Consider the following 56,284-nt stretch of genomic DNA (forward strand, 5'->3'; position numbering starts at 1 on the left):
CTGACCACCCCGCCCCTGGAGGGCGGGCTGCGCGCGCTGTGGCCGAGCGTGTTGGGCCGTGGCGACCTCGTGCACCGCGCCTACGCCCTGGACGCGGTGGCGCAGGAGGTGATGTTCGCCGGCGGCCCGATGGTGGTGATGCTCCTCGTCGCCTTCTGGTCCGAGGCCGCCGCCCTGCTGGTGATCAACGCGGTCGGCGTGCTGGGCGCGCTGTCCGTCGTGGTGTCCGCGCCCTCGAGGCGCTGGCGCGGCGCGCCGCGCGAGGCGCACTGGCTGGGGGCCCTGCGCTCCCGGGGGTTGCTGGCGCTGCTCGGGTGCTTCTTCTTCGTCGGCGTCGCCCTGGGGGCCATCTCGGTCGCCGCCGTGGCCTACGCCGACGAGCGGGGGGACGAACTGGTGGCCAGCTACCTGCTGTCGGGACTCGGCGCGGGCGCCCTGCTCGGCGGTCTGTGGTACGGCGCGCGCTCGTGGGCGGGCGAGCCGGAGCGGCGGCTGCGGGCGCTGACCGCGGCGCTGGCCGTCTGCTATGTGCCGCTGGCCCTGGTACCGGAGCAGGTGGCCGCGATGACCGGGCTCGCCGCACTTGCCGGCGTCTTCCTGGCGCCTGGTCTGGCCTGCGCGTTCGTCGTCATCGACCGGCACGCCCCGGTCGGCACCGTGACGGAGGCCTTCTCCTGGCTGGTCACCACGTTCGGTGTCGGCGCGGCGGTGGGCACGGCCGTGGTGGGGCCGGTCATCGAGTCGGGCGGGGACGCGGCGGGGTTCGCCCTGGCCGGCGCGGGCGGCGTTCTTTCGTTCCTCGTGCTCCTCGCCACTCGGAGTGTTCTCGCAGTTCCGGGGGGTGTGTCCGGGGCGCCGCCGGAATCGGAAAATGATCGAAACGCCGCACGCGAACCCGGTTTCAGAAGCGAGCATCGGGCGTAATGTTCACTCATGGATCGCCGAATCTTCGGGCTGGAGAACGAGTACGGCGTCACCTGTACGTTCCGCGGGCAGCGGCGTCTGTCCCCGGACGAAGTGGCGCGGTATCTCTTCCGCCGAGTCGTGTCCTGGGGACGCAGCAGCAACGTGTTCCTGCGGAACGGCGCACGGCTGTACCTGGACGTCGGTTCGCACCCCGAGTACGCCACACCGGAGTGCGACAACGTCACCGAGCTGATCACGCACGACAAGGCGGGCGAGCGCATTCTGGAGGGGCTGCTGGTCGACGCCGAGCGGCGGCTCCACGAGGAGGGCATCGCCGGCGACGTCTACCTGTTCAAGAACAACACCGACTCCGCGGGCAATTCCTACGGCTGCCACGAGAACTACCTGGTGGCCAGGCACGGTGAGTTCTCGCGGCTCGCGGACGTGCTCATCCCGTTCCTCGTCACCCGCCAGCTGATCTGCGGGGCCGGAAAGGTGCTCCAGACGCCGCGCGGTGCGGTGTTCTGCGTCAGCCAGCGCGCCGAGCACATCTGGGAGGGGGTCAGCTCGGCGACGACGCGTTCGAGGCCCATCATCAACACCAGGGACGAGCCGCACGCCGACGCCGAGCGCTACCGCAGGCTGCACGTCATCGTCGGCGACTCCAATATGTCGGAGACGACCATGCTGCTGAAGGTCGGGGCCACCGACCTCGTGCTGCGCATGATCGAGGCCGGCACCGTCATGCGCGACCTCACCCTGGAGAACCCGATCCGGGCCATCCGCGAGGTCAGCCACGACATCACCGGCCAGCGCAAGGTGCGGCTCGCCACCGGGCGCGAGGCGTCGGCGCTGGAGATCCAGCAGGAGTACTACGAAAAGGCGCTGGACTTCTGCGAGCGCCGCGGGATGCGCACCGGGCTGACCGAGCAGGTGCTGGAGCTGTGGGGCCGCGCCCTCGACTCGATCCGCGGTCAGGACCTGGACAAGATCAACACTGAGATCGACTGGGTCATGAAGTACCAGCTCATCGAGCGGTACCGGGCCAAGCACAACCTCACGATGTCCCACCCGCGCGTGGCGCAGATAGACCTTGCCTACCACGACATCCACCGCAGGCGCGGCCTGTACTACCTGCTGGAGCGCAAGGGGCAGGCGCAGCGCATCTGCAATGACCTGAAGATCTTCCAGGGCAAGTCCGTGCCGCCGCAGACCACCAGGGCCCGGCTGCGTGGCGACTTCATCCGCAGGGCCCAGGAGCAGCGCAGGGACTTCACGGTGGACTGGGTGCACCTGAAGCTCAACGACCAGGCGCAGCGCACGGTGCTGTGCAAGGACCCCTTCCGTTCCGTGGACGAGCGGGTCGAGAAGCTGATCGCGGGCATGTGACCGCCCCGCTGCGGCGGGCAGGCGGGAAGCACAGGAAGAGGTCGTAGGGTGGGCGGGACCAGCGGGGTCCCGCCCCGGCCGTGCCTAGCCCAAGTTGGACAGATGATCCCCACCAAACGTGCGCGCCGCGTCGTCGCGGTGCTGGCCGTTCCCGCGCTGTTCCTCACCGCCTGCGGCTCCGAGGATTCCGACTCCTCCGACGACTCGTCCCCCGCCGCCGAGCCCGTGGCCACCGTCTCGGGCGAGCTCGACTCCCCGCCGGAGATCTCCGTCGACGGGGACGCCCAGGTCAGCGACGAGACGGTAGTCGAAGTCGTCAATGAGGGTGACGGTGCGGAGGTGAAGGAGGGGGACTTCGTCCGGGTGGACGTCGTGGGCCAGGTCATGGGCGCCGATATGGAGCTGCTGAACACCTGGGCCAGCGGCGAGCAGGCCGGGGGCGGCGAGGAGGCCGGGGGCGGCGAGGAGGCCGGGGGCGGCGAGGAGGCCGGGGGCGGCGAGGAGGCCGGGGGCGGCGAGACTCCGCGGCAGCAGTTCGTCGTCCAGGTCGGTGCCGAGTCCAACCTGCCGGCCCCCGCGACCACACCGCTGGCCGGGACGAAGACGGGCAGCCGGGTCCAGGTCGAGGGCCCGGTCACCGAGATGCTGGGCCCGGGTGCCACCGAGGCGGGCTTCGCCGAGGACGACGGCGTGCTGTGGGTCTTCGACATCGCCGAGACCGTGACGGTCGACGCCACCGCCCACGCCGAGGGCGAGCAGGCGGCGGTGGAGGAGGGCCTGCCCGAGGTCGCCACCGAGGGCGACGAGGCGCCGGTGATCACCATCCCCGAGGGCCAGGACCCGCCCGGGGAGCTGCAGGAGCAGGTGCTGATCGAGGGCGACGGCCAGGAGGTCGCCGAGGGGCAGGGCGTCATCGCCCAGTACATCGGCGTCACCTGGGCCGACGGCGCGACGTTCGACTCCTCCTGGGAGCGCGGCGCCGCCTCCGGCTTCCAGATCGGTACCCAGTCGGTCGTCGCCGGCTGGGACCAGGGACTCGCGGACAACCGTGTGGGCGACCGGGTGCTCCTGGTGATTCCGCCCGACCTCGGCTACGGCGACCAGGAGACCGGCAACGGCGCGATCCCGCCCGATTCGACGCTGGTGTTCGTCGTCGACATCATCGGTGTGGTCTGAGGGACCGCATCCGCAAGCCCTGACGCAATCACTGTTCGTAGGAGTGGATTTTTGTGAGCACCGACAAGCCCGAGGTCGACTTCCCCGGCGGCGAGCCGCCCGCCGACCTGGAGATCAAGGACCTCTGGGAGGGCGAAGGACCCGTCGCCCAGGCCGGTACCGAGGTCGCCGTGCACTACGTGGGTGTCTCGTTCAGCACCGGTGAGGAGTTCGACGCCAGCTGGAACCGGGGCACGCCGCTGCGCTTCCAGCTCGGCGGCGGCCAGGTCATCCCGGGCTGGGACCGCGGCGTGCAGGGCATGCGCGTCGGCGGTCGGCGGCAGCTGATCATCCCGCCGCACCTCGCGTACGGCGACGCCGGGGCGGGCGGCGGCCGGATCGCGCCGGGGGAGACGCTGATCTTCGTCTGCGATCTGGTCTCGGCCTGATCCGTTCAGGCGGTACGGTGGGCCCATCCCTTCGCGGGGATGGGCCTGCTGCGTTGAGGAGGAGGGCGGCGCGTCGATGGCGATTGCCAAGGCCGAGCGGCTGATGAACCTTGCCCTGTGCCTGCTCGGGACGGGCCGTGCCCTGAGCAAACGCGAGCTGCGTACCTCCATCGAGGCGTACATCGAGGTCGGTTCCGACGACGCCTTCAACCGGATGTTCGAGCGCGACAAGGACGACCTGCGCGAGCTGGGCATGGTCATCGAGACGGTCGAGAGCCTCGACGGCGATGTCGGCTACGTCGCCCGTCGCGACCGCAATCAGCTGCCGCCCGTCACCCTGGACGCCGAGGAGGCCGCCGCGCTCGGTCTCGCCGCCAAGGTGTGGCAGCAGGCCCGGCTGGCCGGTGCCGCCAGCGGCGCGCTCCAGAAGCTGCGCGCCGCCGGGATGCCGCTGGCCGAGGAGGAGCGCGAGGCCTACAGCGCGCTCGAGCCGCGGGTGCCCGCCGGGGAGTCGGCGTTCGAGCCGCTGATGATCGCGTGCCGCGACCGGCGCCCCGTCACGTTCGACTACCGCAAGTCCAACGCCGCACGCCCCGGGACGCGGCAGGTCGAGCCGTGGGCGCTGGAGTGCTGGCGCGGTCACTGGTACCTGGCCGGGTTCGACCGCGAGCGCGGCGCCGTGCGGGTCTTCCGGCTCTCGCGCATCGTGGGCCGCGTCAAGTCGCGTGCCGGCACGTTCACCGCCGAGGTGCCCGGGCACGTCGCGGTCCGCGAGAGCGTGGCCAGGTGGGCAGGGGAGCACGCCACCGGGCAGGCCAGGATTCTGCTGCGCACCGGCGCCGGCTATCCGCTGCGCGCCCGGGCCACGGTGACCAGCGGCCGGGACGGCGAGTGGGACGAGCTGGAGATCCCCTACGGGCACGGACTGGGGGCGTGGCTCGCGGAGTTCGGCCCGGACGTGATCGTGCTGGAGCCCGCCGAGCTGCGGGCGGACGTGGTCGACCGGCTGCGCGCGGTCGCCAAGGGCTGAGGAGAGAGGCTGACATGGCGACCACCGCCATCGACAGGACGCGGCGGATGCTGTCGCTGGTCACCTACCTGAGGGAGCGGCCGGGGGCCCGGGTGGACGAGGTGGCGCGGGCGTTCGGGATCTCGGAGGACGAGCTGATCTCCGACCTCAACGTGCTGCCGATGTGCGGCACCAGCTTCCGCGGCGGTGACCTGCTCGACATCGACACGGACGGCGAGCACATCTGGTGGTACAACGCCGATGCCGTCGGCTCGGGCACGGGACAGCCGCTGCGGCTGGCCGCGGACGAGGCCACCGCACTGCTGGTCGCCGCGCGCGCCGTGGCCACGCTGCCGGGGCTGCGCGACGGGGACAAGGACGCGCTGCTGCGCGCGACGGCGAAGCTGGAGACGGCGGCGGGGGAGAGTGCCGGGGCCAGTTCGCGCGTCTCGGTGACCTTCGAGTCCGAGGGCGGGGTCTTCGCGGACGTGGACCGTGCCATCACCGAGCGCCGCAGGCTGCGCATCCGCTACTACTCCCCGGGCCGTGACGAGTTGACCGACCGGGAGATCGACCCGATCCGGCTGTTCGCGGTCGGGCACACCTACGTCGAGGCGTGGTGCCGCAGGTCCGAGGCGCGGCGCACGTTCCGTCTCGACCGGGTGGCCGGCATCGAGCTGCTCGACACCCCGGCGGACCCGCCCGCGGTGGAGCCGCGGGACCTCAGTGAGGGCTTGGTGCAGCCCGCCCCCACCGATCCCGAGGTGGTGATCGAGACGGGCCCCGGCGGGCGCTGGGTCGCGGAGTACTATCCGCACGACGCGGCCGAGGAGCTGCCAGACGGCGGGCTGCGGGTGACGCTGCGCACCCCCGACCCGGCGACGCTGCGCCGGCTGGCGCTGCGCCTGGGCGGGGACGGGCGCATCGTTTCGCCGCCCGAGCTGGCGGAGAGTGCACGCGAGGCGGCCCGTGCGGCGCTCGATCAGTACGAGGAGTTGGCTTGAGCATGTTCTGGCCGATGTTCCAGCTCGTTCTCGCCTTCTGCGGGGCGGCCGTGCTCGGCGTGCTCGCGGTGCGCGTCGGTATCGAGGTGCGCCGTTTTTCCCGGGCGGTCGGCGACAGTGCCGAGCGGATCAGCAGGGCGAAGGAGGAGCTGGAACGCTCCGCGGCGCCGCTGGCCGCGCGGAGCGGTCTGGTGCAGCGGTCAAACGCAGGAAATAATGCGGAAGAATAGGCGGCCGTTCAGGCATTGCCCTGTGTTCACCCTTGCGCGTTAGGATTACTGTTCGTACGGGGCGGTCAGGACGGTCCGTGCCGGACGGACCGAAGGTCATTCCCCGACGAGAGAGAAGACAGAGATATGGGTCAGATCGGACCATGGCAGATCCTTCTCGTTGGACTGCTCGTCCTCCTCATCTTCGGCGCCAAGCGGCTGCCGGACACCGCCCGTTCCCTGGGCAAGTCGATGCGCATCCTCAAGAGCGAGACGGCGGCCATGAAGAAGGAGGGGGACAGCTCGGGGAAGGACGGCCAGACCCCGCCTGACACGACCACCTCCCAGCGCACCATCCAGGCCGCCCCCGGGGACACCGAGACGTCCCGGCCGGTCGACGAGCCGAAGCGGACGTCGCAGGGCTGAGCCCTCCGCCGGTACATGGAGTGAGGCCGGGCGGCCGGGACTGATCCGGTCGCCCCTCGAGACGAGGACGTGGGGTGCCCAGGGCCACGCGCAAGCAGGAGAAAGACCCCGAGGGGCGTATGCCTCTCACCGAGCATTTGCGCGAGCTGCGTAACAGGCTCGGGGTGTCGGTGGCCGCGGTCCTCGTGATCACCATCGTCGCGCTGTTCTTCGCCAAGGACCTCATGGAGCTGCTCACCGAGCCGCTTCCCGAGTGCGACGAGGTCAACGAAACGGAGAGCGCGGCCGAGCGGTGTGCCACCCTCACACAGCAGGGTCTCACCTCCCCGTTCGCCACCTACTTCCGCGTCTCGCTCCTGTGCGGCCTGATCGCCGCCTCGCCGGTGTGGCTCTACCAGGCGTGGGCGTTCATCGCCCCGGGCCTCCACCGGACGGAGAAGAAGTACGCGCGCAGCGTCGTCGCCGTCGGTGTACCGCTGTTCCTGACCGGCGTCTACTTCGCCTACTGGCTGCTGCCCCGCGCCATCCCGGTGCTGCTGGGCTTCAGCGCCGACGGCGTTGACAACCTGGTGACCGTCGAGGAGCTGCTGGACATCACCGTCCGCATGGCCCTCGCCTTCGGGCTCTCCTTCGAGCTGCCGCTGCTGCTGGTCCTGCTCAATCTGGGCGGCGTCGTCTCCGGCAAGCGGATGATCAGCTGGTGGCGGTGGATGGTCGTCGGTATCGCGGTCTTCGCCGCGGCGATCACCCCGACCGACATGATGTCCATGATCGCCCTTCAGGTGCCGGTGACCGGGCTCTACCTGATCGCCTGCGGCATCGCGCTGCTCAACGACCGGCGGCGGAACAAGCGCAACCCGGACGCCGAGCTGAGCGACGACGAGGCGTCCGACCTCGACCTCACGCCGTCCACGGTCGAGCCGGCCGAGCGGGTCGCCGCCTCGGGCGGCGACGGCGCCGGGCCCGGCTCCGACGGTTCGACCAGGCTCAACGGCTTCGACGACGCGACGTGACCCGGCGCGGCGCGTGAGCGGTGACATCACCCTGCTGATCAACCCGGCCGCGGGACAGGGCAGCGGCGCGCGCACCGCCCTGCGCGCGGGGCGCGTGCTGCGGGACGCCGGTTTCCTGGTCCGCGGCATCGTCGGCGCGGACGCGGACGACGCCGTCGACCGGGCCCGTGCCGCCGTCGCCCAGGGCACCGGCGCCCTGGTGGCCGTCGGCGGGGACGGCATGGTCTCGCTGGCGCTGCGCGCCGTCGCCGGGACCACCACGCCGCTGGGGATCGTCCCGGCCGGTACCGGCAACGACATGGCCCGCGCCTGCGGGCTGCCGCTCGGCGACCCGGGCGCGGCCGCGCGCGTGATCGCCGCCGCCTGCAAGGCGGGCACGCACCGGCTGCTCGACCTCGGACGTGTGGGCGACGCCTGGTTCGGCGGCGTGCTGGCCTCCGGGTTCGACTCGCGGGTCAACGACCGCGGGAACCGGATGCGCCGGCCGCGCGGCAGGTTCCGTTACGACATCGCCATGGTCGCCGAGCTGGGGCGGCTGCGCGGTATCCCGTACCGCATGCGGCTCGACGGCGGGCCGTGGCGGGAGTTCGACGCCACGCTGGTCGCCGTCGGCAACGGGCCGAGCTACGGCGGCGGCATGCGAATGTGCGCCGGGGCAAGGCTCGACGACGGGCTCTTCGACATCACCGTGGTGGGCGAGGTCGACCGGCGGACGCTGCTGCGGGTCTTCCCGCGCGTCTACCGCGGCACCCACCTCGGCCATCCGGCGGTTTCCGTCCACCGGGCCGCCGAGGTGGTCCTCGACGCGCCGGGCGTGACCGGGTACGCGGACGGCGAGCCGCTGGGCCCCCTGCCGCTGACCGCGCGCTGCGTGCCGCGGGCCCTGCGGCTGCTGGCGCCCGAGACGCGGCAGCCCTCCGGCGCGCGCCCGGCCGGGTAGGGGCGGGTACGGGCGTCAGCGGGTGCGGGCGTCAGCGGGGGCGAGGCGAAAAAAAGTCCCCGGGTCGGTCGCGGCCTGGGCCGGTAGGCTCGTAGGCACAATGACCGACCACATGTCCCCTGCTGAGCGCTACTCCGCCGCTCGCCGGCGCGCCGCCGAGGAGGCCACCGCGCTCGCCCCGTTCCGTGAGCTGTACGACTTCGGTCTCGACGCGTTCCAGATCGAGGCGTGCCAGGCACTCGAAGCCGGCAAGGGCGTGCTCGTCGCGGCCCCCACCGGCTCGGGCAAGACGATCGTCGGGGAGTTCGCCGTCCACCTGGCCCTGGCGCAGGGCCGCAAGTGTTTCTACACGACGCCGATCAAGGCCCTGTCGAACCAGAAGTTCACCGACCTGGTCAAGCGCTACGGCGCCGAGCGGGTGGGGCTGCTCACCGGTGACAACAGTGTCAATTCCGGGGCGCCGGTGGTCGTGATGACCACCGAGGTCCTGCGGAACATGCTGTACGCCGGTTCCCAGTCGCTGCGCGGCCTCGGCTATGTCGTGATGGACGAGGTGCACTACCTCTCCGACCGCTTCCGCGGTGCCGTCTGGGAGGAGGTGATCATCCACCTCCCCGAGTCCGTCACGCTGGTGTCCCTCTCCGCGACCGTGTCGAACGCGGAGGAGTTCGGCGACTGGCTGGACACGGTGCGCGGCGATACCCAGGTGATCGTCTCCGAGCACCGTCCGGTACCGCTGTGGCAGCACGTGCTGGCCGGTCGGCGGCTGTACGACCTGTTCGAGGAGTCGGACGAGAAGCGCGAGGTCAACCCCGACCTGCTGCGCATGGCCCGCATGGAGAACAGCCGCCCGTGGACCGCCCGCGACCGCTACCGCAACGGTCGCGACCGCAAGCGGGCCGCGGACCGGGAGCGGGAGCGGCGCCAGCGGGCCAGGACGTACACGCCGAGCCGGGTGGAGGTCATCGACCGGCTCGACGCCGAGGGGCTGCTGCCGGCCATCACGTTCATCTTCAGCAGGGCGGGGTGTCAGGCGGCCGTCCAGCAGTGCCTGCACGCGGGCCTGCGGCTGAACGACACGGCTGCCCGCGCCCGGGTGCGGGAGATCGTGGAGCGGCGCACCGCGTCGATCCCGGACGAGGACCTGCACGTCCTGGGGTACTTCGAGTGGCTCGAGGGCCTGGAGCGCGGTATCGCGGCGCATCACGCGGGGATGCTGCCGACTTTCAAGGAGGTCGTCGAGGAGCTGTTCGTCCTCGGTCTGGTCAAGGCGGTGTTCGCGACCGAGACGCTGGCGCTCGGCATCAACATGCCTGCCCGCTCGGTGGTGCTCGAGAAGCTGGTCAAGTGGAACGGCGAGCAGCACGCCGATATCACTCCGGGGGAGTACACACAGCTGACGGGCCGGGCCGGGCGGCGCGGTATCGACATCGAGGGACACGCCGTGGTGCTGTGGCAGCGCGGCATGGACCCGGCGGCCGTCGCCGGGCTCGCCGGGACGCGGACGTACCCGCTGCGGTCCTCGTTCCGGCCCTCCTACAACATGGCGGTCAATCTGGTGGCGCAGTTCGGGCGGCAGCGATCGCGCGATCTGCTGGAGACGTCGTTCGCGCAGTTCCAGGCGGACCGCTCGGTCGTGGGCATCTCCCGGCAGGTGCAGCGCAACGAGAACGGGCTGCGCGGCTACCGGGAGGCGATGACCTGCCACCTCGGGGACTTCACCGAGTACTCGCGGCTGCGCCGCCGGCTGAAGGACCGCGAGACGGAGCTGGCCAAGCAGGGTGTGGCGCAGCGCCGCGCCGCGGCGCACACCTCGCTGGAGCAGCTGCGTCCCGGTGACATCATCCACGTGCCGACCGGCAAGTTCGCCGGTCTTGCGCTGGTGCTCGACCCGGGTCTGGCCGGCGGGCGCAGCGCGGGGCACCGGGGCATGGACCACCACGAGGGGCCGCGCCCGCTGGTGCTGACCGAGCAGCGGCAGGTGAAGCGGCTGGCCTCGATGGACTTCCCGGTGCCGGTCGAGCCGCTGGACCGGATGCGCATTCCCAGGACGTTCAATCCGCGCAGCCCGCAGTCGCGGCGCGACCTGGCCTCGGCGCTGCGGACCAAGGCCGGGCACGTCGTGCCGCGGCGCCACCGCAAGGAGCGGTCCGCGGCGGCCGACGACCACGAGATCGCGCGACTGCGGGCGGAGATCAGGGCCCACCCGTGCCACGGCTGCGACGAGCGCGAGGACCACGCACGGTGGGCCGAGCGGTACGAGCGGCTGCGGCGGGACACGCGGCAGCTGGAGCGGCGCATCGAGGGCAGGACCAACACCATCGCGCGCACTTTCGACGAGGTCGCGGCGCTGCTGACGGAGCTGGGCTATTTGCACGGCGACGAGGTCACGCCGGACGGCCGCCGGCTCGCCCGGCTCTACGGCGAGCTCGACCTGCTGGCGAGCGAGTGCCTGCGCGACGGGGTGTGGGAGGGGCTCGGGCCCGCCGAGCTCGCGGCCTGCGCCTCGGCGCTGGTGTACGAGGCGCGTTCGGCCGACGACGCCCCCGCGCCCGAGGTGCCGGGTGGCCGGACGCGGCAGGCGCTGAGCGACATGGTCAGGATCTGGGGCCGGCTGGACGCGCTGGAGGAGCAGCACCGCATCAGCGACGCGACGGGCGTGGGGCAGCGGGAGCCGGACCTCGGCTTCGCCTGGCCGGCGTTCCGCTGGGCGCAGGGCCACGGGCTCGACGAGGTGCTGCGCGACGCGGACATGCCCGCCGGTGACTTCGTGCGCTGGTGCAAGCAGGTCATCGACGTGCTGGGCCAGGTCGCCGCCGCGGCGCCCGAGGGCAGCACGGTGACGGGGAACGCGCGGAAGGCCGTCGACAAGATGCTGCGCGGCGTGGTGGCGTACACCTCGGTCGGCTGAGCGGGGGGCCGCGCCGCCCGGCCGTTCACCGGTCGAGCGCGGCCAGCAGCCGCGTGAGGGAGCCGCCGAGGCCCCAGCGGGCGGCCAGGTCGTCCAGCGCCCGTGCGTCGCGCGGGGCGGTAGGCAGGGCCGCGTCGTGCGCGGCGAGCGGCACGTCGGTGGCCACGCGGACGACGCGCGGGGCCACGTCCAGGTAGGGCCCGGCCGCGGTGAGCCGGGTGCGCTGGGCCGGGGTGAACCCGGGGTCCTGCGCCCGCAGGGCGGCGAGGATGCCGGCCAGGTCGCCGTGGCGGTCCAGGAGGCGGGCCGCGGTCTTCTCGCCGATGCCGGGGACGCCGGGCAGGCCGTCGCTGGGGTCGCCGCGCAGTACGGCCAGGTCGGCGTAGCCCGGGCCGTCGACGCCGTACTTGTCGCGGAGCGCGGCCTCGTCGAATGCGGCGAGGGTGCCCATGCCCTTGACGGGGTAGAGAACGCGCACGCCGCGCGCGTCGTCGATGAGCTGGAAGAGGTCGCGGTCGCCGGTGACGATGTCGACCGGCCCGGTGGCGCCGTGGGCGAGGGTGCCGATGACGTCGTCGGCCTCGTAGCCCTGGGCGCCGAGCGCGGCGACGCCGACCGCGTCGAGCACGTCGAGGATGACGGGCACCTGCGGGGTGAGGGTGTCGGGCACGGCCTCGGTGTCCGGGCCCTCGGGGGTCTCCTCGGCCACACGGTGGGCCTTGTAGGAGGGGATGAGCTCCACCCGCCAGGCCGGGCGCCAGTCCTCGTCCAGGCAGGCGACGAGGTCGTCGGGCTGGTGGTCGGTCACCAGCCGGGCGATGAAATCAAGCAGGCCCCGCACGGCGTTGACGGGAGTGCCGTCGGGAGCCCGGACGGACTCCGGAACGCCGAAGTAGGCCCGGAAGTAGAGAGACGCGGTGTCGAGCAGCATGAGTCGTCTGGTCACACACCGGATCATGCCGCACGGGGGCAGGGAGGTACGGCGGCCTGGGGGCCAAAAAAATCGTTTGGTAAGCTAAGTATTAACGCTTTCTTGACGCTCACCTGACCGAGCCGTCCGGACGCCAAGGAGGAGCCATCCGCTTTCCGACGCCCGCCCGACCCGGCCCCCGCCCGATTCCTGCTACCGCCTGTGAGGGGTGAGAGTCATGGGACACGCTGACACGCTCGTCGCCATGGGCGGCGCCTTCGTCGCCGCCGCCATCCTCGCCCGCCTCGGCGGGCGCATAGGACTGCCCACCATCCCGCTGTTCATCCTCGCCGGGATACTCCTCGGCCCCAACACCCCGGGCTTCGTGCTTCTGGAGGACCAGCACGACCTGGAGATGCTCTCGGCCCTCGGCCTGGTGCTGCTGCTGTTCTACCTCGGTCTCGAATTCCACATGGACGACCTCAAGACCGGCGGCCGCAAGATGGTGGTGGCCGGCTCCGCCTACCTCGCGCTGAACGTGGGAGCGGGCCTGGCGTTCGGTTTCGCCCTGGGCTGGGGCACCTCGGAGGCGCTCGTCCTGGCCGGTGTCCTCGGCATCTCCTCATCGGCGATCGTCACCAAGGTGCTCGTCGACCTCAAACGCATCGGGAATCCGGAGACCAAGCCGATCCTGGGCATCATCGTGGTGGAGGACATCTTCCTCGCCCTTTACCTGGCGGCCCTCCAGCCGGTGATCTCCGGCGCCGACGACGTGGGCGCGATGCTCGCCGACATCGGCAAGGCCTTCGGCTTCCTCCTGCTGCTCGCCGTGGCGGCCCGGTGGGGGACCGGCATCGTCGGCCGGCTGTTCGACACCAAGGACAACGAACTGCTGGTGATCTCCTTCCTCGGCGCGGCGGTGCTCGTGGCCGGGATCGCCGAGAAGTTCGGGGTCGCCGACGCCATCGCCGCGTTCATGGTCGGCCTGATCCTGGGCAACACCGGCTCCCGCGGGCGCATCCTCCATCTGGTGCATCCACTGCGGGACGCGTTCGCCGCCATCTTCTTCTTCGGCTTCGGCCTGTCGATCGATCCTGGCGACCTGCCGAGCGTGATCTGGCCGGTGCTCGCCGCCGTCGTCGTCACCCTCACGATGAACTTGCTCGCGGGTCTGTTCACCGCGCGGATCTACGGCTTCGGCCCGGGACCGACGGCGAACGTGGCCACCACGCTGCTGGCCCGCGGCGAGTTCGCGCTGATTCTCGCCACGATGGCGGCGGCGGCCGGGCTCGATCCGCGGCTGTCCCCGTTCATCGCCGGCTACGTGCTCATCCTCGCCGTGGTCGCCCCGCTGGTCGCCGGCCGCTCGTACTGGCTGGCCCGCGTGCTGCCCGGCGGCAAGGCCGCCGCCGAGCAGCAGCAGGAAGAGGCGGCGGAGCCGGCGCCCGCGGCGCGGTGACCGGGCCCGCGACCGGCCGGGGGCGGCGTCCCCAGCGGGTCGTCTCCCTGGTGCCGTCGCTGACGGAGGCCGTCGCCGTGACCGCCCCCGGCCTGCTGGCCGGGGCGACGGACTGGTGCAGCCACCCGGCCGACCTGGCGGTCACCCGCGTCGGCGGCACCAAGAACCCCGACGTGGCGCGCATCGCGGCGCTGCGTCCCGGCCTGGTGATCGCGAACGAGGAGGAGAACCGCGTGCCCGACCTCCGGGCGCTGCGCGCGGCCGGCCTGACCGTTCTCGTCACCCGCGTGCGGACGCTCCAGGACGCGTTCCCCGAGCTGACGCGCGTGCTCGCCGCGTGCGGCCTCCCGCGGCCCGCGTGGCTGGTGGAGGCCGAGGCGGCCTGGCGGGCCGTCCGGCCCGCGCACCCGCCGCGCACGGCCGTGGTGCCGGTGTGGCGGCGGCCGTGGATGGTGCTGGGCCGGGACACCTTCGCGGGCGACGTGCTGCGGCGGCTCGGCGTGCACCACGTGTACGCGGGGCACGCCGAGCGCTATCCGCGGGTCCCGCTCGCGGAGTTGGCCGCCCCGGGCCGTGCCGACCTGGTCGTCCTGCCCGACGAGCCGTACGCGTTCGCGGCCGACGACGGGCCCGAGGCGTTCCCCGGCCTGCCCGCGGCCCTGGTCAGCGGACGTCACCTGACCTGGTACGGCCCGTCGCTGATCGAGGCACCGGCCGTGCTGTCCGCCGCCCTGGCGGCCGCGCGGCCGGCCGCGCCCTGACGCGTCAGCGCGATCCGGGCCGCGCGGCCGCCGCGATCAGGGCGCGCATCACCGACAGGTCGCTGCCGGCCTCGGGGTGCCACTGCACCGCGAGGACGAAGCCGTCCGCGCCCGGCAGCTCGACGGCCTCCACGGTGCCGTCCGCCGCCACGGCCGCGGGGACCAGGCCGCGGCCGAGCGCGTCCACGGCCTGGTGGTGGTACGTGGGCACGCGCGCCGGGCCGGGCAGCACCGTGGCCAGCAGGGTTCGGGGAACGGGGCGCACCTCGTGTTCCGCGAAGGTCCCGGGCGGCCCGGCGTGGCCGTCCAGATGCTGGTGCAGTGTGCCGCCGAGGGCCACGTTCAGCAGCTGCATGCCGCGGCACACGCCGAGCAGCGGCACCCGGGAGGCGAGCGCGGCCTCGATCAGCGCCAGTTCCCACGCGTCGCGCTCCGGCGCGGGCGGCCCGGTGCGCGGGTCGCGCGGCGCGCTGTAGCGCGCCGGGTCCACATCGGGGCCGCCCGCGATCACCAGGCCGTCGAGCCGGGCCACCGCGCCGCGTGCCGCGGACGGTTCCGCGTCCGGCGGCAGCAGGGCCGCCAGGCCGCCGGCGCGCTGCACCATCAGGTGGTAGGCGGCCGGGAGCAGCGCCGCGGGCTGCTGCCACGCGTCCCAGTGCGCCGACTCCACCAGGTAGGTGCTGACGCCGATGAGCGGCCGTGGCATCGGATGCTCCCTCAGTCGCGGGTGAGTTCGGCCTCCGCCGCGGCCAGCGCCGCGAACTCCTCCTCGGGCGCGGCGGCCACCAGGCGGTGCCGACTGTAGAAGGCGAAGTAGCCGAGCGCCACCACGTACACGCCGAGCGCGATGAACGCGGCCTCACGGTCCACGAGGAACGTCGCGACCAGCGCGGCCAGCGCCAGCGCGAACGCGACGCCGGACGTCACGATGCCGCCGGGGGTGCGGTACGGGCGCGGCAGGTCCGGCTCGCGGCGGCGCAGCACGATGTGGGACAGCGTCATCAGCGCGTACGAAATGGTGGCGCCGAAGACCGCGACGTTCAGCATGCGTGCGCCGTCGCCGGTCGCCGCGGCCAGGCCGAAGCCCAGCGCGCCCGGCAGCAGCAGGCCCAGGTACGGCGCCTTGCGGCGGCTGGTCAGGGACAGGAAGCGCGGCAGGTAGCCCGCGCGGGAGAGGGCGAACAGCTGCCGCGAACCCGCGTAGACCAGGGAGAAGAACGACGCCACAAGACCCGCGAGCCCCGCGTAGTTGATGAAGCGGCTCAGCGCCGTCGTCTCGTCGTCCGGTTCGAGTGCGGCGACCAGGGGATTGCCCGCCGACTGCACCGCCGCGGAGCCGCGCGCCCCCGCCGCGGCCAGGAACGTCAGCACGGCGAGCACGAGCAGCACGAGGATCGCCCAGGCCATGGCCCTGGGCAGGGTGCGCGCCGGGTCCTTCGTCTCCTCCGCGGCCAGCGGCACGCCCTCGACCCCGAGGAAGAACCACATGCCGAAGGGGAACGCCGCCCAGATGCCCATGAGCCCGAACGGCAGCCAGGAGCCGGAGCCGAACGCGTCCTCGTCGACGGGGATGTCGTCGAGCCCACTCGCGTCGAACTCGGCGAACGCGCCCACCGCGAACACCAGCAGCGCCACCACCGCGACGGCGGTCACGATCAGGCTGAACCGCAGCGCCTCGCCGACGCCCCACAGGTGGATGGCCAGGAAGATGACGAAGCAGCCCAGGTAGACCGGCCAGCCGGAGGTCAGGCCGAACAGGTCGAGTGATTCGACGTAGTCGCCGATGAAGATGGAGATGGCCGCCGGAGCGAGCACGAACTCGATCAGGATGGCCGTTCCGGTGAGGAATCCGCCCCACGGGCCGAGGGCGCGCCGGGCGAACCCGTAGCCGCCGCCCGCCGTCGGCAGGACGGAGGCGAGTTCGGCCAGCGCGAAGACCATGCAGGTGTACATCAGGCCCATCAGCACGGCGGCCACCGCGAGGCCGCCGAAACCGCCTTCCGCCAGGCCGAAGTTCCAGCCCGCGTAGTCGCCTGAGACGACGTAGGCGACGCCGAGTCCGGTCAGCAGCAGCGGTCCTGCGCTTCCGGCGCGCAGCGCGCGCCGTCTCAGATAGGCCGCGTCCGCGGAGTCGTGCCCGCCGCCGGGCGGCGGTCCGGGGGCTCTGCCGTGGCCGGGCCTCGACTCGGTGCCTTCGCTCATGGGCCGCTCCCGCCTGGTGCCGCGGAGGATCAGGAAAGGTATGGGCGCATACCTTTGCGGCTTGCGGTGTCCGGCGCAAGACCCCCGCGATCCCGCGGCGCCCGCGTATCACCCGGCCGTCACTGCTCGTGCGGCGCGACCCTCAGGACAGGAAGCCGCGCAGCAGCGCCGCGGTACCCGCGCAGTGCTCGCGCATCACCTCGCGCGCCCCCTGCGCGTCGCCGCCGAGCACCGCCGCCACCAGCGCGGCGTGCTGCGCCTGCGAGTGCGCCAGATTGCGCACGAGCAGCGGGATGCCGTCGAGCAGGTCGTTCACCGTGGCCCTGACCGCCGCGTACTGCGCGGCGAGCGAGGGCGAGCCCGACAGCTCGGCCAGCGTCAGGTGCAGCAGCGTGTCCGCCCGCCGGTACTCCGCCGGCGGCGCCTCGCCCGTGCCGGTGAGCGCCGCGCGCAGCCGCCGCGCCGCGGCCGGGCCGAGGTCGCTCTCCGCGCACAGGCCCGCGGCCCCCACGTCGAGGACTTCCCGCAGCCGCAGCACGTCATCCACGTCCACGGCCGCGATCCGCCGCCGCAGCTCCGCGGCCGCGCCGTCGCGCGCCGGCGCGGGGCGCGGGCGCACGAACGTGCCGCCGTACCGGCCGCGCCTGCTCTCCACCAGCCCCTCGTCCTGGAGCACCCGCAGCACCTCGCGCAGCGTCACCCGGCTCACCCCGAGCAGCCCGGCCAGCTCCCGCTCCGCGGGCAGCCGCCCGCCGTCCGGCACCAGGCCGAGCCGCAGCACCTGGAGCACCTGTGCGAGCGCCTCCTCGAACCCGTTTCCCGCGCGCACCGGCCGCAGCACGCCCGCCAGCCGGTTCCGCGTCGCCGCGTCCCCGCCGTCGTCCATCGGACCCACTTCCCAATCAATGGTCTGCGCCGCTACCTTATGGCCTCCGGCTGGAGCGACAGGAGGCCCCTGACGTGGCGATGCGCACACCCCCGCTCCCCATCGAGGAGCTGAGGGCCCTCGTCGACCTCGGCGAACTCGACACCGTCGTCCTGGCGTTCACCGATATGCAGGGCCGCCTGACGGGAAAGCGGTTCGCCGCCCGCTTTTTCCTCGACGAGGTCCTGCGCAACGGCACGGAGGGCTGCAACTACCTCCTCGCCGTGGACACCGATATGAACACCGTCGGTGGCTACGCCATGTCGTCCTGGGAACGCGGCTACGGCGACTTCGCCCTGCACGCCGACCCCGCCACGACGCGCCGCATCCCCTGGCACCCCGGCACCGCCATGGCCACCGCGGACCTCGCCTGGCACGACGGCGCACCGGTGGCGGCCTCCCCGCGGCAGATCCTGCGCCGCCAGCTCGACCGGCTCGCCGGACACGGCTGGACCGCCCAGGTCGGCACCGAACTCGAATTCATGATCTTCCGCGACACCTACGAGCAGGCATGGCGGGCCGGATACCGCGACCTGACCCCGGCCAACCAGTACAACGTGGACTACTCCGTGCTCGGTACCGGCCGCGTCGAGCCGCTGCTGCGCCGCATACGCAACGAGATGGGCGGCGCGGGCCTGACCGTGGAATCGGCCAAGGGTGAGTGCAACTTCGGCCAGCACGAGATCGCGTTCCGCTACGCCGACGCGCTCACCACCTGCGACCAGCACGCCATCTACAAGACCGGCGCCAAGGAAATCGCCGCCCAGGAGGGCGTGGCGCTCACCTTCATGGCCAAGTACGACGAGCGCGAGGGCAATTCCTGCCACGTCCACCTCTCGCTGCGCGACGCCGCGGGCCGGCCCGTCTTCGCCGACCCCGCCGCGCCGCACGGCATGTCCGCGACCATGCGCCACTTCCTCGCCGGCCAGCTCGCCGCGCTGCGCGAACTCAGCCTGCTGTACGCCCCCAACATCAATTCCTACAAACGCTTCCGGCCCGGCTCCTTCGCCCCCACCGCCGTCGCCTGGGGCCCGGACAACCGCACCTGCGCGCTGCGCGTCGTCGGCCACGGCGCCTCGCTGCGCCTGGAGAACCGGTTGCCCGGCGGCGACGTCAACCCCTACCTCGCCGTCGCCGGCATGGTCGCGGCCGGACTGCACGGCATCGAGCGGCGGCTCGAACTGCCCGAGCCCTGCACGGGGAACGCCTACACCGGCGACGCGGAACACGTGCCCGCCGCACTGCGCGACGCCGCCGCGCTGTGGCGCGCGAGCACGCTGGCGCGGGAGGCGTTCGGCGAAGAAGTCGTCGACCACTACGCCAACATGGCCCGCGTCGAGCAGGAAGCACACGACACCGCTGTCACCGACTGGGAGCGGTACCGCTCCTTCGAGCGCCTGTGAGGACCGTGAGCACCGTGCCGAGCCCGACACCGGAACCGGCGGACGAGCACCGGGTGATCAACCCGGCAACCGAGGAAGTCATCGCCACCGTCCCCGCCACCGCCCCCGCCGAGGTCGACGCGGCCGTCCGCCGCGCCGCCGCGGCCCAGCGCCGCTGGGCCGCGCTCGCCCCCGCCGACCGGGCGCGGCTCCTGCGGCGGTTCGCCACGGCCGTCGACGACGCGGGCCAGGAGCTGGCCCGGCTCGAAGTCGCCGAGGCCGGGCATCCGCTCGGCCAGGCGGCGTGGGAGGCGGGCAACGTTCGCGACCTCCTCGACTACGCCGCGGGCGGCGTCGAACGCCTGACGGGCCGTCAGATCCCGGTCGGCGGCGGCCTGGACGTCACTTTCCACGAGCCGCTCGGCGTCGTCGCCGTCATCGCCCCGTGGAACTTCCCCATGCCCATCGCCGCCTGGGGCACCGCGCCCGCCCTCGCCGCCGGGAACGCCGTGCTGCTCAAGCCCGCGGAGAACACCCCGCTCACCGCGCTGCGGCTGGCCGGCCTCGCCCTGGACGCCGGGCTGCCCGAGGGCCTGTTCCAGGTGCTGCCGGGCGCGGGCCCCGTCACCGGCACTGCGCTCGTGGACCACCCGCAGGTGGCCAAGATCGCGTTCACCGGTTCCACCGCCGTCGGCCGCGCCATCATGGCCCGCTGCGCGGCCACCGTGAAGCGCGTCACCCTGGAACTCGGCGGCAAGAGCCCCAACATCGTCTTCGCCGACGCCGACCTGGCGCGCGCCGCGGCCACCGCGCCCGCCTCGTTCCTGGACAACGCGGGCCAGGACTGCTGCGCGCGCAGCCGCATCCTGGTCCAGCGCACCGTCTACGACCGCTTCCTCGCGCTCCTCGAACCCGCCGTCCTCGCCGTCACCGTCGGCGACCCCGCCGACCCCGCGACCGCGATGGGTCCGCTGATCTCCGCGGCCCAGCGGGCCCGCGTGCGCGGCTACGTGCCCGAGGACGCACCCGCCGCCATCCGCGGCACCGTCCCCGCGGGCCGGGGCTACTGGTATCCGGCGACCGTGCTCGAAGCGCACCACGCGGGCGAACGCGCCGCCGCCGAGGAGATCTTCGGCCCGGTCGCCGTCGTCACGCCCTTCGACGACGAAGAGGAGGCGGTGCGGCTCGCCAACGCCACCGACTACGGCCTGGCCGGCTCCATCTGGACAACCGACGCCGGCCGCGCCATCCGTGTCTCCCGCGCCGTCGCCGCGGGCAACCTCTCCGTCAACTCCCACAGCAGCGTTCGCTACGCCACCCCCTTCGGCGGCTACAAGCAGTCCGGGCTCGGCCGCGAACTCGGCCCCGACGCACTGCGCGCCTTCACCGAGACCAAGAACGTGTTCTTCAGCACCCAGCACGACTGACGAGAACGACTCACGACAACGACTGACGAGAAGAACCGACGGCGAACAGGAGACACCGTGACCGAAGCCACCGCAGTGCCCCGCCGCCTCACCGGCCGCACCGCCGTCGTCACCGGCGCGGGCAGCGGCATCGGCCTGGCGAGCGCGCGCCGGCTCGCAGCCGAGGGCGCCCACGTGGTGTGCGCCGACATCGACGCGGAACGCGGCGAGGCCGCCGCCGCGGAGACGCGCGGTCTGTTCGTGCGGGCCGACGTGACCGACCCCGCGCAGGTCGACGCCCTGTTCAAGACCGCGGACGACACCTACGGTTCGATCGACATCGCCTTCAACAACGCCGGAATCTCGCCCCCCGAGGACGACTCCATCCTCACCACGGGGCTCGACGCCTGGCAGCGCGTCCAGCAGGCGAACCTCACCTCCGTCTACCTGTGCTGCAAGGCCGCGATCCCCTACATGCGCCGTCAGGGCCGCGGCTCCGTCATCAACACCGCCTCCTTCGTCGCGGTCATGGGCGCGGCCACCTCCCAGATCAGCTACACCGCGTCCAAGGGCGGCGTGCTGGCGATGTCGCGCGAACTCGGCGTCCAGTTCGCCCGCGAGGGCGTCCGTGTCAACGCGCTGTGCCCGGGCCCTGTCAACACCCCGCTGCTGAAGGAGCTGTTCGCCAAGAACCCGGAGCAGGCCGCCCGCCGCATCGTCCACGTGCCGATGGGGCGCTTCGCCGAGCCGGAGGAGATCGCCGCGGCCGTCGCCTTCCTCGCCAGCGACGACTCGTCATTCGTCAATGCCGCCGAATTCCTTGTGGACGGCGGTATTTCGGGCGCGTATGTCACGCCGATGTAGGCCGCCGGGAGGTGGCCGTGACGGCCGGGGTGTGAGAAGTTTCCCTCTGTGAGCATGACGACTCCGCCCGGCTGGTACCCCGACCCCGGCCACGCGGGCCAGGGCCAGGCACCCGAACGCTGGTGGGACGGCTCCGCGTGGACCGCGCAGACCCGGGCGGCGCAGGCGCCCCTCTCGCAGTCGCCGACCCTCCCCGGCAACGCGCCCATCGGCGGCCCGCAGCCCGCGGCCCCGCCGCCGTTCCCCGCCCAGCCGTACCCGGGGCAGCCGTACCCGCCCCAGCCCTACCAGGGGCAGTCGGTGCCCGGGTCGCCCTTCGGCGGCCCGCCGCCGCCCGCCCGCGACGGGCGGCGGCTCGCGGTCATCGTCGGCGGGATCGTGCTCGCCGCGGCACTGGTCGTCGTCGGCGCGGTGGCGCTCACCGGGGGCGACGACGAGGACTCCGAGGCCGGGCGCCCCTTCGGCGAGTCCAGCGCCCCGGCCGAACAAGCCCCGGAGGGCGGCCCCGAGGGGGACGCGGAGGAGGACGCCGAGGAGCCGTTCGGCCAGGAGGAGCCCGACGACCCGCGCGGTGGCGCGGGCCCCTACACCAACGCCGAGAGCGGCGGCGTCGTCCTGCCCGTGCTCGACGGCTGGGAGGAGAGCGACTACAGCGGTGGCATCGCCCTCACCTCGGGCCGCTACGACTGCCCCGGCCAGAGCGCGGCCGGCTGCGTGCACGGCGGCGTCTTCCTCAGCGTCATCCCCGGCGCGGCGGACGTGTCCCCCGAGGAATACGCCAGGGCCGACATCGGCGCGAACGAGAGCGACGCCTACAGCGAGGGCAGCTTCGGCGCCGTCACCGACCGGGAGGAAGTGCTCGCCGAGCCGGTCGACGTCGCGGGACAGGACGGCTTCCGCGTCCGCACCCGGATCGAGACCGCCTCGGGGACGAGCGGCCACGTGGAGTCCGTGGCCTTCCCCGCCGCGGACGACAGCGGGGCCCTCGTCGTCATCAGAAGTGCCATCGACATTGCGGACGACGCCCCTCCGGTCGAGGACATCGACCGCATCGTCACGGGCGCGCAGGCCGCCGCCACCGGGCCCGGTACCGAAGCCTGAGCCGGCGCCCGTAGAGTGACCGAGTCGAGCGTGACCAGCGGAATGCCGGGCGTCCTGGGAGGGCGGGGATGAACACCGAGCAGGGACCGCGGTCTTCGCCGCTGCCGCCCCTGACACCGTCGGCCCCCACCGCCCCGCCCAGACCGGCCGGCCCGCCGCGCCCCACCGCCCCACCGCGTCCCCCGGGGCCGCCGCGCCCCTCCGCGCCCCCGCCGCCCGTGGAGCTGCCGGTGGTGACCCACAGCCCGTCCGCTGACCCCGGCGGTCCGCCCGCCCGCCGCGGCAACCCGGCCGCGGCCTTCGTGCACGCCGTCACCGCCCGCCCCTCCACCCGCCTGGCCACGGCCCTCATCTGCGGCGTGCTCGGCACCGGCCTGCTCGGCGGTGCCGCCGCGGGCACCTGGCTGGCGGACGGCGACGACCGCACCTCCGTGCAGGCCGAGTTCGACGAACGCCGCGGCCTGTGGCGCGAGGTGCCCGTCGACCGGCTGTTCCCGCCGGAGATCACGGGCGAGGAGGCCGGCCCCGGCGGCGCCGACCGGCGGTGGGTACGGGTCGCCGTCGCCCCCGACAGCACCTGCGAAGGCGCCTTCGACCCGCTGCTCACCGAGGTGCTGTCCGCCGTCGGCTGTCACCGGCTGCTGCGCGCCACCTACGCGGACGAGACCGAGACCACCGTCACCACGGTCGGCCTGCTGTTCACCGAGGCCGACACCGACGACATGGCGGCGCTCGACGCGCGCTTCACCGACGAGGGCCTGGACGAGAGGACCGACCTGCTGCCCCTGCCCTACGCGGCCCCCGGCACCCCGGCCGAGGACTTCGGTGCCGACCAGCGGGCCAGCTGGCACATCGGCGTGGTGCCCGACCTGCCCGTCGTGGTCTGGTCGGTCACCGGGTTCGCCGACGGCCGCCCCTTCGCCGCCCCCCAGCCCGTCGCCGAGGCCACGGCGGAGGGCCGGGACACCACCGCCGCCCGCGCCGGCCTCGGCCACGACGCGGGAGCGCTGGCCGGGCACGTCGAGCGGGGCCTGAGCGCTGCCGCCGATACGTACACCAGGGAGCCGGAATGACAGCACTCCGCGCCCGCCGGGCCGCCGCGGCCCTCGCCGTGGCCGCCGCCCTGGCCGCGGGAACGCTGCCAGGCGCCGCCCCCGCCCGCGCCGACTCCATACGCGACCAGCAGCAGTGGGCCCTCGACGCCGTCAACGCGCCCGCGGCCTGGGCGACGACCCGCGGTGCGGGCGTCACCGTCGCCGTGCTCGACACCGGCGTCGACGCCACCCACCCCGACCTCGTCGGCGGCGTGCGCAGCGGCGCGGACTTCGTCGACATGGGGGCCTCGCCCGGCGACCCGCAGTGGGCCGCGCACGGCACGGCCATGGCCGGGATCATCGCGGGCCGCGGACACGGTGCGGGCCGGGACTCGGGCATCATCGGCGTGGCCCCAGAGGCCACCATCCTGCCCGTCCGCGTCCTGCTCGAAGACGACGACCCGCAGCGCGACGAGGCCCGCGAGACGCGTTCCGGCGCGCTCGCCGAAGGCATCCGCTGGGCCGCCGACCAGGGCGCCGACGTCATCAACCTCTCGCTGGGCGACGACAGCGAGTCCGCCCACCCCGACCCGGAGGAGGACGCCGCCGTCCGCTACGCCCTGGCCAGGGGCGCGGTCGTCATCGCCTCCGCGGGCAACGGCGGCGAGAGCGGCGACCCGGTCTCCTACCCCGCCGGGTACCCGGGCGTCATCGCGGTCGCCGCGGTCGACCGCAGCGGCAGCCCCGCCGAGTTCTCCACGCGCCGCTGGTACGCCACCGTCTGCGCCCCGGGCAAGGACGTGATCGTCGCCGACCCCGACCGCGAGTACTACACCGGCTGGGGAACGTCCGCGGCGGCCGCGTTCGTCTCCGGCTCGGCCGCGCTGCTGCTGGCCGCCCATCCCGACCTGACCCCCGCCCAGGTGCGCACCCTGCTCGCGAGCACCGCGCAGAACCCGCCGCAGGAGGGCCGGAACGACGCCCTCGGCAGCGGCACCGTCGACCCCGCCGCGGCCATCGAGGCGGCGGCCGGGCTGACCCCGCAGCCGCTCGAACCCGCCGCGGAGCCGCACGGTGCCGAGTACTTCGGCCCGGGTCCGCGCGGCGGGGACGCGGGCCCGGACGGCACCGCGTGGCTCGCGCCGGTCTCCGGCGGTCTCGGCGTGCTGCTGCTCGGCGCGTCGGTGGCGCTGATGACCGGGCGCATCGCCCGGTGGCGGGAACGGATCAGGCGCCCGGCTGCTGAGTCCGGCCCGCCTCTTCGCTGACCGAGGCCACGGCCGCCCGCGCGGCGGCCTCCACGACCGAGATCCCGGCCTCCAGCGAGACGTGGCCGTCGGACACCACGGCCACCAGGTACTCCCGCCCGCCCGCGGTGACCCGGCCGATGCTGTTGACGTCCCACCGTTCGGTGCCGGTGCGCGGCAGCCAGCCGTTCTTCAGCTCGAAGCCCCCGCCGTCGGCGGCGGCCGATATCCCCCAGCGCTGCCCCTCGACGACCCCGCCCATCAGCTCCCTGAGGTAAGCCCTGGCCTCCGTGCTCAGCACGGAACGCTCGCCGTATATGCCGCGCAGCAGCGTCATCTGGTCCTTGCTCGTCGTCTGCGTCAGCCCCCAGTGGCCGCCGCCGCCCGCCGTCGTCGCGGTGAGCCCGAGGCGCCGGTTGGCCGCGTCGAGCCCGTCCGCGCCGCCTATGGACAGCCACAGCGCGTCGGTCGCGTCGTTGTCGCTCTGCTCGATCATCACCTCGGCGCGCGCCCGCTCCACGGACGTCAGCGTCCGCCCGGCGTCCTGCGCCTGGAGCAGCAGCGCGGCGAGGATGTCGACCTTGACGATGCTCGCGGTGTCGAAGAGCTCCCCGCCGAACGCGGCGCCCTCCCCGCCGTCGAGCGGCTGCACCGAGACGGACACCCGGGCCATGCCGACCAGGAGCGGGTCCACGGCCTTGGCCAGCAGCGCGTCCGGAGCGGCGCCGGGCGCGAGCAGGCTGGGCGAGGTGCCGGAGGAGAGCCGGCCGGGCGGGTCGGGCGCCACGGCCCGGTCGTCGGTGCCCGCCCCGGCCCAGTCGGCGGAGTCGTCCGGCCGCTGAACGCCCTCGGCCTGCCCCGGCAGCGAAACGGAGTCCCCGGCGGCGGTTGCGGCCAGCAGCGTGGTGGCGAGCGCGGTGTGCACCACCAGGGCAGGGCGGAACCGCCGCGACAGACTCATGGCGGCACGTTATCCCGCACATGTGCACGAGTCATCGCCTCCCGCATGAAGAACGCGTAACAGTGGTCGCCCTGCCCGGCGAAGGGCGACCGCGTGCGGGACGGCGTGCGGCCTCGCATACCCTCGTCGGGTGGCGCCCAAGAACATCCCCAGGCCGGCCTTCGCCGACGACGACGGAACGGCCGACCCGGCCCTGCGGCAGGCCCTCGCCGACTGGTCGGCCGACCCGGCGGCCGAGCCAGCGCTCCTCGCCGCCCTCCGCGGGGCGAGACTGCTGGTCCCCGTGGTCGCGGTGCTCGGCGAGGCCGAGGCCGGCCCCGACGGGCTCCGCCGGGAGAAGAGCAGCGAAATGGCCGTCCTCACCCTCGCTGTCGCCGACGGCCGCCGCGCCCTGCCCCTCTTCACCGCCACGGACACCCTGGAACGCTGGCGCGGCGACGCGAGACCGGTCGCCGTCACCGTGCAGCAGGCCCTGTCCGCCGCCGTCCAGGAGGGTGCGGGCGCCCTCGTGCTCGACATCGCCGGGCCGGTCACCTACACCCTGGCCGGTCCCGCGCTGCGCACGGTGGCCGCGGCCGGCGCCCCCGCCGCGGGGCCCGCAGTCGAACGGGCCGTTCACGAGGTGCTGCGGGCCGAGCCCGCGGTGGACGCCGCCCGCCTGGTGCCCGGCGGTCCCGCCGACGAAGCCGACGGCACACTCGCCCTGGTCCTGGCGGAACGGGCCCCGGCCGCGGAAACCGTCGGCAGGCTCGCCCGGGCACTCGCCGCCGACGAGGTGCTGCGCACGCACCTGGTCCGCGGCCTCAGGATCGCCGTGCTGCCCCCCGGCAGCGCACTGCCCGGCGGGCCCGCCTACCACCGCTGACCCGGGACGGCCCGGCCACCCGCATGGCGGGGCCTGGGGTGCGTCCGCCGCCCGTCCGCCACAGACTGCGACAGAGACGACGTCAGGCACAGGAGGGCGCGCATGTCCGCCGAGACCGAACCGCAGCCGCTCGCGGCAGAATTCGTGGGAACACTGGCCCTGGTCTTCTTCGCGGTCGGCTCCGCGGTCCTGGCCGGGGAGTACATAGGCACCCTGGGCATAGCCCTGGCCTTCGGCTTCGCACTGCTGGGGCTCGTCTACGCACTCGGCCCCGTATCGGGCAGCCACGTCAATCCGGCGGTGACGCTCGGCGTGCTGCTGTCCGGCCGCATGGACCTGCGGACCGCGATCCGGTACTGGGTGGCCCAGTTCCTCGGCGCCATCGTCGGTGCCGCACTCCTCTTCCTGGTCGCCCACCAGGTCCCCGGCCTGGAGACGAGCGAGGCGTTCGGCACGAACGGCTACGGCGACCGGTCGGCGGTCGGCCTGTCCATCGGCGGCGCGTTCGTCGTCGAGGCGATGCTGACGTTCCTGCTGGTCTTCGTGTGGCTCTCGGTCACCCGGGGGGTCCTGCTGAAGGGCTTCGACGGGGTGCCCCTCGGCCTCACGCTCGGCGTCGTGCACCTGATCGGCATTCCGCTGACCGGCACCTCGGTCAACCCGGCGCGCAGTCTCGGCCCCGCGCTGTTCGCCGGCGGGGACGCGCTGGTACAGCTCTGGCTGTTCATCCTCGCCCCGCTGGTGGGCGCGGCCCTCGGGGTGATCGTGCACCGTATCGTCCACCCGCAGAGCGACGAGTGGCTGACGGATCTGAAGGCCAGGCGCACTAAGGGAGAACAGGACCGGTGAACTGCTCCCCTGGCCCCGCCCCCGGCTCGTCCGGCACCGCGGACGCCTCACGGAAGGCAAGCTGGAGGGATTTCAGGCCGTCCCGCAGGGGTGCGGCGTGGTAGGAGCCGACCTCGGGCGCGCTTGCCGTGACCAGACCGGCCAGCGCGGTGATCAGCTTGCGGGCCTCGTCGAGGTCCTTGTGCTCCTCGCCGTCCTCGGCAAGGCCCAGGGTGACCGCGGCGGAGCTCATCAGGTGCACCGCGACCGTGGTGATCAGCTCCACGGCGGGCACCTCCGCGATGTCGCGGGCCATGCCACCGATGCCACCGATGCTGTCACCTTCGGGGCCACTGGGGTCGCTCATGCCGACCACCCTAAGCGTCCCGCGTGCCCTCCGCGGCCCAGGGCTAGCAGTCTGTGCGATCCCTTGCAAGGGTGCTGTAACATGGTGAGTGACCGGCCGGACATCGATATGCCCGGCCCGCAAGTGGAGGCTCCGCGCTCCCACCTGATCGGCCCCCCGGGTCGGCAGGTCATTGGTCAGGCTGCGCCCCGCGATGAGCCGCGGTGGTGCTCCCGGTCTGTGGAGCCCCGCCTGCGAGCCGTTCGGGGCGTTTTTTGACGCCGTCGCGCGGCGGTCCACACAATCTATTCCGGCACGGCTGTCCGCCAGACATCCGTGCGGCGCAACCGAGGAGGCCCCATCAGCGCCGAGCCCCGTATCAACGACCGGATTCGCGTCCCCGAGGTGCGACTCGTCGGTCCCAGCGGCGAGCAGGTCGGCATTGTGCCGCTTGCCAAGGCCCTGGAGCTTGCCCAGGAGTACGACCTGGACCTGGTCGAGGTGGCGGCGAACGCCCGCCCGCCGGTCTGCAAGCTCATGGACTACGGAAAGTTCAAGTACGAGTCGGCCATGAAGGCCCGTGAAGCGCGTAAGAACCAGGCGCACACGGTCATCAAGGAGATGAAGCTCCGGCCGAAGATCGACCCGCACGACTATGACACCAAGAAGGGTCACGTCGTCCGGTTCCTGAAGCAGGGGGACAAGGTCAAGATCACGATCATGTTCCGCGGTCGTGAGCAGTCCCGTCCGGAGCTGGGCTACCGGCTGTTGCAGCGGCTCGCCGAGGACGTCCAGGACCTGGGCTTCGTTGAGTCCAACCCCAAGCAGGACGGCCGGAACATGATCATGGTTCTCGGTCCGCACAAGAAGAAGACCGAGGCCATGGCCGAGGCCAGGGAGGCCCAGGCCGCCCGCAAGGCCGAGCGCCAGCAGGGGAAGGCGTCCGCCTGAGCCGGACGCCGCCCCGCGGCACAGCACCAAGACGACGAGGAGAGTACGGCGACATGCCGAAGAACAAGACGCACACCGGTACCGGCAAGCGCTTCAAGGTCACTGGTTCCGGCAAGGTGATGCGCCAGCGCGCCGGTCGCCGTCACTACCTGGAGCACAAGCCGTCGACGCTGACCCGTCGCCTCGCCGGCACCACGGAGACGGCCCCGGCCGACGCCAAGAGGATCAAGAAGCTTCTCGGCAGGTGAGCCGGGCGCGCCCGCCGGTCCCCGGCGGCAGCGCCCGAGGAGAAGGCCGGACCCCATCCGTTTCCGGGCCGCGTGACCATCCCGCGGCCCCGCTACAAGGAGTATTCACGTGGCACGCGTCAAGCGGGCAGTCAACGCCCACAAGAAGCGCCGGGCGATTCTGGAGCAGGCCAGCGGCTACCGCGGCCAGCGCTCCCGCCTGTACCGCAAGGCGAAGGAGCAGGTCACCCACTCCCTCGTCTACAACTACAACGACCGCAAGAAGCGCAAGGGCGACTTCCGGCAGCTGTGGATCCAGCGGATCAACGCCGCCGCCCGCGCCAACGGCGTCACCTACAACCGGTTCATCCAGGGCCTGAAGGCCGCGGAGATCGAGGTGGACCGCAAGATGCTCGCCGACCTCGCGGTCAATGACCCGAACGCGTTCTCCGTGCTGGTCGAGACGGCCCAGAAGGCCCTTCCCAGCGACGTCAACGCCCCCAAGGCCGCCTGACGCGACGGACCCGCGCCCCCCGGAGGGCCGCGCGCATCCCGTCCCGGCGTGACCGGACCCGCAGGCCCTGCCTGCGGGTCCCTCGTTTTCCCGCGTTCCCCACCGCCCCAGAAGTGAGCCGCCTGACATGGGTTCTGCCGCCGAGCCGTTCTCCCCGCGCGCCCCGCGGGTGGCCGCCGCCCGGCGGCTCGCCCGGCGCAGCCTGCGCGGCCGGGAACGCAGGTTCCTCGCCGAGGGGCCGCAGGCGGTGCGCGAGGCCGCCGCGCACCGGACCGACGGCGCGAGCACGCTGGTCGAGCTGTTCGCGACGCCCGAGGCCGCCGAGCGGCACGCCGACCTCGTCGACGCCGCGCGGGCGGCCGGCGCGCGGATACACCTGGCCACCCCCGAGGCGGTCGCGGGCATTTCGCAGACCGTGACCCCGCAGGGTCTCGTCGGCGTCTGCCGGTTCCTCGACCGCCCCCTGGCCGAGATCGTGGCGGCCCGCCCGCGGCTGGTCGCCGTGCTCGCCCACGTCCGCGACCCGGGCAACGCCGGAACGGTGCTGCGCTGCGCGGATGCCGCGGGCGCGGACGCCGTCGTCCTCACCGACGCCTCGGTCGACCTGTACAACCCGAAGGCGGTGCGCGCCTCGGTCGGCAGCCTCTTCCACCTGCCCGTGGCGGTCGGGGTGCCGGTCGAGGAGGCCGTGCGCGGACTCTCCGCCGCGGGCGTGCGGCTGCTGGCCGCCGACGGCGGCGGCGACCGCGACCTGGACGCGGAACTGGACGCCGGCGCCATGGGCGGCCCGACCGCCTGGATCTTCGGCAACGAGGCATGGGGCCTGCCCGAGGACACCCGCGCGCTGGCCGACGCGGTGGTCCGCGTTCCCATCCACGGCCACGCCGAGAGCCTCAACCTCGCCACGGCGGCCGCCGTTTGCCTCTACGCCTCGGCACGTGCCCAGCGCGCGCCCGGCGGCTGCCGGACACCCGCGCGGTGATTGCGCGTTCAACGGATGAGGCATGCTTCCTGCGGGCCCCAGGGCCCCTAGTAGGCTGACACCCTCTCCGAGGCCCCCGACGGCCTGGGAGGGTACCCCCCACGGGAGAGGGGCGAACGGGGATGGACACCGCATCCGGTGCCGGGCAGCTGGATCTGCGGCCCGACGATCTTCCCGACGGCCTCGTGGTCGCCAACCGGCTCGGACAGGTCATCTGCTTCAACGCCGAGGCGGCGCGGCTCACCGGGCACCGTTCCGATGAGGCCCTGGGGCGTCCCGTCGAGCGGGTGCTGCCCCTGGAGGACCCGGACGGCCGCCCGTGGTGGCGGCTGACCGATCCCTACCGCGGTCTCGCCACCCGCTCGGGACAGCCCGAGCGGAATCTGCTGCTGCCCGGCGGCCGGGAAGTCCTGGTCACCGCCCGTTATGTCCGTGCCCGCCCCTCGGGACCGGTGCGGCGGCTCGTCGTCGCGCTGCGCGGCACCGACGCCAGGAAGCGCACCGAGCGCAGCAACGCCGAGCTGATCGCCACCGTCGCCCACGAGTTGCGATCGCCGCTCACCTCGGTGAAGGGCTTCACGGCGACGATGCTCGACAAGTGGGACCGGTTCACCGACGAGCAGAAGCGGCTGATGCTCCAGACCGTGGACGGCGACGCCGACCGCGTCACGCGCCTCATCACGGAGCTGCTCGACGTCTCCCGGATCGACTCCGGCCGGCTGGAGATCCGCAGGCAGCCGGTCCGGCTGGACGAGGCGGTCCGTCGGCACGTGAAGACCATGGTCAACGGCGGCTGCCCCGCGGAACGTTTTGCCCTGCGCATTCCCGAGCCGCTGCCGGGCCTGTGGGCCGATCCGGACAAGATCGACCAGGTGCTGGTCAACCTGCTGGAAAATGCGGTGCGGCACGGCGGGGGGACTGTCACCATCGAGATGGACCGTGTACCGCCCACCAGAACCCGTCAGGAAGGCATGGCCGTCACCGTGAGCGACGAAGGACCCGGTATCCCCGAGGAGGCGATGCACCGGGTCTTCACGCGCTTCTGGCGGGGCAGCGACCGCGGCGGCACCGGCCTCGGGCTCTACATCGTCAAGGGCATCGTCGAGGCCCACGGCGGCACGGTCACCGTCGGCCGCTCCTCGGGCGGCGGCGCCCGCTTCCGATTTATTCTGCCCGCGGGCACCCCGGCCTTCCTCGCCTGATCACTCCGATCCGCACCGGCCGCTCCCGCGGGCTCCACCGCGTACGCAACGTCGCACGCGCCCCTTTAGACTCGGTCCCTGGACACCCCCGGGGGCGCGGCGGGGGCCAAGCCACACGGAAGCACGGGAAGAGATGTCGGCACCCAACAAGTCGTACGACCCTGTCGAGGTCGAGGCACTGAAACCGGACGTGATCGAGCGGGTGCGCAACGAGGCGCTCGCAGCCATCGCGGCCGCGGACAGCCTCGACGCGCTGAACGAGGTCAAGGTCGCCCACGCCGGCGACCGTTCGCCGCTCGCACTCGCCAACCGGGAGATCGGGGCCCTGCCGCCGCACGCCAAGGCGGCGGCGGGCAAGCTCGTCGGCCAGTCCAGGGGCGCGGTGAACAAGGCGCTCGCCGCCCGCCGTGAGGAGCTGGAGGCCGAGCGCGATGAGCGCGTCCTCGTCGAGGAGGCGGTGGACGTCACGCTGCCCCACGACCGGGCCCCCGCAGGCGCCAGGCACCCCCTGACGACGCTCGCGGAGCGCATCGAGGACATCTTCGTGGCCATGGGCTACGAGGTGGCCGAGGGCCCCGAGGTCGAGGCCGAGTGGTTCAACTTCGACGCCCTCAACATCGGGCCCGACCACCCCACCCGTTCCACCCACGACACCTTCTTCGTCGAGGGCGGCAAGCCGGGCGAGGAGTCCGGACTGGTGCTGCGGACGCAGACCTCCCCGGTGCAGATCCGGTCCATGCTGGACCGTGAGCCGCCCGTCTACGTGATCTGTCCCGGCCGGGTCTTCAGGACCGACGAGCTGGACGCGACCCACACCCCCGTCTTCCACCAGGTCGAGCTGCTCGCCATCGACAAGGGCCTGACCATGGCCGACCTGAAGGGCACCCTCGACCACATGGTGCAGGCGCTGTTCGGCGAGGGCATGAGCACGCGGCTGCGGCCCGACTACTTCCCCTTCACCGAGCCGTCCGCGGAGATGGACATGGTCTGCTTCCGCTGCCGCGGCGAGTCCGTCGGCAATCCGGACCGGCCCTGCCGTACGTGCTCGAGCGAGGGCTGGATCGAGCTGGGCGGCTGCGGCGTGGTCAACCCGCGGGTGCTGGTCGCCTGCGGCATCGACCCGGAGGTCTACAGCGGGTTCGCGTTCGGCTTCGGCATCGAGCGGATGCTGATGTTCCGGCACAACGTCGCGGACATGCGGGACATGATCGAGGGGGACGTGCGGTTCACCCGCCCGTTCGGGATGGAGATCTGATGCGCGCCCCGCTTTCCTGGCTGCGGGAGTACGTCGACCTGCCCGCCGCCGTGACCGGCCGCGACGTGGCCGAGCGGCTGATCGCCGCCGGTCTCGAGGTCGAGACCGTGGAGCGGCTCGGCTCCGACCTCACCGGGCCGCTCGTCGTCGGCCAGGTGCTGGCCATCGAGGAGCTGACCGAGTTCAAGAAGCCCATCCGCTACTGCCGCGTGGACGTCGGCACGGCCAACGGAACGGGCGAGCCGCAGAACATCATCTGCGGCGCGCGTAACTTCCGGGAGGGCGACAAGGTCGCCGTCATCCTGCCCGGCGGCGTGCTGCCCGGCGGGTTCGAGATCACCGCCCGCAAGACGTACGGCAAGGTCTCCGAGGGCATGATCTGCTCGGTCCGCGAGCTGGGCATCGGCGACGACCACGACGGCATCCTCGTGCTCCCGCCCGAGCACGAGCCCGGCACCGACGCGATCGAGCTGCTGGAGCTGGTCGACGAGGTGCTTGACATCTCGGTGAACCCGGACCGCGGCTACTGCCTGTCCATGCGCGGCCTGGCCCGCGAGACCGCGACCGCCTTCGGCCTGCCGCTGCGCGATCCGGCCCTGCTCGACGTGCCGGAGCCCAACGACGCCGGCTACCCCGCGCACGTCGAGGACCGGACCGCCTGTGACCGTCTCGTGGTGCGCACCGTCTCCGGGCTGCGGCCCGAGGCACACGCGCCGCTGTGGCTGCAACGCCGCCTCCAGAAGGCCGGGATGCGGCCGATCTCGCTCGCGGTCGACGTCACCAACTACGTGATGCTCGAAATGGGCCAGCCGCTGCACGCCTACGACCGGGCCAGGCTGAGCGGGCCCATCGGGGTGCGCAGGGCGAGGGCCGGGGAGAAGCTGACGACGCTGGACGGTGCCGCCCGCGCCCTCGACCCCGAGGACCTGGTGATCACCGACAATTCCGGTCCCGTCGGTCTGGCCGGGGTGATGGGCGGCGCCGACACGGAGATCGCCGACGCCACGGAGGAGCCGCTGGTCGGCCAGGCCGAGGGCACCACCGAGATCGTTCTGGAGATCGCCCACTTCGACCCGGTGTCCGTGGCCCGCACGGCCCGCCGCCACAAGCTGTCGAGCGAGGCGGCCCGGCGCTTCGAGCGCGGCGTCGACCCGCAGGCCGCGGCGGCGGCCGGACAGCGCGCCGTCGACCTGCTGGTCCTGCTGGCCGGTGGCACCGCGGACCCCGGCGTCACCGAGGTCGCCGCGCCCGCCGCCGCACGCGGCATCGTCATCGGCGCGGACCACCCGGACCGGGTGGCGGGCGTCGCCTACGGGCGCGAGACCGTGGTGCGCAGACTCCAGGAGATCGGCTGCGACGTCGCCGGTACCGACGAGCTGACCGTCACCCCGCCGAGCTGGCGCCCCGACCTGACCGATCCGAACGACTTGGCGGAAGAGGTCATCCGGCTGGAGGGGTACGAGGCGCTGCCGTCCACGCTGCCCCGCCCGCCCGCCGGGCGCGGTCTGAACGCGCGCCAGCGGCTGCACCGCCGGGTCGGCCGGGCCCTGGCGGGCGCGGGCTATGTCGAGGCGCTGAACTACCCGTTCCTCGGCCCGGGTGCGCTCGACGCCCTCGGACTGCCCGAGGGCGACGCCTGGCGCACCACCGTCCGGCTGGTCAACCCGCTCTCCGACGAGGCGCCCTCGCTGCGCACCACGCTGCTGCCGGGACTGCTGGACGCGCTGCGCCGCAACGACGGCCGCGGCAGTCACGAGCTGGCGCTGTTCGAGACCGGTCTGGTGTTCCGGCCCACGGGACACGAGGGGGCCGCCATCCGGCTGCCGGTCACCGCCCGCCCCACGGACGAGGAGATCGCGGCCCTGGACGCGGCGCTGCCGAGGCAGCCGCGGCGGGTCGCCGCCGTGCTCGCCGGTGCCCGCGAACGGGCCGGCTGGTGGGGCGCCGGGCGCCCCGCGGACTGGGCCGACGCCATCGAGGCGGCGCGCACCGTTGCGCGGGAGGCGGGCGTGGAGCTGAGCGTGGAGAACGACCAGCACGCGCCGTGGCACCCCGGCCGGTGCGCCGCGCTGTACGCGGAGGTGGCGGGGGAGAAGACCCTCGTCGGCCATGCGGGGGAGCTGCACCCGCGCGTCATCAAGGCGCTGGGCCTGCCCGCGCGGGCGTGCGCGATGGAGGCCGACCTCGACCTGATCGCGGAGGCCGCCTCCGGAGTGCCGACCGCGCCGCCCGTCTCGTCGTTCCCGCCCGCGACGCAGGACGTCGCGCTGGTGGTGGACGCCTCGGTGCCCGCCGCGGACGTCGAGGCCGCGCTGCGGGCCGGTGCGGGTGACCTGCTGGAGTCCCTGCGGCTGTTCGACGTGTTCACCGGTGAACAGCTGGGCGCGGGCCGCAAGTCCCTCGCCTACGCGCTCAAGTTCCGCGCCGCCGACCGCACACTGACCGCCGAGGAGGCCACCGCGGCCCGCGAGTCGGCGGTCGCCGCCGCCGTCGAGCGCACCGGCGCGGCTCAGCGCGGCGCGTAGCACCGTTCCGTACCGCCCCGTGTGCCGCCCCGGCGGGCACGGGGCGGAGGCGGTGCCTCAGCCTTCCGCAGGCAGCGGTCCTGCGCGGCGCGGGTCGGCCAGGCCGCTCATCAGGTCGCCGTGCCGGCTCAGCCGGCCGGGCAGGTCGTGCAGGGTGAAGACCAGCCGGTCCGGATCGGCGCAGGACTCGATCTCGTCCCAGGTGACCGGTGCCGAGACGAACGGCGCGGCCCTGGCGCGCAGCGTGTACGGCGTCGCGGTGGTCTTGCGCGCCGCGTTCTGGCTGTGGTCGATGAACACCCGGCCCGGCCGCAGCCGCCGCGCCATGGTGGCGATGGCGAGCCCCGGCAGCGCCGCGGCGGCCTCGGCCGCCAGGCTCTTGGCATAGGCGGAGGTGCTGGCCGAGGGCGCGGCGGGCCGCAGCGGGCACAGCAGGTGCAGGCCCTTCGAGCCCGACGTCTTCGCGTACGCGGTCAGCCCGTCGGCCGCCAGCCGCTCCCGCAGCCAGCGCGCCACCTCGCAGCATTCGACGACGGTGGCCGGGGCCCCCGGGTCCAGGTCGAACACCAGCCGGTCGGCCAGTCCCGGCTCGTCCGCGCGCCACTGCGGCGTGTGGAACTCCACCACGAGGTTCGCCGCCCACACCAGCGCGGCCAGGTCGGCCACGACCACCTGCCGCAGCGTGCCGCCCCCGGAGCGCGGCACATCCGCGCTGGTCACCCAGTCGGGCGTGCCGGGTGGCACGTTCTTGGTGAAGAACGTCTCGCCGTCCGGCCCGTCCGGGTAGCGCAGCAGGCTCAGCGGGCGGTGCACGAGGTGGGGCAGCAGCACGTTCCCGTGGACCGCGTAGTAGTGGAGCAGCTCGCCCTTGGTCGTGCCGTCCGGGTAAATGACCTTGTCCAGGTTGGACAGCGGCAGACGGCGCCCCTCCACGGTGACGACAGGCATACCCTGAGAGTGCACGAAAGGGGCAGATGATGCGAACCATATGGAAGGGCTCCATATCATTTGGCCTGGTCACCATTCCGGTCAAGGTCGTCAGCGCGACGGAGAACCATTCGGTCTCCTTCCGCCAGATCCACACCGCGGACGAGGGCAAGATCCGTTACCGCAAGGTGTGCGAGATCGACGGCGAGGAGGTGTCCGGCGACCAGATCGGCAAGGCGTACGAGACGGGCGACGGTTCCCTCGTCCAGCTCACCGACGACGACCTGGCCGCCCTGCCGCTGCCCACGGCGCGGACCGTCGAGATCCTCGGCTTCGTCCCCGTCGACAGCATCGACCCGTACCAGCTGGACCGCTCCTACTACCTGACGGCCGACGCGGGTGCGGCCAAGCCCTACGTGCTCCTGCGCGAGGCGCTGCGGCGCGCGGGCCGCGGGGCCATCGCCAAGCTGGCGATGCGCGGCCGGGAGAACCTGGCACTCGTCCGGGCCCTGGACGACGAGGACGTGCTGGGCATGCACACACTGCTGTGGCCGGACGAGATCAGGTCGGCCGCGGGCCTGGCCCCGACCGAGCAGGTCTCCGTCCGGGACGCCGAGCTCGACCTGGCCTACACGCTGATGGACACCCTCGGCGCCGTGGACATGACGGAGCTGCACGACGAGTACCGCGAGGCCGTCGAGGCCCTGGTCAGCGCCAAGCTCGCCGGCACCGCCCCCGACCTGAGCGCGGTCGGCGCCCCCGAGGGCGGCAAGGTCGTCGACCTGATGTCCGCCCTGGAGGACAGCGTGCGCAGCGCCAGGGAGTCCCGCGGCGAGACGGCGGAGGACGAGGAGGGCCGGGAGGCCACCGTCCACCCGATCAAGAAGTCCGCGGAGAAACGGACCGCGAAGAAGACGCCGGCCAAGAAGACCGCACGGAAGGCCCAGTCGAAGAAGGCGGCGGCCGGGAAGGCGGAGGGCGGGAAGGCGGAGGGCGGGAAGGCGGAGGGCGGGAAGGGGACCGCGAAGAAGTCCGCGGCGAAGAAGACGCCCGCGAAGAAGACCGCCGGGCGCAAACGCGCCTCCTGAACGTGCCTCCGGGCCCCGGCCCCCGCCGGGAGCCCGTTCAGCCGCCGTACGAGTAGAAGCCCGCACCCGCCTTCCGGCCCAGCTGTCCCGCGGCGACCATCCGCAGCAGGAGCGGCGGCGGCGCGTACAGCGGCTCCTTCAGCTCCGTGTACATCGACTCGGCGATCGAGGTCACCGTGTCGAGGCCGATCAGGTCCGCGATCTTCAGCGGGCCGAGCGGGTGCGCGCAGCCCAGCTCCATTCCGCTGTCGATGTCCTCCCGGGTCGCCGCCCCCGACTCGAACATCCGGACCGCGGCCAGCACGTACGGGATGAGCAGCGCGTTGACCACGAAGCCCGAACGGTCCTGCGCCCGGATCGGATGCTTGCCGAGCACCCGAGCGACCAGCGCCTCCGCCCGCTTGATCGTCTCCTCCGACGTCGTCAGCGCCGGGATCAGCTCCACGAGGCGCTGCACCTGCGCCGGGTTGAAGAAGTGGATGCCCAGCACCTGTGCCGGGCGGGCGGTGGCCACCGCCAGGTTCACCAGGGGGATGGCGGAGGTGTTGGAGGCCAGGATCGCATCCTGCCGGGTCACGACCTGGTCGAGGACCTGGAAGATCTCCGTCTTCACCTGCTCGTTCTCCACGACCGCCTCGATCACCAGATCGCGGTCGGCGAACTCGCCGAGGTCCGTCGTGAACGTGATGCGCTCCAGCGCCGCGTCCCGCTCCGCCTCGCTGATCTTGCCGCGTCCCGCCGCCTTCTCCAGCGAGTTGACCAGCCGGGTGCGGCCCAGCTCCAGGGCCTCGCCCGTGGTCTCCGCGACCCGGACGTCCAGTCCCGACCGCGCACACACCTCGGCGATGCCCGAGCCCATCTGGCCGCAGCCCACTACTCCGACACGTTCGATATCGGTCACACCCAGCCCCTTCGCCGGTCCACTCCGCTCGCCCCGACGTTACCGGGTGGCGTGCGGGGGGCGGACCGGCCCCTGCCGGTCCGCCCCCCGCACGGGGCCCGTGGCCGTCAGCCGCCTGCGCAGGCGGCGCCGTTCACGGCGAAGGCACGCGGTGCCTCGTTGCTGCCCGTCCAGCTGCCGATGAATCCCAGGGTCGCGGCCGAGCCGGGCGGCAGCGTCGCGTTCCACGCCGCGGGAGTGGCGGTGACCTCGTCGCCGCTCTGCGTGAAGCTGCCGTTCCACATCTGGCCGACGCGCTGCCCCGAGGGGAACGTCCACGACAGCCGCCAGTCGGACAGCGGCCGCGTCCCTGTGTTGGTCACCGTGACCTCACCCTGGAAACCGCCGTCCCACTGGCCCGCGACCCGGTAGCCGACCGTGCAGTCGGCATCCGCGGGCGGCTCCTCGGGGTCGGGCCCGGGGCCGGGCCCCGGGCCCCCGCCGCCGGGCTCCGAGGTGTCGCCGTAGATGACGCCGCGCCCGTTCGTTCCGACGTACACGCGCCCGTACACGTCCGGGTCGCCGGCGATGGCGGAGCCGGTCCAGGCCCACTGGTGGTCGTCGTCGTTGATCCGTACCCAGGTCGCGCCGGCGTCGACGGACCGGAAGATACCGCGCACGCCGTCGACGACACCGCTGCTGTACAGCGCGTGGTAGTCGGCGCCCTCGGCCGCCTTGCCGAAGCCGATGTTGTCCGCCGCCACGCCCGTGACCTCGGTGAACGTCGCACCGGCGTCCGTGGAGTGCCACAGCCCGCCACCCGCGAGCCACACGTCGCCGCTCGCGCCCGGCACGGCCGCGAAGCGTACGTCGCCGGTCGGCAGGCCCGTGGCGGACGAGGCGGTGAACGTCGCGCCGCCGTCGGTGCTCACATAGAACGTGCCCTCGGCGACGCCGTAGAAGACGTCGGGGTCGACCCGGTCGGCCTCGACCCTGGCGCCCTGCGGCAGCCCCTGGGAGGCGGTCCAACTGGTGCCGAAGCCCACCGAGAAGTGCGGGGCCGCGCCTTCCGCCGGGCTCCACACGAACCGGCTGCCGTCCGCCGCCGCCGCGACCGTGCCGCCCACGGCGCCGGAAGGAGCGGTCCCCTGGAACCAGTTCGCCCCGCCGTCGGTGGAGAACCCGACCAGGGGCGCCGTGCCCTCGCCGACGTGGTTGCCGACGCGGACCACGGTGCCGGGGGACAGTTCGGCGAAGTCCAGGCTCGTGGTGGTCCCGAACGCCGGGAACATCGCCGCCGGCACCTGCTCGACGTCGGTGTGCCGGAAGCCGCCGATGTCACCGAGCCCGCTGAGGACCTCCGTCGCGCCGGGCGGCGCGGCCAGATCCTGCACCGACGTCTCCTCCAGGCCCTTCACCATCGGCCGGACCGTGAAGGTCTGGTCGCTGTCCCAGTTGGTCAGCTCCGTCGTGCCGTACACCGTCGCGCCGGTGCCGTACATCAGCCGGTCGGGGTCGAACGGGTCGATCTCCATGCCCTCGGTCATCCAGCCGAGCTTCGGAGTCTCCTCCGGCGGCTGCGGCGTCGAGCCGAACGTCAGCCACGGCACCTCGGACACGTCCATCTCGTACCGCTTGGTGCGTTCCGGGTAGGCGCCCCACGACCACGCCTGGGTCCAGGACTCGCCGCTGTCGGTGGAGCGGAAGATCTGCGTGTCCGGCCACCACGAGCTGTACCCCGTCACCATCACGGTGCCCGGGTTCTGCCGGTCCACGGTCAGACCGCTGAAGCCGAACCAGCGATCGCCGCCCGCCGGTACGGGCGACACGTCGGTCCACGTGCCGTCCGCCGTGTCGAGGCGCCAGACCTCGCCGTCCTCGCCCGCGTACGGGCCGGGATTGTCGCTGGTGGCGACGAACAGGTCCCCGGTCTCCTCGTCCAGCACGCCCTTGTGCGGCAGATAGCCGGCCGGCTGCCCCGGGACCGCCTCCCACGTGGCGCCGCCGTCGGTGGAGCGGTAGATGCTCTCCGCCAGATCGGCCACCCCCGCGTAGATCGTCCCGGTCGGGCTGCCGGGGCTGCCGGACGCCGGGTCGAACGTCACCCAGGTGACGCCGATGATGTCGTTCTCAAGACCCCATGGATCGTCCGGATTGAGCACGTAGTCGCCGGGGTTGGGGAACGAGTCGACCTCATCCCACGTCACGCCCGCGTCCGTGCTGCGCCACAGCCCGTGGCCGCTGGGCGCGCCCAGGTACAGCACGTCGTTGTCGTTCGGGTCGACCACGAGCCGCTCGCCCATGCCGCGGCCCGGCATGTTGCCGCCGAGCTTGAACGGCAGTTCGCTGGTCTCCCACGTCTCGCCCCGGTCCGACGAACGCAGGATGGCGCCGTTGTTGGGGTCCCAGTCGTTGGTGTAGGTGCCGACGGCGGCGTACACCCGGTCCGGGTCCACCGCGTCGGTGGCGATCGAGGCGACGCCGGAGTAGCCCCACTCGTCCCAGCCGACGTGGTCGAGCAGCGGAATCCACTCCTGGCCCGCCTCGTTCCAGCGGTAGGCGCCGCCGATGTCCGTCCTGGCGTAGGCGAGGTCCGGCTCCGAGCGGTTGAAGACGATGCCGGGCACGAACCCGCCGCCGCCGATCTGCGCGTTCTGCCAGGTGTAGCTCGCGGCGGCGGCCCCGGCGGCGGTCCCGGTCTCGGCCGGGGCACCCGTGGCGGTTCCGGCGGTGAGCAGCCCGCCGGTGAGTGCCATGCCGGCCAGCAACGCCGTGACCGGTCTCCCTCTGCGCACGGTGGCGCTCCTCTCCGTACTCCACCGCGCGGGGCGGCGGTTGGGGGGTGGACATGCAGGTGGGAGCGCTCCCAGATGTGCGTGCCGCTGATGTTAACTGTCGAATGTTGTTCCCATAAGGGTGTGTCACAGGGGCATGACGAAGCGGGCTTCGTCACCCTGTGCGGGGTAGACATAACGTGGAGAGATGACAGGGGGCACGACATGGGACGCATCAGCCGAAGGGGTCTCGCCGTCGCCGCGTTCGGCACGCTGGCCGGGGCGCTGACGCTGCATCAGGCCGCCGCGGGCGCGCCGCGCGGCGGCGGCGGGCGCTCGGCCGCGCGCGCCGCGGGCATGCGCGGCATGTGGATCGCGACCGTCAATCAGATCGACTGGCCGAGCGCCCAGGGGCTTTCGGCCGACGAGGCGAAAGGAGAGCTGACCGGCCTGCTGGACACGGCCGCCGACTGGGGGCTCAACACGGTGTTCTTCCAGGTCCGCCCGACCGCGGACGCGCTGTGGCCCTCGCCGCACGAGCCGTGGTCGCAGTGGCTCACCGGGGAGCAGGGGCGCGACCCCGGCTGGGACCCGCTCGGCTACGCGGTGGCGGAGGCGCACGCGCGCGGCCTTGCGCTGCACGCCTGGTTCAATCCCTACCGGGTGGCCATGCACAGCGACAAGGACCGGCTCGCGCAGGGGCATCCGGTCCGCGAGCACCCGGACTGGGCGGTGACCTACGGCGGGCGGCTGTACTACGACCCGGGGCTTCCCGAGGTGCGCGCCTTCGTGCAGGAGGCGATGATGCACGCGGTCGAGTCGTACGACGTCGACGGGGTGCACTGGGACGACTACTTCTACCCGTACCCGGTGGCGGGCGAGGAGTTCGACGACGACGCGGCCTTCCGCGAGCACGGCGGCGACTTCGCCGACCGCGGCGACTGGCGGCGGCACAACATCGACCTGCTGGTGCGGGAGATGCGGGACCGCGTACACGCGGCCAAGCCGGAAGTGCCGTTCGGCGTCAGCCCGTTCGCCATCTGGCGCAACCGGTCGACGGACCCGCTCGGCTCGGACACGCGCGGCGGCGTCCAGACGTACGACGATCTGTATGCGGACGTCCGCGCCTGGGTCAAGGACGGTCTGCTGGACTACGTCGTGCCGCAGGTCTACTGGCACATCGGGTACGAGGCGGCCGACTACGGGACGCTCGTGCAGTGGTGGTCGGACGTCGCCGAGGGCACGGGCGTGGACCTGTACATCGGTGAGGCCATGTACAAGGCGGGCGATCCCGGGCAGCCGGAGGCGTGGCAGGACCCGGCGGAGCTGTCCAGGCACCTGACGCTGTGCGCGGACCACGCGCCCGTCGGGGGCAATGTCTTCTATTCGGCCTCGCAGGTCGTCGGCGACCCGATCGGTGCGATGCGTCGCGTCCACGAGGACCACTACCGCACGTGAGACCGCCCGGCCGCGGTTCCGGCGGCTCCGGCGGTCCTGGCGGTTCTCGGCACGTGGCGGCGACGCCGCGGCCGGCCCGGCGGGTCTCCGCCGGGCGGCGCCCGCTCCCCGCCCGCCGGAGACCTCGCCGGCGGTCGGTCACCCCGGCCCCGAGGGCCCCGCGGTGCACCGCGTCCTGGGCGCCTCCAGGACAAAAGCCGGGGGAGCCGCGGACTGATCCGGCGCGACCGAAGGGCCGGACCCGGGGGTGCCGTTCCGGGAACGTGGGTCCGGGGCTGCGGTACGGCTCGCGCGTCGCCACCGGGTCCGGTCAGGTGCGCCGTGGCCGGCCGACGGCCGCGGCGCCGCGTGGTGCGGCGGCCGCGCGGTTCCCGCGCAGGTACGTCACCGTCGCCCACCGGGCGGGCCGCTACCGGGAGCACGGTCGGCCTAGGACGCCGGAACGCCCCGGCCCACCAGTCTCACGGGACACCGGCCGCGGTGGAGGAACGGGTCGTCCGGTCGCGGCCCGAGCGCCGCCTCGGGCCGGCTCGGCGGGCCGCTCGCTGGGTGGCGGCGACGCAGATCAGCACGCCCGCCGCCGTGGCCACGGCGGCGGGACCGAGGCGTTCGTCGAGGAGTGCGACGGACCAGACGAGGGTCAGCAGGGGCTGGGCCAGCTGGAGTTGGCTGGCCCTGGCGACGCCGGCGAGGGCGAGGCCGCGGTACCACACCACCAGGCCGAAGAAGCTGGAGCCCGCCGCGAGCCAGAGGACCCCGGCCACGGCGTGGCCCGTGAGATGGGCGGGCTCGGCCGCGAGGGCAAGCGCGAGTCCGGGCAGCGCGAGCGGCAGGCTGCCGACCAGGGCCCAGGAGATGACGTGCCAGCCGGGCATGAGACCGGCCAGCCGCCCGCCCTCGCCGTAGCCGGCCGCGCAGATCAGGAGCGCGGCGAAGAGGTAGAGGTCGCCGGTGGCCAGGGCGCCGTCGCTCTCGTGTATCGCAAACGTGATCACCACCGCGGCCCCGGCCACCGCGGCCGCCCAGAAGGCGCGCGGCGGGCGGCTGCCGGTGCGGGCCGCGGCGTAGCCGGCGGTGGTCAGCGGCAGCAGGCCGATGACGACGGCGCTGTGGGCGGTGCCCGAGGTCGTCAGGGCCAGGGTGGTCAGCAGGGGGAACCCGATCACGCAGCCGCCGGCCACCAGCGCGAGTCCGGGCAGGTGGCGGTTCGGCGGCGGGGACGCACGGACGGCGAGGAGGCAGCAGCCGGCGATGAGGGCGGCGAGGACGGTGCGGGCGCACGTCACGGTCCACGGGCCGAGCCCTTCGAGCGCCCAGGCGGTCGCGGGGAAGGTGAGGGAGAACGCCGTGACCCCGAGGGCGGCCAGGAGGAGCCCGCGGCGCGCGGTCGGTCCGCGGACGGGGACCGCTACTGCCACCGGCGCGATAGCGCTATTCTGTGCTGTCATGCATCACGGTAGCAGCGTCGCGGAACTGGCCACCTCTCTGCGGAGAGAGCTGAAGCGCTACTCTCCCGGGCAGAAGCTCCCGGCCAGCAGGGAGCTGGTTTCGCGCTACCGCGTCAGCCCCGTGACCGTGTCAAGGGCGCTGGCCGTGCTCGCCGCCGAGGGGCTCGTCGTCACCAGGCCCGGGGCGGGCGCGTTCCGTGCCGAGCCCTGTTCGCCGCGGTCGGTCCGCGGCGATCTGAGCTGGCAGGAGATCACGCTGACCGCCGCCCCGGCGGCGGACCAGGTGCCGCGTACCGTCGACGCGCAGGGCGTGCTGGCCACGCTGGCCGCGCCGGCGCCGGGAGTCATCGAGTTCAACGGTGGGTACCTCGCGCCCGCGCTCCGTCCGGACCGCGCCCTGGCCGCGGCGCTCGCCCGTGCGGGGCGGCGACCGGGCGCGTGGGACCGGCCGCCGATGGACGGGCTCGGCGAGCTGCGCGCCTGGTTCGCCCGCACGATCGACGGCGGTTCCGGGGCGCTGGCCGCCTCGGACATCACGATCACGGCGGGCGGGCAGAGTGGGCTCAGCGCCGCGCTGCGCGCCCTGGCGCCCCCGGGCGCCGCCATCCTCGTCGAGTCCCCGACGTACCCGGGGATGCTGGCCGTCGCGCGGGCTGCGGGGCTGCGTCCGGTGCCGGTGCCGGTGGACGCCGACGGGGTGCGGACGGAGCTGCTGAGCCGTGCCTTCGCGGCCAGCGGCGCCCGGGTGTTCGTGTGCCAGCCGCTGTTCCAGAACCCGACGGGCGCCGTGCTCGGCGCCGCCAGGCGCCGCGAGGTGCTGGCCGTCGCCCGCGAGGCGGGCGCGTTCGTCGTCGAGGACGACTTCGCGCGCAGACTCGCGCACGAGGACGCGGGCCCGCTGCCGCCCACCCTTGCCGCCGAGGACGCGGACGGTCATGTGATCCACGTCTGTTCGCTCACCAAGGTCACCTCGCCGAGCCTGCGGGTCGGTGCGCTCGCGGCCCGCGGGCCCGTGGCGGAACGTCTGCGGGCCATTCAGATCGTCGACAGTTTCTTCGTGCCGCGTCCGCTCCAGGAAGCTGCCCTGGAATTGGTCGGGAGTCCGGCCTGGCAGCGTCATCTGCGAACCGTGGCCGGTGAATTGCGGGCCCGCAGGGAGGCCATGACGTCGGCCGTCCTCGCCGGGCTGCCCTGGCTTTCCGCCGGCCGGGTGCCGCGCGGCGGCTATCACCTGTGGCTCGGGCTGCCGCCGGGCGCCGACGAGGCCGCGCTGTCCGCCGCCGCGCTGCGGGCCGGGGTCGCGGTTGCCGCCGGGCGGCCGTACTTCGCGGCCGAACGGCCCGCCCCGCACATCCGGCTCAGCTTCGCGCCGGCCGCCGGAGTGGCGGAGATCGCCGAGGGGGTGCACCGGCTGCGGCTGGCGTGCGAGGAGGTGCTGGAGGGAAGCCTCTGACGTCGGGAATCACGTCCGGAAGCATCCCGTATTGCCGGGGAATTCGCCTCGGTCGGTGGTTTTGGGGGACAGCTGGAAGATTCCGATGTCATATTTATGTTTCCCTGGTGGTGCGCTAATTCGACTGCTCGTACGATCGCGCCATGCTGGTCACGCTGGTTGCCGCTGCCCGCAGTTCCGCTGTCCTCGACATCCGTTTCGGTGACGACCGTCCGCTCGACGTGGCCGGCTGGCAGGCGCTGGAGCGGGCCATGCCCGTGCTGCTGCCGCTGGCCGCCGCCGAGCTCCGCTACTGTTCCCCGACCCCGTGCAGCAGGCAGACCGGTGACGCGCTCGGGCTCTCCCCGATGGCGCAACCGGCGCTGCGTGACTGCGACATGGGGCGGTGGCACGGGCTGACCCTCCAGGAGGTGACCGCCCGCGAGCCCGCCGCGGTCGGCACCTGGCTCGCCGATCCGCGGTCCGCGCCGCACGGCGGCGAGCCGCTGCTGTCGTTCGTCTCGCGCGTCGGCGGCTGGCTCGACACCCGGCCGATCGAGGGGGACGGCCGCGTCGTCGCCGTCACCGAGCCCTCGGTGATCCGGGCCGCCATGCTCTACGCCCTGAAGGCTCCGCCGCAGTCGTACTGGCGCACCGAGGTCAACCCGCTGTCGGTGGTCAGCCTCAGCGGGCGGCCCGGCCGCTGGAGCCTGCGCCTGGGGTGAGGACGCGGGTCCCGTGCACGCCGACGGGCCCGCCGCGGCGGGCGGCGCGCGGGAGGAGGAGAATGGGGGCATGAACACATCGCCAGTGCTCGTCTACGACGGCGACTGCGGGTTCTGCACCAGCTCGATGCAGTTCGCCCGGCGCAGGATCCGGCCGCGCTGCGAGGCCACGCCGTGGCAGTTCGCCGATCTGGCGGCGCTCGGTGTCACCCGGGAACGGGCCGAGCACGAGGTGCTGTGGGTCACGCCCACGGGCGCGGTCTACGGCGGCGCGCACGCCGTTGCGAAACTGCTGATGAGCGCCGGGGGCGCCTGGGCCGTGCTGGGCGCGCTGCTGCGGCTGCCGCCGCAGCGGTGGGCCGCACACGGCGTCTACCGGCTGGTGGCCGCCAACCGCCGCCGCATGCCCGGCGGCACCCCGGCCTGCGCCGTCCCCGCGCGCCGCCATCCCGGCGGGCCCCGGGACTGACACCGTCGCCCCGCCCCGGGGGCCGAGGCGGCGATGGCAACGTGGCGGCGAGGGCAGTGACTTCGCCGGCCGCCCCGACGGCGTTGGCGGCGCACTGGCCGCCGCATTGACCGCGTCGTAGGCGGAGGTCCCCGCAACGGACACGGCCCGCGCCGACAGGCCGAGCCGCCAGAACAGCGGCACGCCCGCGAACCGCACCAGCAGCGGCCTTGCGGCAGTCGGAACGGTGGCAGCCCGGGGCACGGCGCGCGTCCGCCGCACACCTCCGTTGCGCACGTCCGCAACGGGCAGGACACCGGCGGCCACGGCGGGCGGGCCCCCGTTCGACGGCAAAATGCTTGGCGGCCCGCCGCAGGGACGTGGTGCACTGCGGGCATGACCTGGTCCTGGCTCGGCCCACCCATGGACGTGCGGCCGCTGTTCCCCGTCGAGCGCGGTGCGTTCCTCGACCTGCTCAACACCCTCACCGCCGAGGACTGGGAGCGGGCGACGGTCTGCCCAGGCTGGGCAGTGCGGGACGTCGCCGGCCACGTGCTGCACGACCAGGTGCGCCGCCTGTCCGCGGACAGGGACGGGCACCCGGGCCCCGCGTTCGAGCCGGGCGAGGCGCTGCCCGGTTATCTCGCCAGGACGAACGAGGACTTCGTGCGGACGGCTCGGCAGCTCAGCCCGCGGCTCCTCGTCGGCCTGCTCGACCGCCTGGGACAGGAGCTCGACGCGATGTGGGCCGGCCGGGACCTCGACGCCCCGGCCGGGCTCGACGTCTCCTGGGCCGACCCGGGCGCGCCCGCGCCGACCTGGCTCGACGTGGCCCGTGAGTACACGGAGTACTGGGTGCACCAGCAGCAGATCCGCGACGCGGTCGGGCGGCCGGGCGCGGACGGGCCGCGGTTGCTCCGGCCGGTGATCGACGCCTTCCTGCGCGCCCTACCGCACACCCTCCGCGACGCCGCCGCCGCGCCGGGCACGGCGGTCACCGTCACGGTGCCAGGACCCGCGGGCGGGCGGTGGACGGCGGTGCGCGGCGCGGAACGCTGGGGCCTGGCCCCCGCCGCTCCGGACGGCGGGCGGGCCGCCGCCGAGGTGGAGCTGGCCGCGGACACCCTCTGGCGCCTCGCGTCGCGCGGCATCGAGCCTGCTGTGGCGCGTACGCGTGCCCGGCTGCGCGGGGACGAGGCACTGACCGGGGCGGTGCTGGAAATCGTCTCGATCATCCGATAGGGGCCCGGCCGTGCGCCCCGGGCCGGTCCGCCGCCGCAGGTGGCCACGCATACGATGACCGGCAGGCAGCAGTGGAGACAGGGGAGACCCAGCATGCCGACGCTTCACCTCGTGACCGGCGCCCCGGGTTCGGGCAAGTCCACGGTGCTTCCGCACCTGGCGCACTACCCGTTCGGCGCCGTCGACTTCGACGAACTGCTGGCGCCCGACGGCAGCTTGCTGGGCGTGCCGGTGGCCTCTCCCGCGGCAAGCCAGGTGTGGCCCCTGTACAACAGGCTGTGGGCGAAGATCGTCCACATGCTGCTGCGTGCCGGCCGGCCCGTGCTGGTCCTGTGCCCCCTGACACCGGAGGAGTGGGAACGCGCCGCGGCGGGCGTCGCGGGTCTGCCGCGGGCCGCCTGGGCGCGTCTGGACTGCGACGATGCGGAGCGGCGCACCCGCCTCGCCGCCCGTGGCTGGGGTAACGCCCCGGTCGAGGAGGCGCTCCGGGACGCGGACGACCTGCGACGCGTCGTCGACCGGGAGTTCACCACCAGCGGCCGGAGCGCGGCCGACGTCGCGGCGGACCTGGCGGCGTGGGTCGGCGGGCCGGTACCGGTCGACGGGCCTGGCCGCGCGGGGTGATCGGGCGGACGGGCGCGGGGGCTCGGGCGCACCCGGCGTTCGCGGAGCGGCGCCGGTCTGAGTCGCGACGCGGCACGGCACGGCGCGGCGCGACGCGGCACGGCCTCGGACCTTGCGGGGGAGAAGGTCAGCCGGTGTCGCCGACGCGTATCCCCAGCAGTTCCTCCACCGTGCCCGCCGCAGGGGACAGCCGGTCGAGGGCGGCCGCGATGCGCCGCTCCTCGAAGGCGAAGTGGGAATCCAGGAGGGCGCTCAGGCCGTCGAGCTCCCCGCGCACCCGGCGGGCCTCGGCCTCGTCGGGCCGTTCGGAGATCCCGCCGAGCAGCCGCTCAAGATTGCCCTGGATCTCGCTCACCATCTGGTGGTCCTCCACCAGCTTGGCGATGACGGGTCGCAATTCGGGGAACTCCGCGGCCAGTTCGGGAAACGCGCCCCGGTCCTCGCCCTCGTGGTGCGCGGTCAGCGCCGCGCAGAAGGACAGGCAGTGCGCGGCGAGTTCACGTGGCCGACGAGTGGTCCGGCCGTCGAGGTGGGCTTCGGTGTCCCTGCGGAGCCGACGCAGGTCCGCACGCAGCCATCGGTGGATGGCGATCAATTCTCGGCCGAAAGCGATGAGCCGGTCGTCCGGCCCGGCGGGTGCACTCATGATCCGATCACCTTACCGACGCCGGGCGACGTCACGTCACCTCATGTCACCAAGCGCCCGGCCCGGCCCGGCCCCAGGTTGACATCAGGACCCGGCTGAACCAGGAATCCGTGCCCCGGGGAACTTCGTGCTGGTCAGCTCTTCGGAGATCTGCCAGATGCGCCGGGCGTTCTCGGCGCCGCGAAGGCGGGAGTAGAGCTTCTGCTCGGCCGGACGGCCCCTGAGGTGCCCGGGCCCGTTCGGCCCGTAGAGTCGGGCGCCCTGGGCGTCGGCAGCCGTCGCGGCGTAGAGGGCCGGGAGTTGCGCGGTCCCGACGCTCCCGACGAGGATGCCGCGGGCGGACATGGCGCGGATCATTCTGCCGCCCAAGGTGGCTCGGTCGCGGCCGACCTCCGGGCGAGCGGCGAGCAGATTCGTCGGAGCGATCCCCGGATGGGAGAGGTTGCTCGTGATGCCCCAGCCGCCTGCCTGACTGCGCCGGTCGAGTTCGAGGCCGAACAGTCCGAACGCGATCTTCGACTGACTGTAGGCGCGCCTGCCGTGGTACGAGCGTTCCCAGTTCAGGTCGTCCCAGTTGATGGCATTCTGGTTCGCCGCGACGCTGATCTGCGAGGTCACGCGCGCGTGGCCGGCGCGGAGCAGCGGCAGCACGTGGGCCACCAGGGCGAAGTGGCCGAGGTGGTTGGTGCCGAACTGAAGCTCGAACCCGTCGGTGGTCGTCTGCCGGTCGGGAGGCGTCATGACGCCGGCGTTGTTGATGAGGACGTGAATGGGGCGCCCTTCCTCTCGCAGGGTCTCGCCGAGGGCCGCGACGGAGTCGAGCGAGGACAGGTCGAGGGACCGGAGCGACACGTTCGCGTGGGAAACCGTCTGCCTGATGTGCGCGACCGCCGCCTCGCCCTTGCGTGGATTCCGGACGGGCAGAAGCACCTCGGCCCCGGCCGCGGCGAGCCGCGTGGCGAGCCCGAGGCCGACACCGTCGCTGGCTCCGGTCACCACGGCGCGCTTCCCGGAAAGGCCGGGAACGGTGATGTCGATGGGTGCGCGTGGCATGCGTTCACTCCTCGCAGTTGGGTGGTTGGCTCCACGGTCGCGGAAAACGGCGACTTTATTCAGGGCCGCTCGATCCACTGATACGGAAGGCCGGTGCCGCTTGGTCCGTTGGCCACGCAGCCGTGCGGAGCCGGGAAGGGGGGATCGGTGAGCCGTGGATGCCGGGATGCGCGGACGGTAGGAATGACGCAACGAGGGAGGCAACGCATGGTGATCGATCGGACAGGACTGGCGGAGTTCCTGCGGCGCCGCCGGGAGTCGCTGCAACCCGAGGACGTCGGCCTCCCGCGCGGACGACGCCGCCGGACCGATGGGCTGCGGCGGGAAGAGGTGGCGGCGCTCTGCCACATGTCGACCGACTACTACGCGCGACTCGAGCGGGAGCGCGGCCCTCAGCCATCCGAGCAGATGATCGCCTCCATCGCGCAGGGACTCCACCTCTCGCTCGACGAACGCGACCACCTGTTCCGGCTCGCCGGGCACAACCCGCCCGCGCGTGCCGCGATCAGTGAACACATCAGTCCCGGCCTGCTGCGCATCTTCGACCGCCTGCACGACACGCCCGCCGAGATCGTCACCGAACTCGGCGAGACCCTGCGGCAGACCGCGCTCGGCGTCGCGCTCACCGGCGACACGTCCCACTACAGCGGCCCGGCCCGCAGCATCGGCTACCGGTGGTTCACCGACCCCGCCGTACGGCAGCTCTACGCTCCCGACGACCATCCGTTCCTCACCCGCATGTTTGCCTCGGGCCTGCGCGAGGTGGCCACCCTGCGGGGGCCTGGTTCCCGCGCGGCGCACCTCGCCGGCCTGCTTCTCGCCCGCAGCGAAGAGTTCAGGAAGGTGTGGAACGACCACGAGGTCGGCATTCGTCCCCACGAGGTGAAGCACTTCGTCCACCCCGAGCTGGGCGCACTGGAGCTGACCTGTCAGCGGTTGATCGATCCGGACCAGGCCCATTCGCTGCTCGTCTACACCGCGATTCCCGGCAGCGAGAGCCACGAGAAGCTACAACTGCTGCCGGTTCTCGGAACGCGGGCCAGGCACTGATCGCCTCGTGGCCCTCGCGGCTCACCGCAGCGGCACTGGGCTGAGCCGGGGCAGCAATCCGGTACGGCTCCCCGTCCCGGAACGTCGCACCCGGCTCCGGCCGAGGCGGGGCCGCCGGCCGGCCATCGAGCGGTGAGACCGAGCGCTTCACCTGGCGGATGAGCGCTCGAGTTGGCGAGGCTGAGCGGCTGTGGTGGCGGGCAGCGATCCTGTGTCGATTGCGCGCCCCCGCCTTCTTGATGCACGGCTTCTCCAACGCGGGATATTACCGCCCACTTGGAATCGGCCACGCTCGCTTTCGGCGGCTTCGCCAGATCCGGCGCCTGGCCGTCGCCGATGGCGGCCACCTGGTGATTGCCTGCCCAATTGGCTAGGTTGCCCTCGCCTCGTCCGATTCTCACAGGGGAGTGGCAGCTATGCGGCAACAGCACATGACCTTCCAGGCGATCGAGGTCGGTGACGGCGGCGACGGGCGGTGGGCCGCCTACGCCCGGGCCCTGTGGCGGGAGATGGAGGGCCTGCTGACCGAGGAGGGCCGGACTCCGGAGGGCGCGGATCGTGTTCGGGCGCTGTTCCGTGCGCACATGCCGGAACTCGTCCCGGTTCTGGACCGTCTGGCCGGCCAACTCGACCGGCCCGAGGCGGAAGCCTTCCTCACCCACGCGGCACTGCGGCCGTTCTCCTCGGCCTGCACCCAGATCGGCGCGAACGGCACTCTGCTGCGCAACTACGACTTACGGCCCGATCAGTGCGAGGGCACCATCGTCTCCTCCTGCTTCCTGCGCCCCGTGATCGGGATGCAGGACGTGCTGTGGGGCTTGCTGGACGGGATGAACGACGCCGGTCTCGCGGTCTCGCTCACCTGGGGCGGACGTTCCGTCTACGGACGTGGCTTCGCCATTCTCATCGTGGTGCGCTACCTGCTGGAGACGTGCGACACCGTCGATGAGGCGGTCGGCAGGCTGCGGTCCCTGCCGGTCGCCGTCCCACAGAACCTCACCCTTGTCGATCCCGCGAAGGCGGTGACGGTGTTCGTGGGGCCGGATATGTCGCCGACGGTGGCGCCTGATGCCTGCGCCGCCAATCACCAGCACCTGCCGGTGACCGACGAGCAGGAACGGGCCTTGCGGACGCGGGAGCGGCTGCGCGCCATTCGCGCCGCGGGTGCGGACGTGGCGGCGATGCTGAAGCCGCCGCTGTACCGATCCGTCGACGAGCAGGGGTCGAGAACGCTCTACACAGCCCGCTACCGGCCTGTGGAGGGCCGTGTGACGTACTACTGGCCCGGTGAGTCCTGGCAGCAGTCCTTCAGCGACTTCGCGCCCGGATCCCGCACCGTGACCTTGGGCCGGGCCAGTTGAGAGGCTTTCCGGACTCGATGCGGCTGGGGCTCAGCCGCCGACCGCGGTGGGACAGCGGTTGACCGACCAGCTCGTCGACCGTGCCCAGGCCGAGGGTCTGAAGCCGGCCGGTGAGGGCGGGCCGCTCCAGCAGCTGACCAAGCGGCGGCTGGAGTCTGCCCTCGGTTACGACAAGCGCGACGCGGCCGGCAGGCACAGCGGGAGCAGCCGTTACGGCACGCGTTTCAAGGCTCTGGTGACCGATGTCGGGCCCAGTGGGGGTATCAGTGCCGCGCGACCGGGACGGTCCCTTCGATCCGAAGTTCGTCAAGAAGCGGCAAAAGCGGCAAAAGCGGCAGAAGTGTGTGACGGGGGCGGACGAGACCGTGAACTCACGGGCCACCAAGGGTCTGACGACCCGGGAGGCCCCGGCCCACCTGGGCGAGATGTACGGCGCCAAGGTGTCCCGGCAGGCGATCCCCACGATCACCGACAAAGGTCATGGACGGCATGACCGAGTGGCAGAACCGTCCCTCCTCAATCCCGCCGACGAAGTCCAAGGCCGGCGACACACGCCGCTCAGCCAAGCTCCCGAAACCATGCATTCGGCCCGTGACCTGTGAGTACCGCACCCCGGGACGGTGGCGCCGCCTCGCCCGCCAGGTGAATCCACGTACCGGCACCGACGCCGGGCCGGGAAGCTGGCCAGATCCTCGACCGGGCAGATCACATCCGCTCCAGCCGTCTTCCAGACTGTGATCCATCGACGAGTCCACCCCTCCCCGTCTCCAGGCGTCCCGCCACCGCCGGATCGATGGCGTACGACTCCACAAGATCGTCCAGAAGGCAGCTATGCGACCACACCGGGCGGGACGCGCCCTCCGGACGCGAACCAGTGACTTGATGGCCCCAGCACAGCGCATGAACGCGGCACCAGGCACGATTCGCCACGAAACCCCGTAGCTGAACGATGACTCCGCTGCCCTGCCCGCCATCTCAGCCGCTCAGCCCTGCCAACTCGAGCACTCATCCGCCAGGTGAAGCGCTCAGTCACATCGAGCCGCCGGCCATCGATCGCCCGATTGCATAACCCTGCTGAGCTGCGTATAGTCATGCCATCACCGAGGAGGAGGCGATGGCAGTGCGCGCTGCGGTGGCGGGAGCGAGTGGCTATGCGGGAGGGGAGATCCTGCGGCTGCTGCTGCAACACCCCGAGGCCGAGGTCGGGGCCCTGACGGGCCATGCCAACGCCGGGCAGGCGCTCGGCGGGCTCCAGCCCCAGCTGGCGCCGCTGGCCGACCGGGTGCTCCAGCCGACCTCGGCCGAGACCCTGGCCGGGCACGACGTCGTCTTTCTCGCCCTGCCGCACGGCCAGTCCGGCGCGCTCGCCGAGCAGCTGGGCGACGGCCCGCTGATCATCGACTGCGGCGCCGACTTCCGGCTGGCGGACGCCGCCGACTGGGAACGGTTCTACGGCTCCCCGCACGCGGGGACCTGGCCCTACGGGCTGCCGGAGCTGCCCGGGGCCCGCGAGGCGCTCAAGGGCTCCACGCGCGTCGCCGTCCCCGGGTGCTACCCGACGGCCGTCACCCTGGCGCTGTTCCCCGCGTACGCCGCCGGCCTCGCCGAGCCCGAAGCCGTGATCGTAGCGGCCAGCGGCACCTCGGGTGCCGGCCGTTCGCTCAAGCCACACCTGCTCGGCACCGAGGTCATGGGGGCCATGAGCCCGTACGGCGTCGGCGGCACGCACCGGCACACGCCGGAGATGATGCAGAACCTGTCGGCCGTGGCCGGGGAGCGCGTGACCGTTTCGTTCACCCCCACGCTCGCGCCCATGCCCCGCGGCATTCTGGCCACGTGTTCCGCGCGCGCCAGGCCGGGCGTCACCGCCGCGGGGCTGCGCCGGGCGTACGCCGAGGCGCTGGCGGGGGAGCCGTTCGTGCGGCTGCTGCCCGAGGGGCAGTGGCCCACCACCGCGGCCGTCGCCGGGTCCAACGCCGTGCAGATCCAGGTGGCCCTGGACGAGGCGGCCGGCCGCGTCATCGCGATCAGCGCCGTGGACAACCTCACGAAGGGCACCGCGGGGGGCGCGGTGCAGAGCATGAACATCGCCCTCGGCCTCCCCGAGGTGCTGGGCCTTTCGACGATCGGAGTGGCACCGTGAGTGTGACCGCAGCACAGGGATTCACCGCGGCCGGGGTGGCCGCGGGCATCAAGGACAGCGGGGGTCCGGACCTGGCGCTCGTCGTCAACCGGGGTCCGCGGTCCGCCGCCGCCGGGGTCTTCACCAGCAACCGCGTCAAGGCGGCGCCGGTCCAGTGGTCCGAGCAGGTGCTCAAGGGGGGCAGCGTGACGGCGGTCGTGCTCAACTCCGGCGGGGCGAACGCCTGTACCGGCCCACTCGGCTTCCAGGACACGCATGCCACGGCGGAACGCGCCGCCGACGTGCTCGGGCTCGGCGCCGCGGAGGTGGCCGTCGCCTCCACCGGTCTGATCGGCACGCGACTCCCCATGGACCAGCTGCTCGCCGGGGTCGGCACCGCCGCGGAGGAGCTGTCCGCCCACGGCGGGGAGCAGGCGGCCCTCGCGATCATGACCACCGACACCGTGCACAAGACGGCCGTCGTCGACGGCGACGGCTGGCGCGTCGGCGGCATGGCCAAGGGGGCGGGCATGCTCGCGCCCGGCCTGGCGACCATGCTCGTCGTGCTCACCACGGACGCCGACCTGGAGGCGCCCGCGCTGGACCGCGCGCTGCGCGCGGCGACCCGCACCACCTTCGACCGCATCGACTCCGACGGCTGCATGTCCACCAACGACATGGTGCTGCTCCTCGCCTCGGGCGCCTCGGGCGTCACGCCGGAGGCGGCCGTGTTCGCCGAGGCCGTCCGCGCGGTCTGCGACGACCTCGCGTTGCAGCTCATCAAGGACGCCGAGGGCGCGTCCAAGGACATCCGCATCGAGGTCGTGGGGGCGGCGAGCGAGGCCGACGCGCTGGAGGTGGGGCGTTCCATCGCACGCAACAACCTTCTGAAGTGCGCCATTCACGGCGAGGACCCCAACTGGGGCCGGGTGCTCTCCGCCATCGGCACCACCTCCGCCGCCTTCGAGCCCGACCAGCTCAACGTGGCGATCAACGGCGTGTGGGTGTGCAAGAAGGGTGCGCTCGGGGAGGACCGCGCGCTGGTCGACATGCGGTTCCGCGAGGTCACCATCACCGCGGACCTCGCGGCGGGGGCCGAGTCCGCCGTCATCTGGACCAACGACCTCACCGCCGACTACGTCCACGAGAACAGCGCCTACTCCTCATGACCAACGCCCCCGCCCGCAAGCACACCGCGCTGCCCAAGGCACGCATCCTCATCGAGGCTTTGCCCTGGCTGACCCGCCACCACGGCAAGACGGTCGTCATCAAGTTCGGCGGCAACGCGATGGTCGACGACGCGCTCAAGGCCGCGTTCGCCCAGGACGTCGTCTTCCTCAGGCACGCCGGCCTCCGCCCCGTCGTCGTGCACGGCGGCGGCCCCCAGATCAGCGCCCAGCTCGACCGGCTCGGCCTCACCTCCGAGTTCCGTGCCGGGCTGCGCGTGACCACCCCCGAGACCATGGACGTGGTCCGGATGGTCCTGGCCGGGCAGGTCCAGCGGGAGCTGGTCGGCCTGCTCAACCGGCACGGCCCGCTGGCCGTCGGCATGACGGGCGAGGACGCCCACCTGATGTCCGCCGTCAAGCGCTTCGCCGACATCGACGGCGAACGGGTCGACATCGGCCGCGTCGGCGACATCACGCAC

52 protein-coding genes and 1 pseudogene (2 of these 53 only partly in view) are annotated in these 56,284 nt (G+C 73.1%); 41 read left to right on the top strand and 12 right to left on the bottom strand.

Going from position 1 to position 56,284, the window contains the following annotated elements; all coding sequences use genetic code 11:
- The 11 genes from STBA_RS31665 to STBA_RS31715 form a co-directional block, all read left to right on the top strand.
- On the top strand, positions 1-924 hold the 3' portion of the coding sequence (locus STBA_RS31665; RefSeq protein WP_077062455.1) for an MFS transporter. Its footprint begins 339 nt before the window's first position; only the last 924 of its 1,263 coding nucleotides appear in the window; its start codon lies beyond the left edge, outside the window; it ends in the stop codon at positions 922-924.
- Positions 925-933: 9 nt separating this feature from the next.
- Positions 934-2,295, top strand: coding sequence for a Pup--protein ligase (gene pafA, locus STBA_RS31670; protein ID WP_077062456.1), 1,362 nt, complete (start codon positions 934-936; stop codon positions 2,293-2,295).
- A 102-nt stretch (positions 2,296-2,397) separates the two neighbouring features.
- Positions 2,398-3,471, top strand: a complete 1,074-nt coding sequence (locus STBA_RS31675; protein WP_077062457.1) for an FKBP-type peptidyl-prolyl cis-trans isomerase — start codon at positions 2,398-2,400, stop codon at positions 3,469-3,471.
- Positions 3,472-3,524: 53 nt separating this feature from the next.
- Entirely contained in the window at positions 3,525-3,899 is a 375-nt protein-coding gene (locus STBA_RS31680; RefSeq protein WP_077062458.1) for an FKBP-type peptidyl-prolyl cis-trans isomerase, read from the top strand.
- A 76-nt stretch (positions 3,900-3,975) separates the two neighbouring features.
- A complete protein-coding gene (locus tag STBA_RS31685) occupies positions 3,976-4,929 on the top strand; it encodes a WYL domain-containing protein (protein ID WP_077062459.1) in 954 nt (317 codons plus the stop codon).
- 14 nt (positions 4,930-4,943) lie between these two features.
- Complete coding sequence (locus tag STBA_RS31690; RefSeq protein WP_077062460.1) at positions 4,944-5,912, top strand: WYL domain-containing protein; 969 nt, start codon at positions 4,944-4,946, stop codon at positions 5,910-5,912.
- Between the two features lie 2 nt (positions 5,913-5,914).
- Complete coding sequence (locus STBA_RS31695; protein ID WP_077062461.1) at positions 5,915-6,142, top strand: hypothetical protein; 228 nt, start codon at positions 5,915-5,917, stop codon at positions 6,140-6,142.
- Between the two features lie 126 nt (positions 6,143-6,268).
- Positions 6,269-6,547: a Sec-independent protein translocase subunit TatA gene (gene tatA / locus STBA_RS31700; RefSeq protein ID WP_077062462.1), complete on the top strand. Its 279-nt coding sequence runs from the start codon at positions 6,269-6,271 to the stop codon at positions 6,545-6,547.
- 119 nt (positions 6,548-6,666) lie between these two features.
- On the top strand, positions 6,667-7,560 hold the full coding sequence (gene tatC / locus STBA_RS31705; RefSeq protein WP_366510911.1) for a twin-arginine translocase subunit TatC: 894 nt from the start codon (positions 6,667-6,669) through the stop codon (positions 7,558-7,560).
- A 13-nt stretch (positions 7,561-7,573) separates the two neighbouring features.
- A complete protein-coding gene (locus STBA_RS31710) occupies positions 7,574-8,500 on the top strand; it encodes a diacylglycerol kinase (protein WP_077062464.1) in 927 nt (308 codons plus the stop codon).
- A gap of 100 nt (positions 8,501-8,600) precedes the next feature.
- A complete protein-coding gene (locus tag STBA_RS31715; protein WP_077062465.1) occupies positions 8,601-11,411 on the top strand; it encodes a DEAD/DEAH box helicase in 2,811 nt (936 codons plus the stop codon).
- A 25-nt stretch (positions 11,412-11,436) separates the two neighbouring features.
- Here the strand turns inward: STBA_RS31715 and STBA_RS31720 are convergent, their stop codons facing one another.
- Positions 11,437-12,342 carry a 5'-3' exonuclease gene (locus STBA_RS31720; protein ID WP_077062466.1) on the bottom strand — a complete coding sequence of 302 codons (906 nt, stop codon included), beginning with the start codon at positions 12,340-12,342 and terminating at the stop codon, positions 11,437-11,439.
- Positions 12,343-12,586: 244 nt separating this feature from the next.
- Here STBA_RS31720 and STBA_RS31725 point away from each other — a divergent pair, with 244 nt between their 5' ends.
- Together STBA_RS31725 and STBA_RS31730 are read left to right on the top strand one after the other, a co-directional pair.
- Positions 12,587-13,780, top strand: coding sequence for a cation:proton antiporter (locus STBA_RS31725; protein WP_077063749.1), 1,194 nt, complete (start codon positions 12,587-12,589; stop codon positions 13,778-13,780).
- On the top strand, positions 13,777-14,541 hold the full coding sequence (locus STBA_RS31730; protein ID WP_077062467.1) for a helical backbone metal receptor: 765 nt from the start codon (positions 13,777-13,779) through the stop codon (positions 14,539-14,541). The genes STBA_RS31725 and STBA_RS31730 overlap by 4 nt, the downstream gene beginning before the upstream one ends.
- Positions 14,542-14,545: 4 nt before the next feature.
- Here STBA_RS31730 and STBA_RS31735 read toward each other — a convergent pair whose 3' ends face one another.
- From STBA_RS31735 to STBA_RS31745, 3 genes are all read right to left on the bottom strand, one after another.
- Complete coding sequence (locus STBA_RS31735) at positions 14,546-15,247, bottom strand: gamma-glutamyl-gamma-aminobutyrate hydrolase family protein (protein WP_077062468.1); 702 nt, start codon at positions 15,245-15,247, stop codon at positions 14,546-14,548.
- Between the two features lie 11 nt (positions 15,248-15,258).
- On the bottom strand, positions 15,259-16,743 hold the full coding sequence (gene eat / locus STBA_RS31740) for an ethanolamine permease (RefSeq protein WP_077062469.1): 1,485 nt from the start codon (positions 16,741-16,743) through the stop codon (positions 15,259-15,261).
- 142 nt (positions 16,744-16,885) lie between these two features.
- Entirely contained in the window at positions 16,886-17,629 is a 744-nt protein-coding gene (locus tag STBA_RS31745) for an FCD domain-containing protein (RefSeq protein WP_077062470.1), read from the bottom strand.
- A gap of 74 nt (positions 17,630-17,703) precedes the next feature.
- Between STBA_RS31745 and STBA_RS31750 the strand changes: the two genes are divergently transcribed.
- From STBA_RS31750 to mycP, 6 genes are all read left to right on the top strand, one after another.
- A complete protein-coding gene (locus STBA_RS31750; RefSeq protein ID WP_077062471.1) occupies positions 17,704-19,071 on the top strand; it encodes a glutamine synthetase family protein in 1,368 nt (455 codons plus the stop codon).
- 5 nt (positions 19,072-19,076) lie between these two features.
- Positions 19,077-20,477: an aldehyde dehydrogenase family protein gene (locus tag STBA_RS31755; RefSeq protein WP_077062472.1), complete on the top strand. Its 1,401-nt coding sequence runs from the start codon at positions 19,077-19,079 to the stop codon at positions 20,475-20,477.
- A 57-nt stretch (positions 20,478-20,534) separates the two neighbouring features.
- Complete coding sequence (locus STBA_RS31760) at positions 20,535-21,320, top strand: 3-oxoacyl-ACP reductase (RefSeq protein ID WP_077062473.1); 786 nt, start codon at positions 20,535-20,537, stop codon at positions 21,318-21,320.
- A gap of 54 nt (positions 21,321-21,374) precedes the next feature.
- Entirely contained in the window at positions 21,375-22,421 is a 1,047-nt protein-coding gene (locus STBA_RS39355) for a DUF2510 domain-containing protein (protein ID WP_077062474.1), read from the top strand.
- A 230-nt stretch (positions 22,422-22,651) separates the two neighbouring features.
- Entirely contained in the window at positions 22,652-23,494 is an 843-nt protein-coding gene (locus STBA_RS31770; RefSeq protein WP_171987830.1) for a hypothetical protein, read from the top strand.
- Positions 23,491-24,723: a type VII secretion-associated serine protease mycosin gene (mycP, locus tag STBA_RS31775; RefSeq protein WP_077062476.1), complete on the top strand. Its 1,233-nt coding sequence runs from the start codon at positions 23,491-23,493 to the stop codon at positions 24,721-24,723. The genes STBA_RS31770 and mycP overlap by 4 nt, the downstream gene beginning before the upstream one ends.
- Here mycP and STBA_RS31780 read toward each other — a convergent pair.
- Positions 24,683-25,663, bottom strand: coding sequence for a serine hydrolase (locus tag STBA_RS31780; RefSeq protein ID WP_077062477.1), 981 nt, complete (start codon positions 25,661-25,663; stop codon positions 24,683-24,685). The two genes, mycP and STBA_RS31780, sit on opposite strands and share 41 nt — an antisense overlap.
- Before the next feature lie 130 nt (positions 25,664-25,793).
- On the opposite strand from STBA_RS31780, the gene STBA_RS31785 reads away from it, so the two are divergent.
- On the top strand, positions 25,794-26,528 hold the full coding sequence (locus STBA_RS31785) for an SseB family protein (RefSeq protein ID WP_077062478.1): 735 nt from the start codon (positions 25,794-25,796) through the stop codon (positions 26,526-26,528).
- Positions 26,529-26,630: 102 nt separating this feature from the next.
- The gene (locus STBA_RS31790) at positions 26,631-27,377 is read left to right on the top strand and encodes an aquaporin (RefSeq protein ID WP_077062479.1); all 747 of its coding nucleotides are present in this window, start codon (positions 26,631-26,633) and stop codon (positions 27,375-27,377) included.
- Here the strand turns inward: STBA_RS31790 and STBA_RS31795 are convergent.
- Positions 27,355-27,723: a DUF1844 domain-containing protein gene (locus STBA_RS31795; RefSeq protein WP_077063750.1), complete on the bottom strand. Its 369-nt coding sequence runs from the start codon at positions 27,721-27,723 to the stop codon at positions 27,355-27,357. The two genes, STBA_RS31790 and STBA_RS31795, sit on opposite strands and share 23 nt — an antisense overlap.
- A gap of 315 nt (positions 27,724-28,038) precedes the next feature.
- On the opposite strand from STBA_RS31795, the gene infC reads away from it, so the two are divergent.
- The 7 genes from infC to pheT all read left to right on the top strand — a co-directional run bounded on the left by infC (position 28,039) and on the right by pheT (position 35,358).
- Positions 28,039-28,653, top strand: a complete 615-nt coding sequence (gene infC / locus STBA_RS31800; RefSeq protein ID WP_107485146.1) for a translation initiation factor IF-3 — start codon at positions 28,039-28,041, stop codon at positions 28,651-28,653.
- Positions 28,654-28,706: 53 nt separating this feature from the next.
- The gene (gene rpmI, locus STBA_RS31805; RefSeq protein ID WP_077062481.1) at positions 28,707-28,901 is read left to right on the top strand and encodes a 50S ribosomal protein L35; all 195 of its coding nucleotides are present in this window, start codon (positions 28,707-28,709) and stop codon (positions 28,899-28,901) included.
- Positions 28,902-29,010: 109 nt separating this feature from the next.
- Positions 29,011-29,394: a 50S ribosomal protein L20 gene (gene rplT, locus STBA_RS31810; protein ID WP_077062482.1), complete on the top strand. Its 384-nt coding sequence runs from the start codon at positions 29,011-29,013 to the stop codon at positions 29,392-29,394.
- A 127-nt stretch (positions 29,395-29,521) separates the two neighbouring features.
- The gene (locus STBA_RS31815) at positions 29,522-30,376 is read left to right on the top strand and encodes an RNA methyltransferase (RefSeq protein WP_077062483.1); all 855 of its coding nucleotides are present in this window, start codon (positions 29,522-29,524) and stop codon (positions 30,374-30,376) included.
- Between the two features lie 122 nt (positions 30,377-30,498).
- A complete protein-coding gene (locus STBA_RS31820; RefSeq protein ID WP_077062484.1) occupies positions 30,499-31,578 on the top strand; it encodes an ATP-binding protein in 1,080 nt (359 codons plus the stop codon).
- Between the two features lie 133 nt (positions 31,579-31,711).
- Positions 31,712-32,833, top strand: coding sequence for a phenylalanine--tRNA ligase subunit alpha (gene pheS / locus STBA_RS31825; RefSeq protein ID WP_077062485.1), 1,122 nt, complete (start codon positions 31,712-31,714; stop codon positions 32,831-32,833).
- Positions 32,833-35,358, top strand: a complete 2,526-nt coding sequence (gene pheT / locus STBA_RS31830) for a phenylalanine--tRNA ligase subunit beta (protein ID WP_077062486.1) — start codon at positions 32,833-32,835, stop codon at positions 35,356-35,358. The genes pheS and pheT overlap by 1 nt, the downstream gene beginning before the upstream one ends.
- A gap of 57 nt (positions 35,359-35,415) precedes the next feature.
- On the opposite strand, the gene ligD is transcribed toward pheT, so the two are convergent.
- On the bottom strand, positions 35,416-36,306 hold the full coding sequence (ligD, locus tag STBA_RS31835; protein ID WP_077062487.1) for a non-homologous end-joining DNA ligase: 891 nt from the start codon (positions 36,304-36,306) through the stop codon (positions 35,416-35,418).
- A 29-nt stretch (positions 36,307-36,335) separates the two neighbouring features.
- Here ligD and STBA_RS31840 point away from each other — a divergent pair, with 29 nt between their 5' ends.
- Positions 36,336-37,373, top strand: coding sequence for a Ku protein (locus STBA_RS31840; RefSeq protein WP_077063751.1), 1,038 nt, complete (start codon positions 36,336-36,338; stop codon positions 37,371-37,373).
- Positions 37,374-37,410: 37 nt separating this feature from the next.
- Here the strand turns inward: STBA_RS31840 and STBA_RS31845 are convergent, their stop codons facing one another.
- Positions 37,411-38,274, bottom strand: a complete 864-nt coding sequence (locus STBA_RS31845) for a 3-hydroxybutyryl-CoA dehydrogenase (RefSeq protein ID WP_077062488.1) — start codon at positions 38,272-38,274, stop codon at positions 37,411-37,413.
- Positions 38,275-38,381: 107 nt separating this feature from the next.
- Positions 38,382-41,048, bottom strand: a complete 2,667-nt coding sequence (locus STBA_RS31850) for a cellulose-binding domain-containing protein (protein WP_107485147.1) — start codon at positions 41,046-41,048, stop codon at positions 38,382-38,384.
- Positions 41,049-41,252: 204 nt separating this feature from the next.
- Here STBA_RS31850 and STBA_RS31855 point away from each other — a divergent pair, with 204 nt between their 5' ends.
- Positions 41,253-42,485 carry a family 10 glycosylhydrolase gene (locus STBA_RS31855; protein ID WP_077062489.1) on the top strand — a complete coding sequence of 411 codons (1,233 nt, stop codon included), beginning with the start codon at positions 41,253-41,255 and terminating at the stop codon, positions 42,483-42,485.
- A 461-nt stretch (positions 42,486-42,946) separates the two neighbouring features.
- Here the strand turns inward: STBA_RS31855 and STBA_RS31860 are convergent, their stop codons facing one another.
- Entirely contained in the window at positions 42,947-43,933 is a 987-nt protein-coding gene (locus STBA_RS31860; protein ID WP_077062490.1) for a DMT family transporter, read from the bottom strand.
- On the opposite strand from STBA_RS31860, the gene STBA_RS31865 reads away from it, so the two are divergent.
- The 5 genes from STBA_RS31865 (at position 43,932) to STBA_RS31885 (ending at position 48,404) form a co-directional block, all read left to right on the top strand.
- Positions 43,932-45,386, top strand: coding sequence for a PLP-dependent aminotransferase family protein (locus tag STBA_RS31865; RefSeq protein ID WP_077062491.1), 1,455 nt, complete (start codon positions 43,932-43,934; stop codon positions 45,384-45,386). The two genes, STBA_RS31860 and STBA_RS31865, sit on opposite strands and share 2 nt — an antisense overlap.
- Before the next feature lie 143 nt (positions 45,387-45,529).
- Positions 45,530-46,090, top strand: coding sequence for a histidine phosphatase family protein (locus STBA_RS31870; protein WP_077062492.1), 561 nt, complete (start codon positions 45,530-45,532; stop codon positions 46,088-46,090).
- A 70-nt stretch (positions 46,091-46,160) separates the two neighbouring features.
- Positions 46,161-46,559, top strand: coding sequence for a thiol-disulfide oxidoreductase DCC family protein (locus STBA_RS31875; RefSeq protein WP_077063753.1), 399 nt, complete (start codon positions 46,161-46,163; stop codon positions 46,557-46,559).
- Between the two features lie 375 nt (positions 46,560-46,934).
- The gene (locus STBA_RS31880) at positions 46,935-47,780 is read left to right on the top strand and encodes a maleylpyruvate isomerase family mycothiol-dependent enzyme (protein ID WP_077062493.1); all 846 of its coding nucleotides are present in this window, start codon (positions 46,935-46,937) and stop codon (positions 47,778-47,780) included.
- Between the two features lie 93 nt (positions 47,781-47,873).
- Complete coding sequence (locus tag STBA_RS31885) at positions 47,874-48,404, top strand: AAA family ATPase (RefSeq protein ID WP_077062494.1); 531 nt, start codon at positions 47,874-47,876, stop codon at positions 48,402-48,404.
- 127 nt (positions 48,405-48,531) lie between these two features.
- Here the strand turns inward: STBA_RS31885 and STBA_RS31890 are convergent, their stop codons facing one another.
- Both STBA_RS31890 and STBA_RS31895 read right to left on the bottom strand, forming a co-directional pair.
- Positions 48,532-49,050, bottom strand: a complete 519-nt coding sequence (locus STBA_RS31890; protein WP_077062495.1) for a hemerythrin domain-containing protein — start codon at positions 49,048-49,050, stop codon at positions 48,532-48,534.
- Between the two features lie 84 nt (positions 49,051-49,134).
- On the bottom strand, positions 49,135-50,103 hold the full coding sequence (locus STBA_RS31895; RefSeq protein WP_077062496.1) for an SDR family oxidoreductase: 969 nt from the start codon (positions 50,101-50,103) through the stop codon (positions 49,135-49,137).
- Positions 50,104-50,310: 207 nt separating this feature from the next.
- Between STBA_RS31895 and STBA_RS31900 the strand changes: the two genes are divergently transcribed.
- The 6 genes and pseudogenes from STBA_RS31900 to argB all read left to right on the top strand — a co-directional run.
- Positions 50,311-51,153 (top strand): helix-turn-helix transcriptional regulator, encoded by an 843-nt coding sequence (locus STBA_RS31900; protein ID WP_216355998.1) that lies wholly within the window; start codon positions 50,311-50,313, stop codon positions 51,151-51,153.
- A gap of 416 nt (positions 51,154-51,569) precedes the next feature.
- Positions 51,570-52,514: a C45 family peptidase gene (locus STBA_RS31905; protein ID WP_077062497.1), complete on the top strand. Its 945-nt coding sequence runs from the start codon at positions 51,570-51,572 to the stop codon at positions 52,512-52,514.
- Positions 52,515-52,560: 46 nt separating this feature from the next.
- A pseudogene (locus STBA_RS39125) lies at positions 52,561-53,027 on the top strand (transposase); the annotation flags it as partial.
- Positions 53,028-53,628: 601 nt separating this feature from the next.
- Positions 53,629-54,657 carry an N-acetyl-gamma-glutamyl-phosphate reductase gene (argC, locus tag STBA_RS31915; RefSeq protein ID WP_077062499.1) on the top strand — a complete coding sequence of 343 codons (1,029 nt, stop codon included), beginning with the start codon at positions 53,629-53,631 and terminating at the stop codon, positions 54,655-54,657.
- Entirely contained in the window at positions 54,654-55,805 is a 1,152-nt protein-coding gene (gene argJ / locus STBA_RS31920) for a bifunctional glutamate N-acetyltransferase/amino-acid acetyltransferase ArgJ (RefSeq protein WP_077062500.1), read from the top strand. Before argC ends, argJ begins: the two co-directional genes overlap by 4 nt.
- Positions 55,802-56,284 carry the 5' portion of an acetylglutamate kinase gene (argB, locus tag STBA_RS31925; RefSeq protein ID WP_077062501.1) on the top strand. Its footprint extends 435 nt past the window's final position, so only the first 483 of its 918 coding nucleotides appear in the window; its start codon is at positions 55,802-55,804; its stop codon lies beyond the right edge, outside the window. Before argJ ends, argB begins: the two co-directional genes overlap by 4 nt.

Origin of the sequence: Streptomyces sp. MP131-18 (genome assembly GCF_001984575.1) — a bacterium.
In the GTDB taxonomy this organism is placed as follows: domain Bacteria; phylum Actinomycetota; class Actinomycetes; order Streptomycetales; family Streptomycetaceae; genus Streptomyces; species Streptomyces johnsoniae.

Bases quoted from the DNA above. Each gene is read 5' to 3' on its own strand.
- pafA (WP_077062456.1), top strand. From the start codon at position 934: ATGGATCGCCGAATCTTCGGGCTGGAGAACGAGTACGGCGTCACCTGT.
- STBA_RS31675 (WP_077062457.1), top strand. From the start codon at position 2,398: ATGATCCCCACCAAACGTGCGCGCCGCGTCGTCGCGGTGCTGGCCGTT.
- STBA_RS31685 (WP_077062459.1), top strand. From the start codon at position 3,976: ATGGCGATTGCCAAGGCCGAGCGGCTGATGAACCTTGCCCTGTGCCTG.
- STBA_RS31690 (WP_077062460.1), top strand. From the start codon at position 4,944: ATGGCGACCACCGCCATCGACAGGACGCGGCGGATGCTGTCGCTGGTC.
- STBA_RS31695 (WP_077062461.1), top strand. From the start codon at position 5,915: ATGTTCTGGCCGATGTTCCAGCTCGTTCTCGCCTTCTGCGGGGCGGCC.
- tatA (WP_077062462.1), top strand. From the start codon at position 6,269: ATGGGTCAGATCGGACCATGGCAGATCCTTCTCGTTGGACTGCTCGTC.
- tatC (WP_366510911.1), top strand. From the start codon at position 6,667: ATGCCTCTCACCGAGCATTTGCGCGAGCTGCGTAACAGGCTCGGGGTG.
- STBA_RS31715 (WP_077062465.1), top strand. From the start codon at position 8,601: ATGACCGACCACATGTCCCCTGCTGAGCGCTACTCCGCCGCTCGCCGG.
- STBA_RS31720 (WP_077062466.1), bottom strand. From the start codon at position 12,342: ATGCTGCTCGACACCGCGTCTCTCTACTTCCGGGCCTACTTCGGCGTT.
- STBA_RS31725 (WP_077063749.1), top strand. From the start codon at position 12,587: ATGGGCGGCGCCTTCGTCGCCGCCGCCATCCTCGCCCGCCTCGGCGGG.
- STBA_RS31735 (WP_077062468.1), bottom strand. From the start codon at position 15,247: ATGCCACGGCCGCTCATCGGCGTCAGCACCTACCTGGTGGAGTCGGCG.
- eat (WP_077062469.1), bottom strand. From the start codon at position 16,743: ATGAGCGAAGGCACCGAGTCGAGGCCCGGCCACGGCAGAGCCCCCGGA.
- STBA_RS31745 (WP_077062470.1), bottom strand. From the start codon at position 17,629: ATGGACGACGGCGGGGACGCGGCGACGCGGAACCGGCTGGCGGGCGTG.
- STBA_RS39355 (WP_077062474.1), top strand. From the start codon at position 21,375: ATGACGACTCCGCCCGGCTGGTACCCCGACCCCGGCCACGCGGGCCAG.
- mycP (WP_077062476.1), top strand. From the start codon at position 23,491: ATGACAGCACTCCGCGCCCGCCGGGCCGCCGCGGCCCTCGCCGTGGCC.
- STBA_RS31780 (WP_077062477.1), bottom strand. From the start codon at position 25,663: ATGAGTCTGTCGCGGCGGTTCCGCCCTGCCCTGGTGGTGCACACCGCG.
- STBA_RS31790 (WP_077062479.1), top strand. From the start codon at position 26,631: ATGTCCGCCGAGACCGAACCGCAGCCGCTCGCGGCAGAATTCGTGGGA.
- STBA_RS31795 (WP_077063750.1), bottom strand. From the start codon at position 27,723: ATGAGCGACCCCAGTGGCCCCGAAGGTGACAGCATCGGTGGCATCGGT.
- rpmI (WP_077062481.1), top strand. From the start codon at position 28,707: ATGCCGAAGAACAAGACGCACACCGGTACCGGCAAGCGCTTCAAGGTC.
- STBA_RS31815 (WP_077062483.1), top strand. From the start codon at position 29,522: ATGGGTTCTGCCGCCGAGCCGTTCTCCCCGCGCGCCCCGCGGGTGGCC.
- STBA_RS31820 (WP_077062484.1), top strand. From the start codon at position 30,499: ATGGACACCGCATCCGGTGCCGGGCAGCTGGATCTGCGGCCCGACGAT.
- pheS (WP_077062485.1), top strand. From the start codon at position 31,712: ATGTCGGCACCCAACAAGTCGTACGACCCTGTCGAGGTCGAGGCACTG.
- pheT (WP_077062486.1), top strand. From the start codon at position 32,833: ATGCGCGCCCCGCTTTCCTGGCTGCGGGAGTACGTCGACCTGCCCGCC.
- ligD (WP_077062487.1), bottom strand. From the start codon at position 36,306: ATGCCTGTCGTCACCGTGGAGGGGCGCCGTCTGCCGCTGTCCAACCTG.
- STBA_RS31840 (WP_077063751.1), top strand. From the start codon at position 36,336: ATGCGAACCATATGGAAGGGCTCCATATCATTTGGCCTGGTCACCATT.
- STBA_RS31855 (WP_077062489.1), top strand. From the start codon at position 41,253: ATGGGACGCATCAGCCGAAGGGGTCTCGCCGTCGCCGCGTTCGGCACG.
- STBA_RS31865 (WP_077062491.1), top strand. From the start codon at position 43,932: ATGCATCACGGTAGCAGCGTCGCGGAACTGGCCACCTCTCTGCGGAGA.
- STBA_RS31860 (WP_077062490.1), bottom strand. From the start codon at position 43,933: ATGACAGCACAGAATAGCGCTATCGCGCCGGTGGCAGTAGCGGTCCCC.
- STBA_RS31870 (WP_077062492.1), top strand. From the start codon at position 45,530: ATGCTGGTCACGCTGGTTGCCGCTGCCCGCAGTTCCGCTGTCCTCGAC.
- STBA_RS31875 (WP_077063753.1), top strand. From the start codon at position 46,161: ATGAACACATCGCCAGTGCTCGTCTACGACGGCGACTGCGGGTTCTGC.
- STBA_RS31880 (WP_077062493.1), top strand. From the start codon at position 46,935: ATGACCTGGTCCTGGCTCGGCCCACCCATGGACGTGCGGCCGCTGTTC.
- STBA_RS31885 (WP_077062494.1), top strand. From the start codon at position 47,874: ATGCCGACGCTTCACCTCGTGACCGGCGCCCCGGGTTCGGGCAAGTCC.
- STBA_RS31890 (WP_077062495.1), bottom strand. From the start codon at position 49,050: ATGAGTGCACCCGCCGGGCCGGACGACCGGCTCATCGCTTTCGGCCGA.
- STBA_RS31895 (WP_077062496.1), bottom strand. From the start codon at position 50,103: ATGCCACGCGCACCCATCGACATCACCGTTCCCGGCCTTTCCGGGAAG.
- STBA_RS31900 (WP_216355998.1), top strand. From the start codon at position 50,311: ATGGTGATCGATCGGACAGGACTGGCGGAGTTCCTGCGGCGCCGCCGG.
- STBA_RS31905 (WP_077062497.1), top strand. From the start codon at position 51,570: ATGCGGCAACAGCACATGACCTTCCAGGCGATCGAGGTCGGTGACGGC.
- argC (WP_077062499.1), top strand. From the start codon at position 53,629: ATGGCAGTGCGCGCTGCGGTGGCGGGAGCGAGTGGCTATGCGGGAGGG.